This window comes from Microcosmobacter mediterraneus (assembly GCF_031846265.1).
In the GTDB taxonomy this organism is placed as follows: domain Bacteria; phylum Bacteroidota; class Bacteroidia; order Flavobacteriales; family Flavobacteriaceae; genus Microcosmobacter; species Microcosmobacter mediterraneus.
In genome coordinates this window covers 1-56,906 of record NZ_JAVRIA010000010.1, presented here as the reverse complement: position 1 = coordinate 56,906, position 56,906 = coordinate 1, and the positions used below count along the sequence as shown (strand labels likewise).

The window sequence follows — 56,906 nt, the reverse complement described above, 5'->3', positions numbered from 1 at the left end:
CTCTAATCTCTAATCTCTAATCTCTAATCTCTAATCTCTAATCTCTAATCCTTCAACCAGTTTTCTAGTATTTTCTTTCCATTAGGTGTCAAAACTGATTCAGGATGATATTGAACTGCCTTTACATCATAGGTTTTATGGCGTAAGGACATCACTTGACCATTTTTATCAAAAGAAGTAGCTTCAAGACTTTCTGGTAAATCGGCATCAACCACCCAAGAATGATAGCGACCTACTTCAATAGTCTTATCTAAACCATTAAAAAGTGATTCATCATCAACTATAATAGTCACTTCTGTTGCTACACCATGATATACTTCATCCAAATTGACAAGCTTTCCGCCAAAAACTTCACCAATAGCTTGTTGACCTAAACAGACTCCTAAAATACTTTTAGATGATGCATATTGTTCAATTATTGGTTTCAATAATCCAGCTTCATCTGGAATTCCTGGACCTGGAGAGAGCACAATTTTATCAAATGTATCAACTTCTTCTAACGATAACTGATCGTTTCGTTTTACAGTTACTTCACAATCCAAGTCCTCTAAATAATGAACCAGATTGTAAGTGAAGCTGTCGTAGTTATCTATTACTAATATTTTCATTTTATTTTGTCATTCCTGCGAAGGCAGGAATCTTTTTATTTTTTAACTCTATTTATAATGGATTCCGCATCAAGTGCGGAATGACAGTTTTTTATATTTCTTCAGCCAGTTCAATTGCTTTTGTTAAAGCACCTAATTTATTATATACTTCTTGTAATTCGTCTTCTGCATTTGATTTTGAGACTAAACCAGCTCCAGCTTGCCAGTGTAATTTATGATTCTGACTTAGAAATGTGCGTATCATTATAGCATGATTGTAGTTTCCTTCAAAATCCATAAAACCTATTGCTCCTCCATAAAAGGTTCGGTTGGTTTTTTCATATCGTTCTATTAATTGCATTGCCATATGTTTAGGTGCTCCACTTAATGTTCCTGCTGGAAAGGTGTCTGCAACGACTTGCATTGTAGAAACATTATTATGTTTTTGCCCAGTTACTTTGCTTACTAAATGGATCACATGCGAAAAAAACTGAACTTCACGATAATTCTCTACAGAGACTTCACTACCATGTCTACTCAAATCATTCCGTGCCAAATCAACTAGCATGACATGCTCACTATTTTCTTTATCGTCAGCTACTAGTTGTTTGGCTAGCTCAGCATCTTTTAAATCATCACCTGTTCTTTTAAAAGTTCCAGCAATGGGATGAATTTCGGCTTTACCTTCATTTACTACTAATTGAGCTTCTGGTGAACTTCCAAATATTTTAAAATCACCATAGTCAAAATAGAATAAATATGGCGATGGATTAATACTTCGCAAAGCTCTATAGACATTAAATTCATCACCTTTAAATCCTTGTGAGAAATTCTTAGATAACACTAATTGAAATACATCACCTCTAGCACAATGTTTTTTGGCAAGCGCAACATGTTCTTTGTAGTCATCGTCAGTTAAATTTGAACTAATTCCGCCTTCTGATGAGAATGGATATGTAGCATAATTTTTGGTAACAATGAGCTGTAAAATTTCATCAATATTGTTTTCTATGTCAAAACAATGTGCAAAAATATAAGCTTCGTTTTTATGATGATTTATGGCTATGATATTTTGATAAACCGCATAATAAATATCTGGGATAACCAATGAATCTGATTTTTTTGAGATGTCTATGTCTTCAAAATATTTTACAGCATCATATGACGTGTAACCGAATATACCATTATTAATAAACTTAAAATCGGTGTCAGAATCTACTTTAAAGCGTTGCGTGAACTTATGAATTTCGTAGGTTACATCAACGTTATCTGCATTATTGCTTTTAGTACTACCATCAGGAAAAACCTGTTCAATTCTGTCGTTTTCTACTTTAATACTGGCAATAGGATTAAAACAGATGTATGAGAAACTATTATCATTTGCATGATAATCGCTACTCTCTAATAAAATACTGTTTGGAAAGCGATCTCTTATTTTAAGGTAGATACTTACAGGTGTAATCGTATCAGCTAATATTTTCTTGTAATGTGTGTATAGACTAAATGTTTTCATGCCTCTCTCCTAAATCCTCTCTCTCCAGAAGAGAGAGGACTTGGCTTAATTTTATTAATTAAAAAAGGCTTGTCGTGAAGACAAGCCTTATATATTTTAAATATAGTAATGGACTAGCTCACGAAAGTTGAGTTTCGAGAATTCCACCACCAAGTATGTACTGTTTTTGATTTCATTTAATGCTCAAATATAATCATCAAAATATTTAATTCAAATAAAATAGATAAAAAATAAAAGATTCCTGCCCTTTGGCAGGAATCTAAGACCTAAATTGCTATTAATCAATCATAATCTAGAATACAAGAGTTACATTTAAGTCAAACTCATCATAGATTGCTCTGTCTTTTAAGCCATCGAAAAAACTCGCTGATCCATATTTTATATCGTATTTAGTTCGGTCTACTTTAAAAGCAGTTGTCGCTTTATTGCCATCCATAGTTAATTTAAATTTCACAGGGTTTGTGATGTTTTTAATAGTTAAATCTGCGCTTACTAAATAATCGTCTCCTTTTTTGGTAACATTACTAAAAACTAGAGTAGCTGTTGGATGCTTTTCTACACCGAAAAAGTCAGCAGATTTTAAATGTCCATCTAATTTTGTTTTTCCACCACCAGATAAGTCAGTAGTATTTATTGTAGTCATATCTATGGTAAAATTTCCACCTGCCAATTGGTCTTCACTAAAAATTAATATGCCTTCTTTAACATCAATTGTGCCTGTGTGTTCTCCTGTTACTTTATGACCAATCCATGTAACTTTACTGTCTTTAACTTTGATTACTTTTTCTTTAACGGTTGTAAAGGAAACGAATGAAATTGCTAATGCGAAAATGAATACTGATTTAAAAATTCTGTTTTTCATAATGTGTGTTTAATTTATGTTTTATGTTCTAATTTTTGATAAAATTCTATTTAATTGTACAAGTTCGTCATTAGATAAATTATTGGTAGCATTATTTTCTGCTTGTTCAATAATCTCATCTAAATTTTTAAGAATATATAATCCATTATTAGTAATTGTTATCTCTACTTTTCGTCTATTGGAGGAGCAAATTGATCTAGTTACAAAGTTCTTTTTAATTAGCTTATCTACTAATCTTGTAGTGTTACTCATTTTATTTACCATTCTGCATTGAATATCTTGAAGGTTAACAGACACTTTGTTATGACCTCTCAATATACGTAATACATTAAATTGCTCTAGTGATAAATCATGTGGTTTTAAAGCACTAATTAATATGTCTTTTACATGACTTGAGGATAAAAACAAATTTATGACTGCTTGTTTCTGTAAAGGCATGTCAGATTTAGTTTGTAATAACGATTTTAACTCTTGCATATACAACAATTGTATATACAAATGTAATCATTGTTAATCATTAACTCATAATACAATTCGATAATTTTTTGTTAAAAATTACGGTCAGTAGTAGGAAGGCTTTATTTTTATAGCATGAGATATGTATCAGTTTTTATATTTTGTCTTTTGCTATCCTGTAAAAACGATCAAAAAAAAGAGAATCCTATTGCTACAATTGATGTCTTAGAGACCACAAATGATGACTTAGTTATTGTTGATTTTGATGGCTTAAAACCTTACCTAAATAAAAAAGATGATAAAACTTATATCGTTAATTTTTGGGCTACTTGGTGCGGACCATGCGTTAAAGAATTACCTTATTTTGAACAAATAGGTGAGGCCTATAAAAATAAATATGTTGAAGTAATATTAGTAAGCTTAGACTTTCCAAGAAAGTATGAGACTAAATTAAAACCTTACATAAAAGAGAATAAACTAAAATCTAAAGTCATTGCCTTTGACGATTTAGATATGAATACTTGGATTCCAGCCATTAATAAAAACTGGTCTGGAGCTATACCAGCAACAATTATTTATAATTCTAATGAGCGTAAATTTTATGAGCGATCTTTTACATACAGCGAATTAGAAACCGAATTAAAACAATTTATTAAATAAATACTTATGAAAACACTTAAAACACTTTTTGCATTTGTAGCAATACTAACTTTAACAGCTTTTACACCAATTACTGATGGACCTGGTTATAAAGTAGGCGATATTGCAACAGATTTTAAATTAGAAAATATTGATGGTAAGATGGTGTCTTTGTCTAATTACAAAGATGCTAAGGGATTTATTGTAGTCTTTACTTGTAATACGTGTCCTTATTCAGTAGCCTATGAGGATAGAATAGAAGCACTTAATAAAAAATATTCAGACAAAGGTTATCCTGTAATAGCTATTATGCCAAATAATACTGATGTAAAGCCAGGAGATAATATGGCTGCAATGAAGGTTAGAGCCAAGGAAAAAGGGTTTACTTTTCCTTATTTAATGGATAAAGGTCAGAAAATTTATCCCTTATATGGTGCTACTAAAACACCACATGTATATGTATTACAGAAAACTAAAAAAGGTAATGAAGTAAAATATATTGGTGCAATTGATGATAATCATAGAGATGCTTCAGCTGTGACTACAAAATATGTTGAAGAAGCTGTAGATGCACTAATGAGCGGTAACGAGGTGAAAACTTCTGAGACCAGAGCCATTGGTTGCTCCATTAAAGTATAATTTGCTATAATGTTAAAATTTTAAACCGAAGTGTAACACTTCGGTTTTTTTTTCGTCTATATCATAAGGAAATGTTAATTTTGTTTAACCTAAACGGTGTATAATGGCAGATTTATCACAAGAAGATTGGACAAAACAACTACATGCAGATACTAATTCAGTTGTTTTAGACGTTAGAACGATAGCTGAAGTAGAAGAAGGTGTTATACCTAATGCAATACATATTGATATCTATGGAGGTCAGGAATTTATCAATAGTATAGAGCAATTAGATAAGTCTAAAAATTATTTTGTGTATTGTAAAGCAGGAGGAAGAAGCGGACAAGCATGTGCTATTATGAATCAACTTGGTTTCGAAAATGCATTTAATTTAAAAGGAGGCATTACGGAATGGGAAGGTGAAATTTCATCAATCTAACTATTATAACATGAAAAAACTAATAACATTACTTTGCATTACTGCTTTAATGGTAAGCTGTGCAAAAGAACAAAAAGGCGAAGTAAAACTTGTTTCACCAGAAGAAATGCAAGCTCTAATTGAGTCAGAAGATGTCCAACTTGTAGATGTAAGAACTCCAGAAGAATATAGTGCAGAATACATAGCACATTCTCAAAACATCGATTATAGCTCACCAACTTTTGAAGACGATATTAAAGATTTGGATAAAAGTAAACCTGTTGTGCTATACTGTAGATCTGGTGGACGTAGTGCAAAATGTGCTAAAAAACTAAAAGATGCAGGCTTTGTTAAAATTTATGATTTAGATGGAGGTATCTCTAAATGGAAACATAAGGGGTTAGAGGTTAAAGCAAAATCGTAGCTAAGAAATACTATACATTAAAGCCGAACATATTGTTCGGCTTTTTTTGTTATCCTCATTGTATATATTCGACATATTGTATATTGCTTTTTTATTTTAGCAAAGCTTTATAACTAAAGTTACTTGTAATAAATACATTTGTAATAGTCCACATAGATAATTTATGAAAAAAACTGCCTTTCTTCTAATCACTTTAATTTTGGGTTTATCGTTAAATGCCCAAATTTTTGAGCCAGTATCTTGGGAAACATCTGTTGAAAAAATATCTGACACAGAGTTTGATTTAATTTCTGTAGCTACTATAGACAAAGGCTGGCATTTATACTCTCAAAATGTGCCAGAAGGTGGTCCTATTGCTACCACTTTTAGTTACGAAGAAAATATTAATTATGAATTAGTCGGAGATACTTCAGAATCTGATGGTGAAGAAGTAGATGATCCTGTTTTTCAAATGCGAATAAAATACTTCTCTGGTAGAGCAGAATTTAGACAACGTGTAAAGATTCTTAATTCAGAATTAGATATCGTTAAAGGTGAAGTTGAATTTATGTCATGTGATGATGAAAAATGCCTTCCGCCAGATGTTACCGTTCTAGAGTTTAAACTTAATAGCTCTTCCGACACAAAAGAGGAAGCAAATAATGAAGGTAATATTTTTAGTAATCCAATAGAAACTTCTGGGATATTAGAACCAGTGACTTGGACGAGTACAGTAAAAAAATTATCCAATAATGAATACCAAGCCGAGTTTTATGCTACCATAGACGAAAGTTGGCATCTGTACTCTCAAGAAGAAGCCGATGGTCCACCATCAACAGAGTTTGTGTTTACTAATGCTGATATTAAGTTAATAGGTAAAACTTCAGAACCCAAAGTTTCACCAGTTTTTGATAAAGTGTTTAAAGTAGATGTAAAGTATTTTAGTAATGAAGCTTTATTTATTCAGAAATTTGAGACTACTAATAAAGATGCTGTTTTTGAGGCCGAAGTATATTACATGACCTGTGATGATAAACAATGTGTAAAAGGTGACAAGGTTTTTAAAATGAATCTGAAAGGCGAAAATCTTACGACTAATGATCAGAATATAGATAACACAAGCCTTCAATTTTCTAATGATCTTAATCTTAATGTCAAAGGTAAAGAGAACTACGAAAAGCAAGATATTAAAGAGAAAAGTAATCTCACTATATTTTTTCTTGGATTTTTAGGAGGTTTTATAGCTTTGTTAACACCATGTGTATTTCCAATGATTCCATTAACGGTTTCATTTTTCACAAAGAGTTCAGGAGATAACAAAAAAGGTGTTTTCAATTCTGTACTCTATGGCTTTTTTATTTTTCTCATATATTTCTTATTGAGCCTACCTTTTCACGTATTAGACTCAGCAGATCCAGAAATTTTAAATAACATCTCTACAAATGTTACTTTGAATATTATTTTCTTCGTCATTTTTGTAGCATTTGCTTTTTCATTCTTTGGCTATTACGAGCTCACTTTACCAGCATCTTGGAGTAATGCTTTAGATAGTAAAGCCAATAGTATAGGAGGAATTATAGGTATCTTTTTTATGGCTGTAACCTTAGCTATTGTGTCGTTTTCATGTACAGGTCCAATATTAGGAACCTTATTAGGTAGTTCTCTAGGAACCGATAGTGGTGCCACACAGCTCACATTAGGAATGAGTGGATTTGGTTTAGCATTAGCCTTACCCTTTAGTTTATTTGCTATGTTTCCTAAATGGTTAAACTCTTTACCAAAATCTGGTGGGTGGTTAAATACTGTAAAAGTAGTCCTAGGATTTATTGAGTTGGCATTAGCATTAAAATTCCTTTCTAATGCAGATTTGGTTGAACATTGGGGACTTTTAAAGCGCGAAATATTTATTGGGCTTTGGATCATAATAGGAATAGGTTTAGTGCTTTATCTATTTGGTAAAATTAAGTTTCCTCACGATAGTCCGTTATTAAAATTAGGCAAAGGTCGTATCACAACAGGTATTCTATTTTTAGCTTTTGTAATTTATTTAATACCAGGCGTAACGAATACTAAATATGCTAACTTAAAGTTACTTAGCGGATTTCCGCCACCAATGTTTTATAGTATATATGACAAAGATTCTGAGTGTCCTTTAGACCTCAATTGCTATAAAGATTTAGATGAAGGTATTGCAGCTGCTAAGGCTGCTAATAAACCAATAATGCTAGACTTTACAGGTTGGGCTTGTGTAAATTGCCGAAAAATGGAAGAGCAGGTGTGGAGCAAATCTAAGGTTTATGATATGCTTTTGGAAAACTATATTATTATTTCATTATACGTAGACGACAGAAAAGAACTACCTAAAGAAGAGCAATTTGATTATATAAAACCAAATGGAAACAAAAAGCGTATTAAAACCATTGGTGATAAATGGGCAACACTGCAAACCATTAATTTCCAGAATAACTCACAGCCATTTTATGTGTTGTTAGATCATAATATGCAAATGCTTAATCATACTACAGCATATACACCAAATGCTGACGAATATTTTGAGTGGCTTAACATTGGGCTAGAGAATTTTAGGAAGTAGAGTTTTTTTTATTCATAAACTTTAATAGTACAGTTTGCCTAAATATTTTTTGAAAACACTATATTTTCATATGCCTTACCATTGACAAGAAAGTTTAAGTCTCCAACATTTTTAAATTTATTTTTTTCGTAGAATCTAATGGCTCTTTTGTTTTTTATATAAACAGTTAACCATAAGGTGTCTAATTGTAATTGTTTTACTTGTTCCTCAACAAAAGTTAGTAACTGCTGTCCAATTTTTAAAGGTATAAAATCATTTAGAATAAAAATTCGTTCTAATTGACAATTGTTTTGTGATGTTACATTTTTGTTTGATGTATTCAATACTAATTTGGCATAACCAACAGGTAAATCGTTAGAGTAAATAATATAGAAGCGTTGCTTAGGATCGTTTATATTCTGTTTTGTCTTAGCAACCGAAAAATTCTCGTTAAGGTATGTTAATACATCGTTTTTATCTTCAATATAATGACCATGAGATTCAGCCCAAGTTAGTCTGCCTAAAAGTGCTAAAACACCTGCATCTTCTTTACTAGCTCGTTGTATTTTAATCATAACTTTTCTTATTTATTCGTATTCTTCTTATATGATAACCATGTAATAATACAGCAATGGTACAACCTACGATTATAGGAGTTGCACTAATTAATGCACCATATAAAATGTAAATTATATTAGCGACTAGTGAGATTAACCTTAGTTTATATTCACCTTTAGTAGACATTGAATATAAGTTTATGACTAAACCTCCGTAACCAATACAATCAATTAAAAATGGACTCATGATTTATCTTTTTTGTTTGTTAATAAAACTAAAAGCCTAACTGTGTAAGCTCAATAATACAAATATAGAAAGCATAATACCAATATTAGTTTATTATCGAATTTAAAATATTATATTTGCATTCGATTATATCGAATAAAAACTATTATAATTTTGATTAAAAATGGACGGTTTAGATAAAAAGATACTAGAAATGCTAAAAATTAATGCTAGGGAAAGCTTCGCCAATATTGGAAAAAACGTTGGCTTGTCTGCACCAGCTATAGGTAAACGAGTTAGGCAACTAGAAGATGATGGTGTTATAGAAGGCTATGCTTTAAAAGTGAATCATGAAAAATTAGGTATAGAGACCAAAGCCTATATCACCTTAGTGATGCATCAAGGACTTAGTGGAAGACCAAATGTTTTAGACAAAATTCGTGAGATGGAAGAAGTACAAAGTTGCGATAGAATTACTGGTGATGATTGTCTTTGTGTTTTAGGTTATTTTAAAAACAATAAGCATCTAATAGCTTTTCTAGAAAAGATGTCTCAATACGGAGCAACTAAAACAAGTATCATTTTAGAAGTGTAAATCATTAAAAAATAGATTTTCACTTAGTTATCATAAAAGATGCTATGAGTTTAGTGAAGTGTTGTGTAGAGTGAGCTATTAATTATACACGTTGTTGTGCTTTCGTTATGTTATAATTTTTTAATCAAAATAATTGTTATTCAACAGAGTCTTCTAAAAGGGTTAAGACCAACCTAGTTTGTTTTAAAACTTTATTTGAAAGTTCTAAATATCTGATTATTCCATATCCTTTTCTTTCTAAAAGAGTATATAAATCTTTAGGTATTTGTTTAGTATCTATATCTTTATGCAAAACTTTAAGTAAAGATTCATTTCTTAATTTTAGTGGTGGATGTTTAATTCTAAAATTAGTTGAATACGCTATAAAACTTTCTCGATTTACGGTTGAAACTTTTAATTCATGAAGCTGAAGTCTATTAAGTTCCATTATAGCTTCCTGAAATTCTTTATCTAGTAAATCTATATTCCCTCCAGAGATTAAAAGGTTAAAGGTGTTAGTATTGTATGTGTTAAGCGTTCTATAGTTAAGCCCTAAATTTCCTATTAGTTTCGAAAGGACTTCATCAGAAGTTTTAAAAGTTGTTTTCTCTAATTCATCGAAAGCTTCAGATAAGGATTCAAATATTTTTTGATTTTGAATAATTCTTTCTCTTAATTGTATGGTGTCTTTTACATAATCAATTTTTAATGATGTCTCATATTGGTTTTTGAGATGTTCCCTTTTCCGTGATTCATTCCAATTATTAAACTGAAGTGCTATCAAAATACCAATAACTACTAGAATGATTTCCCCAATAGCATATTTAAAATACTTTCCAGTTTTATTTTTCTCCATAAGGTTGTAACGTATTCGTCTAAAAAACTTAATCATATTTTTGGTTTATATTTTCCCGCTAGCGGCTATCTCAATCAAAGGTCTACCAGAACTTTGATTTTGCTTCATTTCGACTCCGCTCAATGTGACAGCAAAATGATGTTTCGATAATCTAAAGAATTTTATCATTGGTTGGAAGTTTCTCTAAAGTTAGAACAATTATTTAATTCCGTTTGAGTGAGAAATAATGAAGCACAACACGTAAATAAGTATGTATTTAAGTTCTTTAGTTCTAAGATACTATATATTAGCATACTTTAAATAAATCAGAGCCAAATGATTTTAAAGCCACGGCATAAAAAAACGCTTCAAAATTAATTGAAGCGTTTTTTTATTATTGGGTGTCGAGGCTCTCGACCTACATCATACCTGGCATTCCGCCACCCATTGGAGGCATAGCTGCTGCAGGTGTATCTTCTTTAATATCTACTAAAGCACACTCTGTTGTTAAGATCATACCAGCTACAGAAGCGGCATTTTCTAAAGCAATACGTGTTACTTTTTTAGGATCTATAATCCCTTCTTTAAGCATATCTACGTAAGCTTCGTTTTTAGCATCATAGCCAAAGTCTTTTTTGCCTTCGAGTACTTTATTGATAACCACAGATCCTTCACCTCCAGCATTTTCAACAATAGTTCGTAATGGCGATTCTATAGCTTTATTTACAATCTGTACACCAGTGGTTTCGTCTAGGTTTTCTGTTTCTAGTTTGGCTAATACTTTCTTAGCTCTTACTAAGGCAACACCACCACCAGCAACAATACCTTCTTCTACAGCTGCACGTGTAGCATGTAAAGCATCGTCTACACGATCTTTCTTTTCTTTCATTTCTACTTCTGAAGCTGCACCAACATACAATACAGCAACTCCTCCAGCTAATTTAGCTAAACGCTCTTGTAATTTTTCTCTGTCGTAATCTGAAGTTGTGGTTTCTATCTGCGCTTTTATTTGGTTGACTCTTGCTTTAATGTCTGATGATTTTCCACTACCATTTACAATGGTTGTGTTATCCTTGTCTATCATTACAGATTCTGCAGTACCTAACATAGATAGGTCTGCATTTTCTAATGAAAATCCACGTTCTTCAGAAATTACAGTACCACCAGTTAGTATAGCAATATCTTCTAACATGGCTTTACGTCTGTCTCCAAATCCTGGAGCTTTTACAGCTGCTATTTTAAGTCCACCACGAAGTTTATTTACCACTAATGTTGCTAAAGCTTGTCCTTCTACATCTTCTGCAATAATTAATAATGGACGACCAGATTGTGCAACAGGTTCTAAGATTGGAAGGATTTCTTGTAAGTTTGAAATTTTCTTATCAAATAATAAGATGTATGGATTTTCTAAATCGGCAATCATCTTATCTGCATCAGTTACAAAGTAAGGTGATAAGTAGCCACGATCAAATTGCATACCTTCTACAACGTCTACATAAGTATCTGTTCCTTTTGCTTCTTCAACAGTGATAACGCCTTCTTTGCCAACTTTACCAAAAGCAGTAGCGATTAATTCGCCAATGGTTTTATCATTATTTGCAGAAATTGAGGCTACTTGCTCAATTTTTTCAGAGGAGTTACCAACTTTCTTAGCTTGTTTTTCAAGGTCAGCTGTAATTGCTGTAACCGCTTTATCGATACCACGTTTTAAATCCATCGGATTTGCACCTGCAGCAACGTTTTTTAAACCTTCTTTTACTATCGCCTGAGCTAAAACTGTTGCAGTTGTTGTACCATCACCTGCAAGATCATTTGTTTTAGAAGCGACTTCTTTTACCATTTGTGCTCCCATGTTTTCTAGCTCATTTTCTAGCTCTACCTCTTTAGCAACAGAAACGCCGTCTTTTGTAACTTGTGGTGCACCAAATGATTTACTAATTATTACATTACGTCCTTTAGGTCCTAATGTTACTTTTACTGCATTTGCTAATGCATCAACACCGCGTTTTAATCCATCGCGAGCGTCTATATCAAATTTTATATCTTTTGCCATAATGAAAAATTTTATTTGTCATTCCTGCGAAAGCAGGAATCTATTTGTATTTAATTTAAAAATTGAGTTAAGATTGGTGGCATTCCACATCAAGTGCGGAATGACAGAAAATGGACTTAAATAATTGCTAAGATGTCGCTTTCACGCATCATTAAATAATCTTTACCATCTAATTTTAGGTCTGTACCACCATACTTTCCGTAAAGCACAGTGTCACCTACTTTAACGGTTAATGGTTCGTCTTTTGTTCCTGTACCAACTGCTACTACAGTTCCTTTTTGCGGTTTTTCTTTTGCATTATCCGGAATAATAATTCCTGAAGCTGTTTTAGTTTCAGCGGCCTTAGGTTCTACAAGAACTCGGTCTGCTAAAGGTCTAATGTTTACGCTCATTGTTATTTATTTTTTAGTTAATTAAAATTTGTTTTAACGCTAAAGCGTTATTCAGAAATTATGCCAATACAGTTAAACTGACAAAGTTTCAGAAATAAAAAAAGGTCAACGTTTAAGTTGACCATTTACTATAATGTTTTGTCAGTTTTACTGAGCAGAATCAGCTGCTGTTGTTACTGCATCATCTAATGTGTTTGTTGTTGTTGCAGGAATGGTATTTGTTGTTTGTTCTCCATCTAAAGCTTTAGATTCTGATTGTCCACCAGCTCCTGGAATAGCAAAGTTAGAAAGTAATATTAATACTAATAATAAGGTTGCTAATGCCCAAGTACTTTTATCTAAGAAATCTCCTGTTTGTTTTACACCACCAATTTGTTGAGAGCTTCCGCCTCCAAACGTCGATGATAATCCACCACCTTTTGGATTCTGTACCATTATAACCACTACTAATAAGAAAGCCACAACAACGATAAGGATTAAAAATATTGTAAAATTTGTCATTTCTTTAAATTATTTATGTCTTGTAATTCTTTTACTGCTTTAATTTGGTCTGCAAAGAAACCACTTTTTTCTGGATATTTCAAACTTAAAATTTTATAAGATTGAATGGCTTTGTCATAGTTCTTTTGCTCTAAATAAATCCTTGCTAAAGTCTCTGTCATAAAACCATCTTGAGAACTTGATTGCTCTGAAATAGCCATAGGAGTTTGCATGCTTTTTGAAGCTTTTTGAATCGGTGAAATCTTAGGATTATCACTAATAAACTTATCTATTCGTTTTAGCTTACTGTCTATAGGTGCTACTTTTTTTGTTTCATTTGAACGATCAATAGGCTTAAAACTTGTTATCTTTAACCACTCGCTAAAGGAATGCGTTTCGTTTTTGTCAAAATTTAAAGGTGTTCCTATTTTTAAGATATCTTCTGGTGATTCTTCAATGTTTTCAGAATCTATGTGTAAGAGTTTTGATTCTGATAGCTGTTGTTCCTGATTTTTCTTTTCAAATAAATTAGGGTCTAACACACCTTCTGTATCCTTAATTTGTTGCTTTAAAGCATAGGCGATGGAAACACTCTTATCTACAGAAATATCATCTGCATCTGTAACTTCTATCGTTTTTAAGAATTCGATATTTTGTTTTATTTGCCTTGAAATTTCATTTTGATTGAACGTTTCAGACGTAATGTAATCAAATAAAATACTTCGATCTGAAGTGTAAGCTGCTGTTGTTTTTAATTCTTTATTATACTTAAAACTTTCTTGGTCTTTAAGAGATTTAAGGTACAACGATCTAGCAGATTGAAGGTAAGGGAATTTTGAAACCAATGAAGCCAAATCACTAACATGTTCCTCTGATAGGACTTTTGGCTGCTGAAGTAAGTTTATATAGTTATCCTTATTCATATTACCAATTGGCTAAGGATCTATTAAAAATATCTTGTGTTAGACGCTCAAAGATTTCTTCCCATGCGGTGTCTCTCTCACTACCTATGAGTTGTGTATCGCCTTCAAAATCATAGAAAAAAGAAAAGCGTTCTTCAAAATCTTGTTCTTCATCATTTTTATGAAAGAAACGTACATTAACAGAAACAGATAATCTGTTTTGAGCAGCTCTACTATCTGCAGTTGCTGTTGTTGGCGAGATACGATATTCAGTAATTTCACCTTCGTACGTTAAATCACCACCACTATTTACTAAGCTTAAATTGGTTTGATTTTGAATTAAATTTTGAAGCGCTAATGTAAATTCTCTGTCTAACTCTGGCTCAATCAATGCTGCATTGTTCTGAAAATAGTTAACTTGGAATGTTTCAGCATCAATATTTTGTACACCAGTAAATGAATAGGCTCCACAGCCTAGTAACACTAAACATAAACCAATAGTAAGGTATTTGTATACTCGTTTCATTAATACGTATTAGGCTTTTTCATAGTAATAAATGCATAAATATAGCCAGCATTGTCGGCAACATCAAAATCTACATTAATTAAACGATATCCTTGATAGTGCTTTTCGTTTATTAAATCTTCGGCTTCTTGTCTAATGGCTTCAGAACTATTAGGTCTAAACGACTTACGAATCATAAATATTTCAACGGCCTTCATAATGTTATCTTAAAGATCAAATTGTTTTATTTTTCTATATAGTGTACGTTCACTAATACCGAGTTCTGCAGCTGCTAATTTGCGTTTTCCGTTGTGGCGCTCTAAAGATTTTTTAATTAATTCTAACTCCTTGTCTTGAAGTGATAAAGTTTCCTCTTCTTGCACATCCTCTGCAAAATGATACTTGTCTTCGTTTGCCGAGTTGTCCTCATATGATATGGCTTCATGAGACGTTTCACTTGGTATGGATAGTACTTCTATATTAGATGGTGATTCTTCATAATTACTTTCATCTCCACCATAAATCTTTTGTATTAAACCTTCATTTTCCTTTTGAACATCTGTGGCATTACCATGTTTCATAAGTTTCATGGTTAGCTTTTTAAGATCATTTAAATCGGCTTTCATATCAAATAAAACCTTGTACAAAATTTCGCGCTCACTACTAAAGTCACTCTCAGATTTTGTAGTATGTATTACAGCTGGTAAATTAGTGTTAGAATTTGGTAGATAGTTTTGTAATGTTGATGCACTTATTGTTCTATTTTGCTCCAAAACAGAAATTTGCTCGGCAATATTTCTTAATTGACGAATGTTACCATTCCAGCGATGTTTTAATAGTACTGAGACAGCTTCATCTGCGAGTTTAATGGTTGGCATTTTGTATTTTAATGCAAAATCACTAGCAAACTTTCTAAATAATAAATGAATATCATCTTTACGCTCTCTAAGTGCTGGCAAATGAATATCTATAGTGCTTAAACGATAGTAAAGGTCTTCTCTAAACTTTTCTTTTTTAATGGCTTCAAACATATTAACATTGGTTGCAGCCACAATCCTAACATCAGTTTTCTGAACCTTACTAGAACCTACTTTTATAAACTCACCATTTTCTAAAACTCTAAGTAAACGTACTTGCGTTGTTAGAGGTAATTCGCCAACTTCATCTAAAAAAATGGTACCACCATCAGCGACTTCAAAATAGCCAGAGCGTGTAGATGTTGCGCCTGTAAATGCACCTTTTTCGTGACCAAAGAGTTCACTGTCTATTGTTCCTTCTGGAATTGCACCACAGTTAACAGCAATATATTTACCATGTTTTCTATGTGATAATTGATGAATTATCTTCGGAATACTTTCCTTACCAACTCCACTTTCTCCAGTAACTAATATGGATATATCTGTCGGAGCAACTTGTATAGCTTTCTCGATAGCACGATTTAACTTTGCATCGTTACCAATGATTCCAAATCGTTGTTTTATAGCTTGGATTGATTCCATGTTAGTTGTTTTCACTTAATTCTACAGCGTTACCAAGCAGTGTGGCACTTGTACAATCTGTAATTTTAACTTTAACAAAATCTCCTACGTTATAGTTTTCTTTTGGAAATACTACCATTGTATTTTGACTGTTTCGTCCAGCCCAATGTTGATCTGATCGTTTAGATTGTTTTTCTATCAAGATTTCTTCAACTTTACCTATATGCTGTTGCGTTCTATACAGACTATGTTCTTGCTGTAATTGTATAATCTCGTTAAGTCGTCTTTTCTTAATATCGGAAGGAATATCATCTTCCATTTTACGAGCAGCCATGGTTCCTGGACGTTCAGAATAGGCAAACATAAATCCGAAATCGTATTTTACATACTCCATTAAACTCAAGGTGTCTTTATGATCTTCTTCAGTTTCTGTTGGGAAACCAGCAATCATATCTTGAGAAATTGCACAGTCTGGTATTAATCGTTTAATATTATCGATAAGTTCAAAATACTCTTCTCTAGTGTGTAATCGGTTCATTTCTTTTAAAATACGATTACTTCCACTTTGAACAGGTAAGTGAATATAATTACAGATATTCTTGTATTTAGCCATAGTTTCAATAACATCTAAAGTCATATCTTGAGGATTAGATGTAGAAAATCTAAAACGCATTTTGGGTTGCGCTTTTGCACACATTTCTAATAAGTTAGAAAAATTTGTAGCTGTGGCTTTTTGAAGATCAGAAGCATTTTTAAAATCTTTTTTTAATCCACCTCCATACCATAAGTAACTGTCAACATTCTGACCAAGTAAAGTAACTTCTTTAAACCCTTTGCTCCATAAGTCATTAACTTCTTCTATAATACTTTGAGGTTCTCTACTACGTTCTCTTCCTCTTGTAAATGGAACCACACAAAACGTACACATATTATCACATCCTCGAGTTATAGACACAAATGCTGTTACGCCATTACTATGTAATCTAACTGGAGCAATGTCTCCATAGGTTTCTTCTTTTGATAAAATAACATTAATAGCATCTCTACCTTCATCGACTTCAGCCAGAAGATTAGGTAAATCTTTATAAGCATCTGGTCCTACAACGAGGTCAACCATTTTTTCTTCTTCTAAAAACTTACTCTTTAAACGTTCTGCCATGCAACCTAAAACACCAATCTTCATTTTAGGGTTAATACGTTTTACAGCATTATATTTCTCTAAACGTTTTCTAACTGTTTGTTCAGCTTTATCTCTAATAGAGCAGGTGTTTACCAAAACTAAATCTGCATCTTCTAAATTCTGAGTGGTATTAAAGCCTTCCTTAGATAAAATTGAGGCCACAATTTCACTATCACTAAAGTTCATTTGGCAACCATAACTTTCTATAAAAAGTTTACGCTGATTGCCTTCTTTTGCTTTTAACTCTAGAAGTTCTCCTTGTTTATTTTCGTCTATTATTTTTTCCATATTCATTTTCCGCAATAGCGAAAATTTCTTTAAAGCTATATCAATGTCAATAAGCATGCAAAGATACATTTTATTTCAGATTTATGACAAAGTGGCAGGCTTCATTGTAGTTTAATCTTCATTTAAACCTATTATATTTGAAGATAAATAAACCAACTATTATGAATTTACACAATTACATTTCAAATAAAATCAATGAAAATAAACCCTTAGATTTTGGAACTATTTTTAGTGATTCTTTTGAGCTTTTTAAAAAGACATGGATTCAAGGCTTAATACATCAGTTATTTGTAATGCTGTTAATGTTACCTTTTATCATTGCTGTTTACATACCTTTTATCATGCTCATTTTTGCTCAGGCTGGTAATTTAGAATCTTCTAATTCAGAAGTTTTTAGCACATTTATAGCTGGTTTTTCAATAGGTTATATTTTGTTTTTCTTCATTGCTATGATTATACTTGGTGGCTTGTCTCTGGCGCTTAATGCTGCTTTATACAGAATCATTAAGATGCTAGATCATGGAGAACAAGTACAAACCTCTGATTTTTTCTATTTTTTTAAAGGTCGTCATATAGGTAAGCTTATTGGTTTAATGTTTATAAGTATGGCCATTGCTACAGTAGCAGCATTAGCTTGTTATTTGCCTATTTTTTATGTCATGGTACCGCTCACCTTTTTTGTGCCATTTTTTGCTTTCAACCCAGAATTAGGTGTTGGAGATATTATTTCATTTGCCTTTAAACTAGGAACTAAAAAATGGCTCATAGTGTTTGGTTTAATTATTATTTCCTCATTACTAGCATCTATAGTTGGTTTTTTATTGTGTGGAATTGGGACATTATTTACAGCTGCTTTTGTCTACCATCCTGTTTATTTAGTATATAAAGAGACGATTGGTTTTGATAATGATAGTCCAGAATCTTCATTACAAGTATTTAATTATACAGAAGATTAATAATCCTTTGACGCAACCAATTATGAGTTATTACATCTTTATAAAAAAAGCGATATGAATAATTCAAAATCAAAACTCCTTGCTTTTTTATGTCTTGCATTATTACTTGTAAATACTACATGTAATGAAGATGACTTGCCTATTAACGAAGTATGTGACTACAATGTGGTTATTAATCAAATGTTATATAATGAAATTGATAACGAAAACAGTTTAACCATACAAGAAGCAATACTTAATGATAATTGTCTAGAATTGCTGGTTAGTGCTTCTGGTTGTGATGGAGAATCTTGGGAATTTGCGCTTGTGGATTCTGGAGATATTGCAGAATCGAGTCCTATACAACGTTTTTTAAAATTGAATTTCACTAATAATGAAGCATGTTTAGCAGTAATTACTCGTGTTGTGTCGTTTGATATTTCTGACTTGCAAATGCCAAATGAAAACGAAGTTTTATTAAATATAGAAGACCTTTCAGAATCGTTTTTATATCAATACTAAACCAAAATAGTTCAGAAAAAAGTATTGTGAATTTCACAGGATTTTTTTTATTGATACTATAAGGTCAATATTCTTTTTAAAAAATTCAATTACATTTGTAGCCTTAAAAAACCAAATTATGGCGAAAAATCTTGTGATTGTTGAGTCACCAGCTAAAGCAAAGACTATTGAAAAATTCCTAGGTAAAGATTTTAAAGTAGAGTCTAGTTTTGGTCATATCGCAGACTTACCTTCTAAAGAGTTAGGTGTTGATGTAGACGGAGATTTTATGCCTAAATATCAAGTCTCTAAAGATAAAAAGGCGGTTGTTAAAAAACTAAAGGATCTTGCTAAAAAAGCTGAAATGGTATGGCTGGCTAGTGATGAAGATAGAGAAGGAGAAGCTATTGCCTGGCATTTAGCAGAGGCATTAAACTTAGATAAAGAAAAGACTAAGCGTATTGTTTTTCATGAGATTACCAAAACTGCAATTAAAAAGGCTATTGAGAACCCAAGGAGTATAGATTATGACTTGGTAGATGCACAACAGGCACGACGCGTTTTAGACAGAATTGTAGGCTATGAATTGTCACCAGTTTTATGGCGAAAAGTAAAAGGAGGTTTATCTGCTGGTCGTGTACAATCCGTTTCTGTGAGACTCATTGTAGAACGCGAAAGAGATATAGAAAGATTTAAGCCAGAGGCTTCCTACAGAGTTGATGCAGAGTTTACAACTCAAAATGGTTCCTCATTTAGAGCCAAGCTTCCTAAGAATTTTGGGACTGAAGAAGACGCTATTAAATTTTTAAAGAACAATATTGAAGCGAGCTATCAGGTTTCAGATTTACAGAAAAAACCAGCTAAAAAATCACCTGCTGCACCATTTACAACATCAACTTTACAACAAGAAGCATCACGCAAATTAGGTTTTTCTGTTAGCCGAACTATGAGTAATGCGCAACGTTTGTATGAGTCTGGACTCATTACATATATGAGAACAGATAGTGTAAATCTTTCAGATGAAGCTAAAAAAGGTGCTCAGGCAGAAATAGAACAAGCTTATGGCTCTCAGTATAGTAATCCTAAAAATTATAAAGGGAAGTCTAAAGGTGCTCAAGAAGCTCACGAAGCAATTAGACCTACTAATTTTGCAAATCATACTGTAAATGCGGAACGTGACCAAGCACGATTATATGATCTTATTTGGAAGCGAGCAATCGCTTCTCAAATGAGTGATGCGCAATTAGAGCGTACAAATCTTAAAATTCAAATAAACACTTCTAATACGGTAAGTGAGCAGTTTACAGCCAATGGAGAAATCATAACTTTTGATGGCTTTTTAAAAGTATACCTTGAAGGTACAGATGATGAAGATTTAGAGCAAGAAGGTTTGCTGCCTGCGCTATCTGTAGGAGAGCAATTAAATAATAAATTTATTACAGCCACGCAACGTTTTACAAGACCACCTGCACGATTTACTGAAGCTTCTTTGGTTAAACAATTAGAAGAATTAGGTATAGGAAGACCATCAACATATGCGCCAACGATTTCTACTATTCAAAATAGAAATTATGTAGAAAAAGGTAGTGGAGAAGGTATGCAAAGAGAATATCAACAACTGCGTTTTGAAAATGGTTCAATTTCAGATAAATTACTCACTGAAAAAGTTGGTGCAGACAAAGGTAAATTAATGCCAACAGATATAGGAATGATTGTTACTGACTTTTTGGTAAATCATTTTGAAACTATATTAGATTATAATTTTACAGCCAAGGTTGAAGAGGATTTTGATGATATAGCTGAAGGTAAAGAGGATTGGAAATCTATGATGAAAGAATTCTACAAAGACTTTCATCCTAAGGTAGAAGATGTAAAAGAAAATGCACAACGAGAATCTGGTGAACGTATTTTAGGTACAGATCCCAAAACTGGAAGACAAGTTAGTGTACGTTTAGGACGCTTTGGACCAATGGTGCAAATAGGTACAGTAGAAGACGAAGAAAAACCAATGTTTGCAAGTTTGTCTCCAGACCAGCAACTCAACACTATTACCTTTGAAGACGCCATGGATCTTTTTCAGTTGCCAAAAGATTTAGGTGAGTATGAAGGTGAAACATTACAAGTAAATAATGGACGTTTTGGGCCTTATGTAAAATTTGGAAAAAAGTTTATTTCGCTTCCTGCAGGAGTTGATCCTTTAAGTGTTGAGCTAGATTTAGCCATTGAACTAGTCAAAGAAAAGCAAAAAGCAGATGCACCTATATATAGGTATAATGATTTAGATGTTATTAAAGGTAAAGGACGTTTTGGGCCATTTATAAAATGGAACAATATGTTTATTAATGTTAATAAGAAATACGATTGGGATAATTTATCTGAAGAAGATATCGTTCAACTTATTGAAGATAAAATCCAAAAAGAAAAAGATAAGCTCATTCACCATTGGGAAGCAGAAGGTATTAGAGTAGAGAAAGCAAGATGGGGAAGACACAACGTTATCAAAGGAAAACAAAAAGTTGAGCTTGCAAAAACAGTTGATGTTTCTGAAATGACTTTGTCTGAAGCACAAGAGCTACTTGAAAAGAACGCACCAAAGAAAAAAACACGTAAAAAAGCTGCCACCAAAAAAAAGTAATTCATGAATTTTAATTTTCTCTCTCCAGTTTCTGATGCCGTTTTAGCCCATAGCGAACTCTTGCATCGGCAAGCGCTAGGAAGACAATTCAAAATTCATAGTGAGCAGAATGGTATTCCAGATTTAGATGGTATCAACATAGCCATTATTGGTGTAAGTGAGAATAGAAACGATATTAATTACATAGGTACTTCTTTAGATTTTCAGGATATTAGAAAAGCCCTCTACAGTTTATTTCCTGGAAATTGGTTTACTCAAATTGCCGATTTAGGTGATATTTTACCAGGAGATTCTGTTGAAGATACTTACTTCGCATTAAAAACAGCAGTCTCTGTTTTAGTAGAAAAACAAATCATACCTATTATTATAGGAGGAAGTCATGATCTAACTTATGCCATTTACAGAGCCTATGACAATATTCAGCCTATGGTAAATATTGTAAGTGTTGATACTAATTTTGATCTCGGAGATTCTCAGCAACCTATAAAGAACAATAGTTATTTAGGTAAAATTATTTTAGACCAGCCTTTTAATCTTTTTAATTATGCAACTATAGGTTATCAAACCTTCTTTAATCCTCAGGAAGAAATTGATTTAATGGATAAGTTATTTTTTGAAGCCTATAGATTAGGTGATGTGTCAAAAAATATAAATGTAGTTGAACCTGTAATGCGAGATGCCAATATTGTAGGTGTAGATTTAAAAGCGATTAAAGCTTCAGAAGTTGGTTTAAAACAGTCATATTCACCTAATGGTCTAGATGGTAAAGAAGTTTGTGCAATAACGCGTTATGCTGGCATCAGTAATAAAGTATCTTCATTTGGTATTTATGAGTATAAAAATTCTAAAGATGATGATGTTACAGAGATGCTTATTGCGCAAATGATATGGTATTTTATAGAAGGTGTTAATTGTAGGGTTCAGGATGATGATTTTAGAAACGAAACCCAGTTTCAGAAATACAATGTTATGGTAGATGATGAGGATTTAATTTTCTACAAAAGTCTTAAAACAGGGCGTTGGTGGATAGAGATTCCTTTTTTGCCAAATGTTAATAATAAATTAAAAAAGCACACGTTATTACCATGCATGCACTCAGATTATCTAGATGCAACTAACGGAACAATACCAGATAGGTGGTATAAAGCCTATAAGAAAAACAGTTTTTAACGTAATTTTCGGACAGTTTAACGATCATTTCATCGATAAAATGCAAAAATTTCAGGATGAAATGCAAAAAAAACTGTAAAAAAGTTGTTTTTTAAAAAATATATAAATATGTTTACGACCTTAAATTCAAATACGATTAATTTAACCTCGAGTTTCATGAATATTAAAAAGATTGTTTTATTAACTATGGCAGTAGTCCTTATGGTCAGTTGTAACTCTGGCGATAAAGGAGAATTGGTAGGAGTTAAAGGAAAAAAATGGCATCCAGAGAAGCCTTATGGGATGACACTTGTTCCTGGTGGAGCTTTCATTATGGGTAAATCTGATGATGATAAAGCTGGAGTGCAAGATGCACCTACAAAGACAGCAACAGTAAGAGCCTTTTATATGGATGAAACCGAAATTACAAACTCTGAGTATAGAGAATTTGTATATTGGGTTAGAGACTCTATACTACGATTAAAATTGGCTGAAATGGCTGATTTAGAAGGTAAAACTCCAGGTAATGGAGACATTGGAGAATTTGCCTACAAAGATGCAGGTGATCCAGCTAATATGACACCTTACGAAAGTTATATGATTAACACTTATGGTGATGATCAGCGTAAAATTAATAACGACCCAGAATTATATTTTGATACAGCAGATTATCCAGATGAATTATATGCTGAGGTTATGGATGGTATGTATATTCCTTTAGAAGAATCTTATAATGGACAACGAACTTGGGATGTTACACAATTTAAATTCCAATACACAACTATGGATATTCAAAGAGCTGCTAAAGATAGAAGTTTAAAGCGCTCTGATGTCATCAACCAAGAAGAAGTAGAGATCTATCCAGACACAACAGCTTGGATACGTGATTTTGCCTATTCATACAATGAGCCAATGCACAATGACTACTTTTGGCATGATGCTTATGGTGATTATCCTGTAGTAGGTGTGTCTTGGAAACAAGCTAATGCGTTCTGTCAGTGGAGAACTCTAAAAAAGAATAGTTATCAAAAAACAAAAGGTAAACAACCTGTAAATAAATTTAGACTACCTTCTGAAGCGGAATGGGAATACGCAGCAAGAGGTGGATTACAAGGTGCAACCTATCCTTGGGGTGGACCTTATGCCCATAACGATAGAGGATGCTTTATGGCAAACTTTAAACCACTTCGTGGAGATTATGCGGCAGACCAAGCATTATATACTGTAGAAGCCAAATCCTACGAACCTAACGATTTTAACCTATATAACATGGCAGGTAACGTATCCGAATGGGTACATGGATCATATGATCCAGCATCTTACGAGTATGCATCTACCATAAATCCTAATGTAAATGATGCAGATAACCAACGCAAAGTAGTTAGAGGAGGCTCTTGGAAAGATGTTGCTTATTTCTTACAAGTAAGTTCTAGAGACTATGAGTACGCAGATTCTGCAAGAAGCTACATTGGTTTTAGAACAGTTCAAGATTATATGGGAACTGAAGTTACCTTAAATGCAATTGGTAACTAATACGCAGATAATTTAACACAACAAAACATAACCAACGCTTTAACATTATTAACTTAAAACTAAAAAAACAAAATTATTATGGCACAGAAAGGTAAACTTACGTTAACGAACATGATCTACGGATTAGGAGCAGCAATTGTAATTGTTGGTGCATTATTTAAAATTCAGCACTGGCCTTACGGTTCAGAAATCCTAACTATAGGTATGATCGTTGAAGCCTTAGTATTTACATATTCGGCTTTTGAAAAACAAGCTGGAGACTTAGATTGGTCTTTAGTATACCCAGAACTAGCAGGAGGACAGTCTATGTCTAAAAAGAAAAAGGATGAGCCTAAAGATGCTGAAGGAATCTTATCTAAAAAATTAGATGCTATGCTTAAAGAGGCTAAAATTGATGGCGAATTAATGTCTAGCCTTGGAGAAAGTATTAAAAACTTTGAAGGAGCTGCAAAAGGAATCTCACCTACTGTAGATTCTATCACAGCACAAAAGAAATATGGCGAAGAATTATCATTGGCTGCGGCTCAAATGGAATCTTTAAATAGCTTATATAAAGTACAAATGGAAGCTGCTAACAGACAAGCAGCTATTAACGAAGAAGCTGTTGAGAATGCTTCTAAGTTAAAAGAGCAAATGCAATCATTAGCATCTAACTTATCATCTTTAAATGGTGTGTATGGAGGAATGCTATCTGCTATGAACAAAAACTAATTGGTTTTACCATTTAATTAATAATTAATCTTAAAACCTAATTAAACATGGCAGGAGGAAAAGTATCTGCAAGGCAGAAAATGATTAACTTGATGTATTTGGTATTCATCGCAATGATGGCTATGAATATGTCAAAAGAAGTACTATCGGCATTTGGATTGATGGAAGCAAAATTTGCTGATGCCAATGTGTCTACAGCTGATAGAAATGAATTGTTACTAGCTGACTTAAAAGAAAAGAGTAGTGAAAAACCTAAAGAATTTTCTGTACCAGCAGCAAGAGCACAACAAACAGAAATAGCTTCTGATAAGCTTTATAAGTATATTGAAACTCTAAAACAAGATTTACTTAGAGAAGGTAATTATGCTGTAGAAGCTGAAACAGGTAAACTACCATTTGAAAAAATGGATAAAACTGATATCATTGACGAGATGTGGTTTACAGGTGATGGTTTAACTAAGAAAGGTAAAGAAGTTATGGCTCAGATAGATACCTACAAATCTTCAATATTAGAAGTACTTTCTAAAGATGAATCTTACAGAGGTACTGCTGAAGACTTTGCTAAAACCTTTAGTACTGAAAAAGTAGAGAATAAAGATGGGAAAGAAATAGATTGGTTAAACTATCATTTTCAAGGATTCCCAGCTATTGCATCTTATACAAAATTAACAGCAATGCAAAATGATGTAAGAGTATCTCAGGCTAATATGCTTAACTTATTCTTAGGTAAGGTTGTTACTGAAGCTACAACATTAAATAATTATAAGGCTATTGTTTTAGCTGATAAGTCTGCATTCTTTGCAGGTGAAAAATTCCAAGGACGTGTTGTTATTGGAAAATATGCTAACGTACCACCAACCAAATTAGTTGTTCAAGGACAAGAGATTGATTTAGCTCAAGCTATTGATTCAACGGGTGCTGCGACTTTAGACTTTAATGTAGGTAATGTAGGTGAACACGAAATTAATGGAGAGTTTACATTTATAGAAAATGGAAAGGAATTACCAATTCCTATTGCTGCAAATTACGTTGTAGTACCAAGACCAAACTCAGCCACAATTTCTGCTGATAAGATGAATGTTGTATATCGTGGTGTTACTAACCCAATGACTATTTCTTTTGCTGGTGTTCCAGATAATAAAGTATCTGCTTCAGCAGCTGGTTTAACCAAAGGTAGTGGAGTTGGTAAATACAACATGAAACCAGGATCTGGTAGAGAAATTACAATTAATGTAACTGCTACATTAGATAATGGTGATAGAGTAACAGATTCTAAAAAATTCAGAATTAAGGATATTCCTAAACCAACAGGTACAATTTCTGGACAAGATGGTGCGGTTAAATTACCAAAGCGTAATTTAGAGATTGGTACTGTAGGTGCTAAATTAGAAGATTTTGATTTTGAATTAAATATCCAAGTAACATCATTTAAAATAAAAGTTCCTGGTCAGCCAACAGTGCAGTGTACAGGTACTAAAATGAATGCGCAAGCTAAATCTGCAATACAGAGAGCAAGACGTGGAGATGGTGTTCAGATTTTTGATATCAAAGCAAGTATACCAGGTAATTCATATAGACTTAAAGGAGTTTCTCCTGTATTTGTAGAAATTACCAACTAATACAATTTAAGATGACGATACGTCGTTATTTATAACGACGTATCAAAGTCCCAAAACAAATAAATTATGAAGTTTAAAATGTCTTTACTAACCATATTAGCCATTAGTTTCTTAGAAATTAATGCACAAGCTAATATTCTTAATGCTAGAATTCCTGAGGAAATTGGTTTAAAAACCGAAGCTCAGTTAGCTCTAGATAATAATGAACCATTAGAGTATGGTTATGTAGATGATAGAGATATCTTATTTTCTAAAATGACATGGGAAAAAGTGGTGCTAGATGAGCGCGTGAACTTTCCATTGTACTTTCCTGTAGATACCTTAACAGGAAATAGACGATCTTTATTCTATCATTTAATGAGTAACGTTAAGAGCGGAATGATACCAACAGTATATTCTGATTCTTATTTTTCTTCTGAAAGAACTTTAAAAGATTTAGAGCCTTCTCTTAAAAAAGAAGAGGTTACAGATGCAGGTGTAGAATGGATGAATGCCGAAGGTGTGTCTGATGTATCTCTAGTGCCAGATGAATACGTTATTAGAAGAGAAATTGTAGCAGAAGATATTAGTGCATACCTTATTAAAGGCTTATGGTATTTTGATAAGCGTCAGTCTGAGTTAAAGTATCGTATCATCGCTATAGCTCCAGCAGCACCAGATGTTAACTTTATTGACTCTGATGATGAAGCTAATAAAGAACCAATTGGTTTATTTTGGGTATTCTATCCAGAAATTAGAGATTTATTACATGAAGCTAAAGCATTTAATAACAAGAACAGCGCTGTGCCACTGTCGTTTGATCACTTATTAAATTCGCGTCGTTTCAATGGTTATATGTACCGAGAAGAAAATGTGTATGGTGATAGAGAAGTAAAAGAATACATCTCTGATAATGCCTTAATGCAACTATTAGAATCTGATAGAATTAAAGAAAAAATCAGAAACTTTGAACAAGATATGTGGGAATATTAATTTCACTTAAACACTATAAAAAAAAGCTCGTAATTATTACGAGCTTTTTTTATTTTGAGCTTAGGTATACATTATAACAAAAATATTAAATCAATAGTTTCAACTCTTGTTACAAAATCCATTTACTACTTTTGTCTTTAATGAAACATGTAGATTATATTATTGTTGGATGTGGCTTAGCAGGTATTGCTTTTTGTGAAGAATTAAGAGCACTAGGTAAAACCTTTTGTGTTTTTGATAATAACTCACAACAATCCTCATTGGTTGCAGCAGGATTATATAATCCTGTAATTTTAAAACGTTTTACTAAAGTATGGAAGTCTAAAGAACAGTTAGCACTCCTAGATTTCTATTACACAAGGCTAGAAAAATTATTAGATGTAAAATTAGATTATAAGTTTCCAATCCTTAGAAAGTTTTCATCTGTAGAAGAGCAAAACTTATGGTTTCAAGCAACTGATAAACCTGGTTTAGAGCCATATTTATCTTTGGATATCAAAAAAAACACGAACCCAAATATTGAAGCTAACTTTGGTTTTGGAACAGTAAAGTCTACTGGTAGAATAGAGACATCGCGCTTAATTTATCATTATAAAAAATACTTAAAATCAATTAATGTATTAATTGAAGAAACGTTTGATTATAGTGTACTTGTTTCAGAAGAGACAAGCGTTATCTACAAAGATTATACATCTAAACATATTGTTTTTGCAGAAGGATTTGGTATACGAAACAATCCGTTTTTTAATCACTTACCACTTTATGGTACAAAAGGTGAAGTGCTTACAATTAAAGCACCTAAATTACAATTAGACTATGCAATAAAGTCTTCAGTATTTATTATTCCTGAAGGAAATGATACGTATAGAGTTGGATCAACGTATAATAGAGATGATAAAACAAATAAGCCTACAGTAGCAGGAAAAAAAGAATTGGTTTCTAAATTAGAAACGCTCATGACATGTGAATATGAAATTATAGATCATAAAGCTGGAGTAAGACCAACTGTAAAAGATAGGCGACCTTTAATAGGAAGACATCATCAGCATCAAAGTATCTATCTACTAAATGGTTTAGGATCTAGAGGTGTTATGGTTTCACCCTATATATCAAAACAATTGTATGCTTTTATTGAGCATAATGAGCCATTAAATCCTGAAATAAACTGTAATCGTTTTAATCCTTAGTTTTTTCTACTAAAGCCTTGTCGTAGCTCATAAATAGGTTTATCCAGATATTACGAGATAATCGCATAATAACTGGCATAAAGACTACCAATGTTCCTATTATTGACATAAAAGCAATATGTATGCTTGCTCCTAACAATAGATAACTTACCACAAAAGCAGCTACAGCAAAAGCAATACCAACGCCATAACTCACATACATAGAACCATAGAAAAATGAAGGTTCTAGTCTGTATTTAGTATGGCAATGAGAACAATGATCATTAATTTTTAAAGTATCAGAAATAACGTAAGGATTTTTAACAGTATACATAGATTCTTGGTGACATTTTGGGCAAGCACCAAAAAGAATACTATAAAGTTTCATTCCTTTCCTAATCATAATCTAAAACTATTACTTTTGCGTTTTTAAAACAGTACAAAGATAAATGTATTGTGAAATTGTGATGTAACTAAACTAACGTTAATTACAATTGTAATATTAAAAAAAACTATGCTAAACATTCATAATCTTTCTATTTCTTTTCAAGGCGAATATTTATTTGAAGAGATTACATTTAAGTTAGGTCTCGGAGATCGTGTTGGACTTATTGGTAAGAATGGTGCAGGTAAATCTACGATGCTTAAAATCTTAGCAAAAGAATTAGAATCGGATTCTGGACAGATCGCTGCAGATAAAGAAGTTAGGATTGGCTTTTTAAAACAAGACATTGATTTTGTTTATGGTCGTACTGTTTTAGATGAAGCTTATGAGGCATTTACAGAGATTCGTCAGTTAGAAACTAAGATGGAGCAGATTAATACAGATTTAGCTCAGCGAACAGATTACGAAAGTGAGTCTTACAATCAATTAATGATAGATTTAAATGACATTCAGCACCAATACGAAATCATAGGAGGTTATAATTACCAAGGCGATACAGAGAAAGTCCTTCAAGGTTTAGGTTTTAAACGCGACGATTTTAATAAGTTAACTGACACGTTTTCTGGTGGTTGGCGAATGCGTATTGAGTTAGCAAAACTCTTACTTCAAAATAACGATTTATTGTTATTAGATGAGCCAACAAACCACTTAGATATTGAATCTATTATTTGGTTAGAGCAGTTTCTAAAAAATTATGCAGGTGCTGTAGTAATTGTTTCTCATGATAAGATGTTTTTAGATAATGTTACTAATAGAACTATTGAGATAACTTTAGGTAGAATTTACGATTATAAAAAACCGTACTCTCAGTATTTAGTGTTACGTTCAGAAATTAAGGAACAGCAATTAGCTGCGCAAAAAAATCAGGAAAAACAAATACAGCAAACCGAACGTCTTATCGAAAAATTTAGAGCTAAGGCATCTAAAGCAACAATGGCACAATCTTTAATAAAGAAACTAGACCGTATAGATAGAATTGAAGTCGATGACGAGGATCATAGTGTAATGACTTTGAACTTTCCAATATCTATTACGCCAGGAAAAGTTGTTGTTGAGGCTGTTGGAGTCTCTAAAAATTATGATGATTTACAAGTGCTCAGTTCAGTAGATTTGTTAATTGAACGCGATTCTAAAACGGCGTTTGTTGGACAGAATGGTCAAGGTAAATCTACCTTAGCAAAAATTATTGTTGGTGAAATAGATTATAATGGAGATTTAAAGCTTGGTCATAATGTTCAGATAGGCTATTTCGCACAAAATCAAGCTGAGTATTTAGATGGAAATAAAACGGTTTTAGATACTATGATAGATGCAGCCAACGAGAAAAACCGAACTAAGGTTCGTGATATTTTAGGCGCATTTTTATTTAGAGGCGATGAGGTAGAAAAATATGTAAAGGTGCTTTCCGGAGGCGAACGAAATAGGCTTGCTCTTGCAAAATTATTATTGCAACCTTTTAATGTGCTTATTATGGATGAGCCTACAAACCATTTGGATATAAAATCCAAGAATGTACTAAAAGAAGCTTTAAAACGGTTTGAAGGTACACTCATTTTAGTATCGCATGATAGAGATTTTCTCCAAGGATTAACCAATAAGGTTTATGAATTTAAAGACCAAAAGTTGAGAGAATATCTTGGTGATATCGATTATTACTTAGAGCAGCGTAATGTTGAGAACCTAAGAGAGGTAGAAAAACGAACGGTTGTAGAAACCACAAAAAAAGAAAGCTCAAATAAATTATCGTACCAAGACCAAAAGCAACTAAAATCTTTAAACAATAGGTTAAGTAAGTTAGAATCTAAAATAAATGATCTTGAAAAAGAGATAAAAACTATTGATGTAGACTTAGCTACTAATTATGATGAAGTGGTTTCAGATCCAGAATTTTTTGATCAATATCAAGCCAAAAAAGATAAATTAGAACAATGGATGCTTGATTGGGAAGCTATACAAGATGAGATTGATAAGTTAAGTTAAAGAGTTCTAAATCTATTATTATTTTTTGAAGTTAAGGAGTCATTCGCTACTTTAGTAATATGCGCGAAGATTTTCTTCATTACCTCTGGAAACACAAAAAAATTAATCCAACAAATTTAAGTACTTCACTAGACGAGGCAATTAGTATCATTTCTGTTGGTACGCACAATCTAAATTCTGGTCCAGATTTTTTTAATGCTCAACTAAGAATTGATAATCAACTTTGGGCTGGTAATGTAGAAATACATATTAAATCTAGTGATTGGTATGTGCATAAGCACGAAACGGATAGTGCATACGATAATGTAATATTGCATGTGGTTTGGGAGCATGATACTGATATTTATAGAGAAGATAATTCTGTAATCCCAACACTGCAACTAAAAGATGTGATTGACACAGGTATGCTTCTTAACTACAAACGCCTTTTTAATGCATCTAAAACATGGATAAATTGTGAAAATGACTTTGCTTCAGTTTCAGATTTCACAGTGTCTAATTGGTTAGAGCGTTTATACGTTGAACGTTTAGAAGAAAAATCTCTTCTAATACAAGAACTATTAGCATCCTCTAATAATGATTGGGAAGCAGTACTTTTTAAGATGCTAGCAAAAAACTTTGGTTTAAAAGTTAATGGCGAATCATTTTTGTCTTTAGCACAATCGTTTGATTTTAAGGTTTTAAGAAAACTTAAAAGTAACCCTGAAGATATCGAAGCTTTGTTCTTTGGGCAAACGGGTTTGTTAATCAAAGAGCATCAGGATGATTATCATAGTAAGCTTGAAGAGCAATATTCATTTTTAGTATCTAAATTTAAGTTAGATAATGCAGGTGTTTTACCTCTTAAATTTTTTAGATTAAGACCTTCAAATTTCCCAACGATTCGTTTATCTCAATTAGCATCTTTGTATGCAACGAAAGACAATTTGTTTTCAAACATTATAAACCTAAACACTAAAGATGATTTTTACAAAGTGTTTAATGTTTCGGCATTACATTACTGGAATACTCATTATAGTTTTGGTAAAACGTCAAAAGCATCTCAAAAGATATTATCTAGATCTTTTATCAATTTACTAATTGTTAATACAATCATTCCTTTAAAGTTTTGTTATTCTAAATCTCAAGGCAAATCAATTGAAGATGACATTATTAATTTAATAAAACAACTTCCGTTGGAGCAAAATAGTATAGTAAAACGATTTAATCATATAAAACCTTTGGGTAAATCAGCACTAGAATCTCAAAGTTTACTTCAATTAAAAACACAGTATTGTAACAAACATAATTGTTTAAAATGTGCTATTGGTAATTCTCTGATTAATGGATGATTTTGTAAGCCTAGCATCAAAAAATAATTAACTTGCAATAATGAATCTATTTTACAAATTATTACTCTATTTTCAGAAGCGTGGCTATTATGTTTGCCAACGTATTGCAGATAGAATTGGTATAAGAGCCAAAGTGGTAAGAACGTCTTTTATGTACCTTACTTTTGTAACCGTTGGGTTTGGGTTTGCTTTATATTTGTTTTTTGCATTTTGGATTAGAATTAAAGATTTAGTGTATACCAAAAGAAGTTCAGTTTTCGATTTATAATCTATGAATAATCCTCTAATACGTTTATTTAGATCTAAATTTTACACAGCAATATTGTTATTACTTACTGTGATGGTAATTGGTATTTTAGGTTTTAGGTTTATGTCTGGTTATTCTTGGGTAGATGCTTTATACATGACAGTAATTACTATTACTACTGTTGGTTTTGGAGAAGTTCATCCATTAGATGATACTGCAAAAATATTTACCGTATTTTTAATTTTGGCAAGTGTAATAATCGTTGCTTTTGCTATATCTGTGATTACTGAATATATTCTAAGTAAAAATAATATTGAAGAATTAAAACAAAAGAAAATGCAAAAGAAAATTGATGCTATGTCTAATCATATTATTATTTGTGGTTATGGCAGAAACGGAAAGCAAGCTGCACAAAAACTACTAGCTTACAAGAAACCTTTTGTGATCATAGAAAGAAATAAGCCAGTAATAGATAAATATCAACAAGATAATATGCCTTTTGTTTTTGGTAATGCTAACGAGGATGAGGTATTACTAAAAGCAGGTGTAGATAGAGCAAATACATTAATATCTGCTTTGCCAAATGATGCTGATAATCTGTTTGTGGTTCTTTCAGCAAGACAGATAAATAAAGAGATGTGCATAATTAGCAGAGCATCACAAGAGACGTCTTATAATAAATTAAAACTAGCAGGAGCTAATAATGTTATTCTTCCAGATAGAATAGGAGGCGATCACATGGCATCTTTAGTCGTTGTGCCAGATTTAATTGAATTTATAGATAATTTATCTATTATAGGTGAAGGCAACATAAATATCGAAGAAATTGCAGTAGAACAATTGTACAATATTGAGACTGTAAAAACGATTAGAGATTTAGACTTACGAAAAAAAACGGGTTGTACAATAATTGGCTACAAGTCTAACCAAGGAGAATATATTGTAAATCCTGAGGCGAGTACAGCGTTAGTAGAAAATTCAAAAATCATTGTTTTAGGTAGACCAGAACAAATTCAGAAGTTAAATTCAGTCTACAATATACAAGTCTAGAACACCCATTTTAACGCTCAAGGTTTTAAAAACTCAATAATTTTTAGCATCTTGTCAGCTAATAAACTTATAACTAACTAATACCTTATATAATGAAGAAAGCTCTTCTTTCAATTTTCACACTTTTATTACCCTTATTAAATTTTGCCCAGGAAGCTCAAGAGGCTGGAATTGACCAAAAAATAGATGAAGCTTTCGGTAGTGCTACTGGATGGTTCGTAAGTGCAATTTTTTACCAAATAGATTTTGGTGGAGGTGTTAAGGTGTTCTGGGTTTTATTTCCTTTAATAATAGGAGCGCTTTATTTTACATTTTACTTTAAACTCATAAATTTTAGTGGCTTTTTTACCTCTATTAATATTGTTAGAGGAAAATATGATGATTTAGATAAATCTGAACCAGAACTTGCGGTTGCTGGAGATGCAACACCAGGTGGAGATGCAATTGAAACTATAAAAGTTGAAGGTCATGATGGTGAAGTATCACATTTTCAAGCCTTAACAGCTGCTTTATCTGCTACTGTCGGACTAGGTAATATTGCTGGTGTCGCTATTGCAGTCTCTATTGGTGGAGCTGGTGCAACATTTTGGATGATTGTAGCTGGGTTTTTAGGTATGGCATCAAAGTTTGTTGAATGTACCTTAGGTGTAAAGTATAGAGATATTGAGTCTGATGGTACTGTTTATGGAGGACCAATGTACTACCTAACTAAAGGTTTAAAAGAAAAAGGCCTTGCTGGACTTGGAAAAGTTTTAGCAGTATTATTTGCCATTTTTGTAATTGGTGGTTCTTTTGGAGGTGGAAACATGTTTCAGGTTAATCAGGCATTCCAATTAGTTGAAAATATTACTGGTGGTTCAGATTCTTTCTTACATGGTTACGGATGGGCTTTTGGTCTTGTAATGGCAATTTTAGTTGGTATAGTCATCATAGGTGGAATTAAAAAAATAGCCAAGGTTACAGATAAAATTGTGCCATTTATGGTTGTAATTTATGTTGTAGCTTCATTGTTTGTAATATTTGTAAATTATAATATGATTGGTGATGCTTTTGCGCAAATCTTTAATGGTGCGTTTAGTCCAGAAGGAGTTGCAGGTGGTGCAGTTGGTGTTTTAGTTCAAGGATTTAGACGAGCTGCTTTCTCTAATGAAGCTGGTATAGGTTCTGCTTCAATAGCACATTCAGCAGTAAAGACTAAATATGCAGCGAGTGAAGGTATGGTAGCTTTATTAGAACCATTTATTGATACCGTTTTAGTATGTACAATGACAGCATTAGTTTTAATTATTACAGGAAATGTGACTGCTGCCAATGCAGGTCTAAATGATGCACAAGCTATTCTATTAACATCTGGTGCATTTGAGTCTGCTATATCGTGGTTCCCATATGTGTTAACTGTTGCTGTGGTTCTTTTTGCATTTAGTTCAATGATTTCATGGTCTTATTATGGGTTCCAAGGATGGTCATATCTATTCGGTAGAACAAAAAAAGCTGAGTACACATATAAAGTAATTTTCTGTTTATTTGTAATTGTTGGTGCAGCTGCAAGTTTAGGCTCCGTCATTGGTTTTTCTGATGCCATGATTTTTGCTATGATGGTACCTAACATGATAGGTCTAGTCATATTAGCACCAAAAGTAAGAGCAGAATTAAAAAGATATATGGATGCGATAAAATCTGAGAAAGCATAAAATAATTTTTGTATATTCATCTTTAAAACCTTAAAGATGAATCAGTTAAAATCCCATTCTAAGTTTAGTCATAAACAAAGAATTGGGATTTTACTTTTGGTAACACTAATCATTCTGGTACAAATTTTATATTATGTTCTTAATCAGTCTTCACCAAAGGTTAATGAAGATGTTAAAGTATTAGAGCTTTATCAAAGCGAAGTGGATTCTTTAAAGCAAGTAGCTGTTGAAAATAATAAGCCTAAAATTTATCCTTTTAATCCAAATTTTATTACAGATTATAAAGGTTATACTTTAGGAATGTCTAATATAGAAATCGATAGGCTTCTAAGTTTTAGAGCTAAAGATCAATGGATAAATTCTGCAAAACAGTTTCAACAAGTCACAAAAGTTTCAGATTCACTACTTAATAGCATATCTATATATTTTAAATTCCCAGAATGGGTAACTAATCCTAAACCCCAAAATTCATATAATAACACCTTTAATAATTTACCAAAGACTTATGGCCAAAAAATAGATCTTAATATTGCTACATCAGAGCAGTTAAAACGAGTTAATGGTATTGGTGAAAAACTCTCAGAACGTATTATCAATTATAGAAAAAAGTTAGGAGGTTTTGTGTCTAATATTCAACTTCAAGAGGTTTATGGTTTATCGCCAGAAGTTATTGAGCGGATTAATAACGCATTCATAGTAAAGACACCTAAGAAAATTACGATCATCAACTTAAATACAGCTACAACCGAAGAACTGGTTAGGATTCCAAATATAGATTATGAAATAGCACATTATATCATTGAGCAGAGAACACTTAGAGAAGGATTCAAATCTTTAGATGAATTAACAAAAGTTAAGGATTTCCCAATCCAGAAAATAGAGATTATTAAGTTATATTTGCAACTCTAAAAAGCAATGTTGTATGAGTGGTATGTACTTCACAGAAGAGCATGAGTTATTTCGCGAAAGTTTAAAAGATTTTTTACAAAAAGAGGTGGTTCCTCATATAGAAAAGTGGGAAAAAACAGGAACGATTGAGCGCTTTATTTGGGAAAAATTTGGAGAAATGGGCTACTTTGGTTTAGCCTACCCTGAAGCTTATGGAGGTCTTGATTTAGATTTGTTCTATACCGTAATTTTATTAGAAGAACTTCAAAAAATAAATTCGGGCGGATTTGCAGCAGCAATTTGGGCACATGCTTACCTTGCTATGACTCATCTTAATAAAGAAGGAAATCATGATATTAAGGAACGCTATTTAGCGCCAAGCATATCTGGTGAAAAAATAGGATGCTTGTGTGTAACAGAACCCTTTGGAGGAAGTGATGTTGCTGGTATGAGAACTACAGCTGTTAAAGATGGTGATTATTATATTCTTAACGGTTCTAAAACATTTATCACTAATGGTGTTTATGGTGATTATATGATTGTTGCTGCAAAAACTAATCTAGAGTTAGGTAATAAGGGTATTAGTATTTTTGTAGTAGATAGCAATACGGAAGGTGTATCAGCTACCAAGCTAGATAAGTTAGGTTGGCGAGCTTCAGATACTGGAGAGATTGCTTTTGATAATGTAAAAATTCCTGCAAATCAGTTAATGGGTGAAGAAGGTAAAGGCTTTCCGTATATAATGCAGCATTTTGCATTAGAGCGTTTAATTATGGGAATTAACGCACATGCAAGAGCTGAATATGCTCTAGAATATACTCAACAATATATGTCTGAGCGTACCACTTTTGGTAAATCATTAGATTCATATCAAGCACTAAGACATCGATTTGTAGATATGTATGCCGATATGCAATTGTGTAAAAACTACAATTACATGGTAGCAGATCAATTAAATAAAGGCGCTTATGTAGTTGAAGAAGCTACTATTTCTAAGTTGAAATCAACAAAAATCGCAGATGAAATAGCTTACAATTGTCTTCAATTTTTAGGTGGATATGGTTATATGGAAGAATATCCACTTGCACGCTTACTTAGAGATAGTAGATTAGGACCTATTGGAGGTGGAACATCAGAGATACTTAAAGAAATACTTTCTAAAATGGTCATAGATAAAAAGTCTTATAAACCTGCTACGTAATTATTATAACTTTAGACTACAAAACGCTTAGAGGAATTGAGACGATAAAATAATCAGAATATAAGTCTTGCTTTTGCAGGACTTTTTTTATTCTAAGTACTAATAATTACAAATAATTTTGGTATCTTTAATATCCACCAAAAGTGAAATATGCCTTTTAAATCTTTTTCAGATTATCTGTTACTAGAGAAAAAGTATTCTGAACTTACTGTAGGAGCTTATGTTTCCGATCTTAAAAGTTTTCAAGCGTATAATTTTTCTGAGTTTACTCAAAAACAAATTATAAATGTCAATTACGCCCAGATTAGAAGTTGGATTATACATTTAGCAGAATTGAAATTAGAAAACAAAACTATAAACAGAAAAGTCTCATCATTAAATACCTATTATAAATTCTTAATAAAAGTAGGAGCAATAGCCTCTAACCCATTGTCAAACCATAAAGCATTAAAAACTTCAAAGAGAATTCAAGTTCCTTTTACAGCAGAAGAAGTAGAACAAGTTCTTAATACTATAGAATTCAAAGATGATTTTCAAGGTTATAGAGATCGCTTAATTATAGAGCTATTATATGTAACAGGTATACGAAGAGCAGAATTAATAGAATTAAAACTTAATCATTTAGAGTTAGAGTGTAAAACTTTAAAAGTTTTAGGTAAAAGAAACAAAGAGCGAGTAGTACCATTAATACAGTCTATAGAATCAACAATGAGTAAGTATTTAAAATACAGAAATGAATTACCTTGTATTGTTGACGGTCAATATTTATTTCTTACAAACAAAGGTTTAAAATTATATGCCAATGTAATATATAGGTTAGTTAATCAATATTTCACTAATGTTTCATCAAAAGAAAAACGTAGTCCACATATTTTAAGACATTCATTTGCTACTCATTTATTAAATGAAGGAGCAAATCTTAACTCAGTAAAAGAATTGTTGGGTCATACTAGTTTAGCATCAACTCAAGTATATACACATAATAGTATTGCGGAATTAAAAAAAGTATATGCTAAAGCTCACCCAAGAAGTAAATAAATTGTCTAACTAAAAACGATAAGTATGAAAGTAAACACACAATCGGTCAATTTTAATGCAGATAGTAAATTAATAGACTTTATTCAGAGAAGAATGGATAAGCTAGAGTTATTTTATGATAAAATCATACAATCAGATGTGTATTTAAAAGTTGAAAATACTAGCGAAAAAGAAAATAAAATCGTTGAAGCTAAGGTTAGTGTTCCAGGTGATAGTTTTATTGTTAAAAAACAATGCAAATCTTTTGAAGAAGGTGCTGATATGGCAGCATCATCATTAGAAAGACAGTTAAAAAAACGCAAACAAAAATTGAGATCTCATATCTAGTAATTTTTTTTCAAAAATATTTTGAATACAAAAATAAAACGCTACATTTGCAGTCCGTTAGAAATAGCGGACTTTTTTATTGCAAAAAAGTGAACAAAAAGCCGATGTAGCTCAGCTGGCTAGAGCAGCTGATTTGTAATCAGCAGGTCGTGGGTTCGAGTCCCTCCATCGGCTCTTTAAGTTCTTATAAATAGTGATTTATACCAATTTTGGGGAGATACTCAAGCGGCCAACGAGGACAGACTGTAAATCTGTTGGTTTTCACCTTCGCAGGTTCGAATCCTGCTCTCCCCACAGAATTTTTTAAATTACTGTTAAAACAGTAATAATAATTGCGGGAGTAGCTCAGTTGGTAGAGCGTCAGCCTTCCAAGCTGAATGTCGCCGGTTCGAACCCGGTCTCCCGCTCAAAATTCTAGATATCTAGAAAAGATTGAGTATTGATAAATATTTTGCTCTAAATTATAGAGTTGAATTTTTTGAATCCAAACCCAAAAGCCGGTGTAGCTCAGGGGTAGAGCGTTTCCTTGGTAAGGAAGAGGTCACGGGTTCAAATCCCGTCATTGGCTCAACGATAGAATAATTTTTTGAACACTAATATTAAATAAGATTAAAATAATTAAACATGGCAAAGGAAACTTTTGATCGTTCGAAACCACACCTTAACATAGGTACAATCGGACACGTAGATCACGGTAAAACGACTTTAACTGCTGCTATTACTTCTGTATTAGCAAATGCTGGTTTATCTGAAAAGAGAGATTTCGATCAAATCGATAACGCTCCAGAAGAAAAAGAAAGAGGTATTACAATTAATACATCTCACGTAGAGTATCAAACAGCTAACCGTCACTATGCGCACGTTGACTGTCCAGGTCACGCGGATTATGTAAAGAACATGGTTACTGGTGCTGCTCAGATGGATGGTGCTATTTTAGTTGTTGCTGCTACAGATGGTCCTATGCCACAAACACGTGAGCACATATTATTAGGACGTCAGGTAGGTATTCCAAGAATCGTTGTATTCATGAATAAAGTGGATATGGTTGATGATGAAGAATTACTTGAGTTAGTAGAAATGGAAATCAGAGATTTATTATCATTCTATGAGTATGATGGTGATAATGGTCCTGTGATAGCAGGTTCTGCATTAGGTGCTTTAAATGGTGAGCAAAAATGGGTTGATACAGTTATGGAATTAATGGAAGCTGTCGATACTTGGATTGAATTACCAAAGCGTGATGTTGAAAAAGATTTCTTAATGCCTATCGAGGACGTATTCTCAATTACTGGTCGTGGTACTGTTGCAACTGGTCGTATTGAAACTGGTGTAGCAAATACTGGAGACGCTGTAGATATTATTGGTATGGGAGCTGAGAAATTATCTTCTACAATTACTGGAGTTGAAATGTTCCGTAAAATTCTTGATAGAGGAGAAGCTGGTGATAACGTAGGTATCTTATTAAGAGGTATAGAGAAATCAGATATCTCTAGAGGTATGGTAATTGTTAAGCCTGGTTCAGTAACACCGCACTCTAAATTTAAGGCTGAGGTTTACATCCTTAAAAAAGAAGAAGGTGGTCGTCATACACCATTTCATAATAACTATCGTCCACAATTCTATGTACGTACAACAGACGTAACAGGTAATATTGCTTTACCTGATGGAGTTGAGATGGTTATGCCTGGAGATAACTTAACTATTACGGTTGAATTAATTCAACCAATTGCAATGAACGTAGGTTTACGTTTCGCAATCCGTGAAGGAGGTAGAACAGTTGGAGCAGGTCAGGTAACTGAGATTTTAGACTAAACACTAGTTTAATAAACACATAAAGTTAAGGTATTCCAAATCGGAATACCTTGACTTGTATTACGGGTTTAGCTCAGTTGGTAGAGCACTGGTCTCCAAAACCAGTTGTCGGGAGTTCGAGCCTCTCAACCCGTGCTAAATTAATAATACTAGGTTAGGAACCTAATAAAATAACACTAACAGTGTTTAAAATATAGCTAAAGATGGTAAATTATATTAAAGAATCATTTGACGAATTAAAGAATCATGTGACTTGGCCAAGTTGGGCAGAAGCACAGCGATTAACAGTAATTGTTGCAGTATTTTCAATTATATTTTCATTAGCTATTTGGGGAGTAGACTCAGTGTTTAGTAGGGTGATAAAAGCATTTTTTAACTTAATATAAGCACAAGAAATGTCTGGAGGAAGCGGAAATAAGAAATGGTATGTTGTAAGAGCTGTAAGTGGTCAAGAAAATAAAATCAAAACTTACATAGAGAATGAAATTACTCGATTAGGTTTACAAGATTTTGTTGATCAGGTATTAGTGCCTACAGAAAAAGTTATCCAAATAAGAAATGGAAAGAAGGTAAATAAAGAACGTGTTTATTTTCCAGGCTATATTATGATACAGGCCAACTTAAGCGGAGAAGTACCTCATATTATTAAATCCATTACTAATGTAATTGGTTTTTTAGGAGAAACTAAAGGCGGAGATCCAGTACCATTAAGACAATCTGAAGTTAACAGAATGCTTGGAAAAGTAGACGAATTGGCTTTAGAAGCAGATGCTAATGTTGCTATACCGTTTACCATCGGAGAAACTGTTAAAGTTATAGATGGACCTTTCAACGGATTTGACGGGACTATCGAAAAAATAAATGAAGAAAAGCGTAAACTTGAAGTAATGGTTAAAATTTTCGGAAGAAAAACACCATTAGAGTTAAGTTATATGCAAGTAGAAAAAGTATAATAATTGTTACAATAGATGGGTAATTGTTTTTGCTTCCAATAAAAACATTACCAACTAAATTTTTAAAAATGGCAAAAGAACTAGACAAAGTAGTTAAGTTACAAGTTCGGGGAGGTGCAGCGAATCCATCGCCACCGGTTGGACCCGCTTTAGGTGCCGCTGGAGTTAATATTATGGAGTTCTGTAAGCAGTTTAATGCTAGAACTCAGGATAAACCTGGTAAAGTATTACCAGTTGTTATCTCTGTTTACAAAGACAAATCATTTGAATTTGTAATCAAAACTCCTCCAGCAGCAGTACAATTATTAGAAGCGGCCAAAGTAAAAAAAGGATCCGGTGAACCGAACCGTAAAAAAGTTGCAAAAGTAACTTGGGATCAAGTGAAGACAATTGCTGAAGACAAAATGGTAGATTTAAATGCATTTACTATTGGGTCAGCTATGAAAATGGTTGCAGGAACAGCAAGGTCTATGGGTATCACTGTTAAAGGAGGTGAAGCTCCAAACTAAATTTTTTGAAATGGCAAGATTAACAAAAAAGCAAAAAGAAGCAAGAGCTAAAGTTGATAAGAATAAACTTTACTCTTTAGAAGAAGCTTCAGCTTTACTTAAAGAAATTACATACACAAAATTTGATGCCTCTGTAGATTTAGCAATACGACTTGGAGTAGATCCTCGTAAAGCTAATCAGATGGTTCGTGGCGTAGTATCTCTTCCTCACGGAACAGGTAAAGATATGAAGGTTTTAGCATTGGTAACTCCAGACAAGGAGGCTGAAGCTAAAGAAGCTGGTGCTGATTATGTAGGTTTAGATGAATACTTACAAAAAATCAAAGACGGTTGGACAGACGTTGACGTTATCGTTACAATGCCAAGTGTTATGGGTAAATTAGGACCATTAGGTAGAGTATTAGGACCAAGAGGTCTTATGCCAAATCCAAAAACAGGAACAGTAACTATGGATGTTGCTAAAGCTGTAAGTGAAGTAAAAGCAGGTAAAATTGACTTTAAAGTTGATAAAACAGGAATTATTCATGCACCAATAGGTAAAGCGTCATTTAGCGCTGATAAACTAGTAGGTAATGCAGAAGAATTATTATCTACACTTATGAAACTTAAACCAACAGCAGCAAAAGGTACCTACATGAAAAGTGTTTTCATGTCTAGTACGATGAGTCCAAGTATTGCTATAGACCCAAAAGTAAGTTAAATAGTAGTTAAACCCTTATAATTATGACAAGAGAAGAAAAATCACTAGTAATTGAAGAGTTAACTGCTCAATTAGCAGATAATACGAATATCTATTTAACAGATATTTCTGGATTAGATGCAGTAAACACTTCAAACTTACGTCGTGCTTGTTTTAAAGCAGATGTAAGATTATCTGTAGTAAAAAATACATTATTAGAAAAAGCAATGGAAGCTTCTGAAAAAGATTTCGGTGATCTTCCTGCTACCTTAAAAGGTAATACCTCTGTAATGTATTCAGAAACTGGTAATGCTCCAGCTAAAGTAATTAAAGCATTCCGCAAGAAATCAGAAAAGCCTTTATTAAAAGGAGCTTTTATTGAGGAATCAATTTACATTGGTGATGAGCAATTAGATGCTTTAGTAGATATTAAGTCTAGAGAAGAACTTATTGGTGAGATTATTGGATTACTTCAATCGCCTGCTAAGAATGTTATCTCAGCACTTAAATCTAGTGGAGGAAAATTATCAGGTATCTTAAAAACGTTATCCGAAAAAGAAGGATAATAAAATAAGTACGCACACAAAACAAAAAAAATAAATTAAAAAACACGATTAAAACGATAGAAAAATGGCAGATTTAAAAGATTTCGCAGAACAACTAGTTAACTTAACGGTAAAAGAAGTAAATGAGTTAGCTGATATTTTAAAAGATGAGTATGGTATCGAACCTGCTGCTGCAGCTGTAGCTGTTGCTGCTGGAGGTGGCGCTGCTGGTGGAGACGCTGCAGAAGAGCAAACTGAATTCGATGTAATCCTTAAAGCAGCTGGAGGCTCTAAATTAGCTGTAGTAAAATTAGTTAAAGAATTAACTGGATTAGGATTAAAAGATGCTAAAGGTTTAGTTGATGATGCACCAAGTACAATTAAGGAAGGTGTAACTAAAGACGAAGCTGAAGGTTTAAAATCATCTTTAGAAGAAGCAGGAGCAGAAGTTGAGCTTAAGTAAGCTTAACCCTTAACCTACAAAATTTGGTTTAGGTCTTTCGAGATACTCGAAATGACCTAAACCCTTTTGTGTATATGATCCCAACATATACACCATTAATTTTTTTTAATAAAAATCTCGTTCATCAATGTTAGCAAAAACAGCTGAAAGAATTAATTTCTCGTCTATTGTAAATAGAACAGATTACCCAGACTTTTTGGATATCCAAATTAAATCCTTCCAGGATTTTTTCCAGTTAGAGACAAAGTCAGAAGAAAGAGGAGCAGAAGGGTTGTACAATACCTTCATGGAAAATTTTCCTATTACAGATACTCGTAACCAATTCGTTTTAGAATTTCTGGATTACTTTATAGATCCACCAAGATATTCTATCGAAGAATGTATAGAAAGAGGCTTAACATACAGTGTGCCTTTAAAAGCAAGGCTAAAGCTATATTGTACAGATCCAGAACACGAAGATTTTGAAACCATCGTGCAAGATGTATATTTAGGTACAATCCCTTATATGACGCCAAGTGGTACGTTTTGTATAAATGGAGCAGAACGTGTTGTTGTATCTCAATTGCATAGATCTCCCGGAGTATTCTTTAGTCAGTCATTCCACGCCAATGGTACAAAGCTTTATTCAGCAAGAGTTATTCCTTTTAAAGGATCTTGGATAGAATTCGCTACAGATATCAATAGTGTAATGTATGCCTACATTGATAGAAAGAAAAAATTACCAGTTACAACGTTATTCCGAGCAATCGGTTTTGAACGTGATAAAGATATACTTGAAATATTTGATCTTGCAGAAGAGATTAAAGTTTCCAAAAGTGGTCTTAAAAAAGTTATTGGTCGAAAACTAGCGGCTCGTGTTTTAAATACTTGGCACGAAGATTTCGTAGATGAAGATACTGGAGAAGTAGTTTCTATAGAGCGTAACGAAATCGTATTAGATCGTGATACAGTTATCGACAAAGAAAATATTGAAGAGATTTTAGAAGCTGATGTTAAAACGATTTTACTTCATAAAGAAGAAAGTCAGTCTGCTGATTATGCAATTATCCATAATACACTTCAAAAAGATCCAACAAATTCTGAAAAAGAAGCTGTAGAACATATTTACAGACAATTACGTAATGCCGAGCCGCCAGATGAAGAAACTGCTCGTGGTATTATTGATAAATTGTTCTTTTCAGATCAACGTTACAACTTAGGTGAAGTTGGACGTTATAGAATGAACAAGAAACTGCAGTTAGATATAGATATGGATAAGAAGGTTCTTACCAAATTAGATATCATAACAATTATTAAATATTTAATAGAGTTAATCAATTCTAAAGCAGAGATTGATGATATTGATCACTTATCTAACCGTCGTGTACGTACAGTAGGTGAGCAGTTATCTTCTCAATTTGGTGTTGGTTTAGCTCGTATGGCACGTACTATTCGTGAACGTATGAATGTTCGTGATAATGAAGTATTTACTCCAATAGATTTAATTAATGCTAAGACTTTATCGTCTGTTATTAATTCTTTCTTTGGTACAAATCAGTTGTCTCAATTCATGGATCAAACCAATCCATTAGCAGAGATTACACACAAACGTCGTCTATCAGCTCTTGGACCTGGAGGTCTATCTAGAGAGAGAGCAGGATTCGAGGTTCGTGATGTTCATTATACACACTACGGAAGATTGTGTCCTATTGAAACACCAGAAGGACCAAACATTGGTCTTATTTCGTCATTATCTGTATTTGCTAAAGTGAATTCTATGGGATTCATTGAAACGCCATATAGAAAAGTTGAAGATGGCGTTGTGGATATTAAAAATGCACCAACGTATTTAAGTGCTGAGGAAGAAGAAGAACAGATGATTGCCCAAGCAACTGTTGAAGTTGATGGAAAAGGAACAATTCAGCATGATAAGGTAATTGCTAGACAAGAAGGTGATTTCCCAGTGATAGAACCAAAGAATGTTAATTATACTGATGTAGCGCCTAACCAGATTGCTTCAATTTCAGCATCATTAATTCCATTCTTAGAACATGATGATGCCAACCGTGCATTAATGGGATCTAACATGATGCGTCAGGCCGTTCCGTTATTACGTCCAGAGGCACCTATTGTAGGTACAGGATTGGAGCGTCAAGTAGCATCAGACTCTAGAGTATTGATTAATGCTGAAGGTGATGGTAAAGTAGAGTATGTAGATGCTGATAAAATTATCATAAAGTATAAACGTACTGATGAAGAAGCTATGGTGAGCTTTGATAGCGATACTAAAGAATATCCTTTAGTTAAGTTTAGAAAAACAAACCAAGGTACTTCAATTAACCTAAAAGCCATTGTTAAAAAAGGTGATAAGGTAACAAAAGGTCAAGTACTTTGTGAAGGTTATGCAACTCAGAATGGAGAATTAGCCCTTGGACGTAACATGAAAGTGGCCTTTATGCCATGGAAGGGTTACAACTTTGAGGATGCTATTGTGATCTCTGAAAAAGTAGTTAGAGAGGATGTATTTACATCAATACATATTGATGAGTATTCATTAGAAGTTAGAGATACCAAATTAGGAAATGAAGAATTGACTAATGATATTCCTAACGTTTCTGAAGAGGCAACTAAAGACCTTGATGAAAATGGTATGATTAGAATTGGAGCTGAGATAAAGCCAGGTGATATTCTTATTGGTAAGATTACACCAAAAGGAGAATCTGATCCAACTCCAGAAGAAAAATTACTTCGTGCAATTTTTGGTGATAAAGCAGGTGATGTAAAAGATGCATCGTTAAAAGCATCTCCATCTCTTAATGGAGTTGTGATTGATAAGAAACTATTTGCAAGAGCTATCAAAGATAAGCGAAAGAGAGCTCAAGATAAAGAAGATATCGAGGCATTAGAAAATATTTACGATAAGCGTTTTGATGATCTAAAGGATATTTTAGTAGAAAAACTTTTTGCAATAGTAAATGGTAAAACTGCTCAAGGAATATTTAATGATCTTGGAGAAGAAATCATCCCCAAAGGGAAGAAGTATACGCTTAAAATGTTAAATGCTGTTGATGACTATACACACTTAACAACAGGGAAATGGACAACTGACGATAAAACAAATAATCTTGTTAAGGATTTAATCCATAATTACAAGATTAAAGAAAATGATCTTCAAGGATCCTTACGTCGTGAGAAATTTACAATTTCAGTTGGTGATGAGTTACCTTCAGGTATCATCAAATTGGCTAAAGTTTATATTGCTAAAAAACGTAAACTTAAAGTTGGAGATAAAATGGCAGGACGTCATGGTAACAAAGGTATTGTTGCACGTATCGTTCGCCAAGAGGATATGCCATTCTTAGAAGATGGAACTCCTGTTGATATTGTTTTAAATCCACTTGGTGTACCATCTCGTATGAACATTGGACAGATTTACGAAACTGTTCTTGGTTGGGCTGGTCAAAATTTAGGTAAAACATATGCAACACCAATTTTTGATGGTGCTACACTAGAACAAATTAATGGATATACAGACGATGCTGGTGTACCAAGATTTGGTCATACACATTTATATGATGGTGGAACAGGAGATCGTTTCGATCAAGCAGCAACTGTTGGTGTTATTTATATGATTAAACTTGGTCATATGATTGACGATAAGATGCACGCACGTTCAATAGGACCTTATTCATTAATTACGCAACAACCATTGGGTGGTAAAGCACAATTTGGTGGTCAGCGTTTTGGTGAAATGGAAGTTTGGGCATTAGAGGCATATGGAGCCTCTAGTACACTTAGAGAGATCCTTACTGTGAAATCTGATGATGTAATTGGTAGAGCCAAAACTTACGAAGCTATCGTAAAAGGCGAGCCAATGCCAGAACCAGGATTACCAGAATCATTCAATGTATTAATGCATGAGCTAAAAGGTCTTGGATTAGACATCAGATTAGAAGAATAATTATAAAATTTATTTCAACCATATATTATGGCAAGAAAACAAGATAAGAATACAGTACAGAGATTTAATAAAATCTCAATTGGTTTAGCTTCTCCTGAGTCTGTTCTCGGAGCATCTCGTGGTGAGGTTTTAAAACCAGAAACTATTAATTATCGTACGCACAAACCTGAACGTGATGGTTTGTTCTGTGAGCGTATTTTTGGTCCTGTAAAGGATTTTGAATGTGCTTGTGGTAAATATAAAAGAATTCGTTATAAAGGCATTGTTTGTGATCGTTGTGGTGTTGAAGTAACCGAAAAGAAAGTACGTAGAGATCGTGTAGGACATATTAATTTAGTTGTTCCTGTAGCACATATCTGGTACTTCCGTTCATTACCAAACAAAATAGGTTACCTCCTTGGATTACCATCTAAGAAATTAGATATGATTATTTATTATGAGCGATATGTAGTTATCCAGCCAGGAACTGCTGTTAATGCTGAAGGTGAACCTGTTCAAAAAATGGATTTCTTAACTGAAGAAGAGTATTTAAATATTTTAGAAGCGCTTCCTCAAGAAAATCAATATTTAGACGATACTGACCCTAATAAATTTATTGCTAAGATGGGAGCTGAGTGCCTTATCGATTTATTAGCAAGAATTGATTTAGATCAATTATCATACGATTTAAGACATAAAGCAAATAACGAAACGTCTAAACAACGTAAAACAGAAGCATTAAAACGATTACAAGTTGTAGAAGCTTTTAGAGATTCTAATTTAAATAGAGAAAACAGACCAGAATGGATGATCATGAAGGCTGTTCCTGTAATTCCACCAGAATTAAGACCATTGGTACCTTTAGATGGTGGACGTTTTGCAACATCTGATTTAAATGACTTATATCGTCGTGTAATCATTCGTAACAATCGTCTCAAAAGACTTGTTGAGATAAAAGCACCAGAAGTTATTTTACGTAATGAAAAACGTATGTTACAAGAATCGGTAGATTCGTTATTTGATAATACTCGTAAATCATCTGCAGTAAAAACAGATTCTAATAGACCATTAAAGTCATTATCAGATTCACTAAAAGGTAAGCAAGGACGTTTCCGTCAAAACTTACTTGGTAAGCGTGTTGATTACTCTGCACGTTCTGTAATTGTTGTAGGACCAGAATTAAAATTATTTGAATGTGGATTGCCAAAGAATATGGCAGCAGAACTTTACAAGCCTTTTATTATTAGAAAACTAATAGAAAGAGGTATTGTAAAAACTGTAAAATCTGCAAAGAAAATTATAGATAGAAAAGAGCCTGTTGTTTGGGATATCTTGGAGAATGTTCTTAAAGGACATCCAGTATTACTAAACCGTGCGCCTACGTTACACAGACTTGGAATCCAAGCATTCCAGCCTAAGTTAATTGAAGGTAAAGCAATTCAATTGCACCCATTAGTTTGTACGGCTTTTAATGCCGATTTCGATGGTGACCAGATGGCTGTGCACTTACCTTTAGGACCAGAAGCTATTTTAGAAGCGCAATTATTGATGTTAGCATCACATAATATTCTAAATCCAGCAAACGGTTCTCCTGTAACTGTACCTTCTCAGGATATGGTTCTTGGTCTTTACTATATGACTAAGCATAGAAAATCTACAAAAGATTTAAAGATTGTAGGTGAAGGTTTAACATTCTATTCTCCAGAAGAAGTAACTATTGCTTACAATGAGAAGAAGGTTGATTTAAATGCGGGAATTAAAGTAAGAACTCAAGATTTTAACGAAGAAGGAGAATTAACTACTCAAATTATAGAAACTACTGTTGGTCGTGTACTTTTCAACGAAAAAGTACCAGCTGCTGCAGGTTATATTAATGAAGTATTAACTAAGAAATCTTTAAGAGAGATTATTCATGGTATTCTTAAAAAGACAAGTGTTCCTGAAACAGCTGAGTTTTTAGACGAAATTAAAACACAAGGCTATAAATTTGCCTTTCAAGGTGGTTTATCATTTAGTTTAGGTGATATTATTATTCCAGCTGAGAAGCAAGGAATGATTGATAAAGCCAACACTAAGGTAGATGGTATTATGGGTAACTATAATATGGGACTTATTACCAATAACGAACGTTACAACCAAGTTATTGATATATGGACGTCTACCAATGCTGAGTTAACTGAGCTTTCAATGAAGCGTATTAGAGAAGATCAGCAAGGATTTAACTCCGTGTTTATGATGCTTGATTCTGGAGCTCGTGGATCTAAAGAACAGATTCGTCAGTTAACTGGAATGCGTGGATTAATGGCTAAACCAAAGAAATCTAATGCAGGTGGTGGAGAAATTATTGAAAATCCAATTCTTTCTAACTTTAAAGAAGGACTTTCAATTTTAGAATATTTTATTTCTACTCACGGTGCACGTAAAGGTCTTGCTGATACAGCACTAAAAACTGCTGATGCTGGTTACTTAACTCGTCGTCTAGTAGATGTTTCTCAGGATGTAATTGTATATGAAGAGGATTGTGGTACATTAAGAGGAATTGAAGTGTCTTCATTGAAGAAAAATGATGAGGTTGTAGAAAAATTAGAAGATAGAATTGTTGGTCGTACATCATTAAATGATGTCTATAATCCATTAACTGAAGAATTACTTGTTGAGTCTGGAGGTCATATTGATGATATCATAGCTAAGAAAATACAGGATTCTCCTGTTGATACAATAGAGGTGCGTTCACCACTCACATGTGAAGCTAAAAAAGGTATATGTGTTAAGTGTTATGGTCGTAACCTAGCAACAGGTAAAATGGTTCAGCGAGGTGAAGCTGTTGGAGTAGTAGCTGCACAATCTATTGGAGAACCAGGTACTCAGCTTACACTAAGAACATTCCACGTTGGTGGTATTGCAGGTAACATTTCTGAAGAGAATAAATTAGCTGTTAAGTTTGATGGTGTTGCTGAAATTGAAGATCTAAAAACTGTAAAAGGAACTGATAGTTCTGGTGAAGAAGTTGACATTGTTATTTCTCGTACATCGGAATTAAAATTAGTAGACGCTAAAACAGGTATTGTTTTAAGTACTAATAATATTCCTTATGGTTCTACAATTTTTGTAAAGAATAAAGCTAAACTCAAAAAAGGAGATATTGTTTGTCAATGGGATCCATATAACGGTGTCATTATTTCTGAGTTTGCAGGTAAGGTTCGTTATGAAAATATAGAGCAAGGTATTACCTACCAAGTTGAGATTGATGAACAAACTGGTTTCCAAGAGAAAGTAATATCAGAATCTAGAAATAAGAAGTTAATTCCGACATTACATGTAGAAGATAAGAAAGGCGAAATAATTCGTTCTTACAACCTTCCTGTTGGAGCTCACTTAATGATAGATGATGGAGAAACTATTAAGATTGGTAAGATCCTAGTTAAGATACCTCGTAAATCTGCAAAAGCAGGTGATATTACAGGTGGTCTTCCTCGTGTAACTGAATTATTTGAAGCGCGTAACCCTTCTAATCCTGCTGTAGTAAGTGAGATTGATGGTGTTGTATCATTTGGTAAAATTAAGCGTGGAAATAGAGAAATTATCATTGAGTCTAAGCTAGGTGATATTAAGAAATACTTGGTGAAGTTATCTAATCAGATTCTTGTTCAAGAAAATGATTATGTAAAAGCTGGTATGCCATTATCTGATGGTTCTATTACACCTAATGATATTTTAAATATTAAAGGCCCTTCAGCTGTACAACAATACTTAGTTAACGAAGTACAAGAAGTATATCGTTTACAAGGTGTGAAGATTAATGATAAACATTTCGAAGTTGTTGTAAGACAGATGATGCGTAAGGTTAGAATAATCGATTCTGGAGATACAATCTTCTTAGAAAATCAATTAGTTCATAAATCTGACTTTATTGAAGAGAATGATGCTATTTTCGGAATGAAAGTCGTTGAAGAAGCGGGAGATTCAGAGAATTTAAAAGCTGGACAAATCATTACATCTAGAGAGTTAAGAGATGAAAACTCATTACTAAGAAGAGAAGATAAGGCGTTAGTTACTGCAAGAGATGCAAATCCTGCTACGGCTACACCAATTCTTCAGGGTATTACGAGAGCATCACTTCAAACAAAATCATTTATTTCTGCAGCATCGTTCCAAGAGACTACAAAAGTACTTAACGAAGCAGCAGTGAATGGTAAAGTTGATACTTTAGAAGGACTTAAAGAAAATGTTATTGTTGGTCATAGAATTCCTGCTGGTACAGGAGTTAGAGACTACGAGCATATTATAGTAGGTTCTAAAGAAGAATTTGATGAGATGATGAAGGCTAAAGAAGAAATGAATTACAACTAGTTTGTAGTTATTCTCGCGAAAGCGAGAGTATATAATATAAGCCTTCATTCTGATATAGTTTGAAGGCTTTTTAATAAATAAATTAATCAAACTTCCATTATCATGGAAGCATAAACAAGTTTAATATGGCAGAAGATAAAAAAACTAAAAAAGGACAAATAAATATAGAATTAGATGAGAAAATTGCAGAGGGAACCTATTCTAACCTTGCAATCATCAATCATTCAGTTTCTGAATTTGTTGTAGATTTTGTAAATATTATGCCTGGAGCTCCTAAGAGTAAAGTGAAGTCTAGGATCATATTAACGCCACAGCATGCTAAGCGTTTACTTAAGGCATTAGGAGATAATGTAAAGCGTTTTGAAAAAGCCCATGGTGAAATCAAAGATTACGAGCAGCCTCCAATTCCATTGAATTTTGGACCAGCAGGACAAGCATAAAGAATTGGAGCTGTTCGACTTGTTCGCAACAGCAGCCTCCAATTCCATTGAATTTTGGACTAGCAGGTCAAGCATAAGAATAAAAAAACCTTTGAAATTAATCAAAGGTTTTTTTGTAAGCGATTCTATTTAGATCTACTAAGCTACATCTTGAGAAATATTTTTAAAAAAACTTAGTGCGCCAGATGGACATTTCCTTACTTGATTTATAATTTTTTCTGAAGGTTCAGCATCTAAATCAATCCATGGTATTACAGATTGTCTAAAAACTTCTGAGAGTTCTTTGGCACATTTGCCAGCGTTAATACACTTGCAAGGTTCATAAGTTACTGTGATATCTTCATTGCTGAAGACATTGGCGTTAAGCTGTTTCATAAGTAGATCAATTTGGGGTTGATTCTTAGTTTAAAGTAATAGTTGTTCTCTAGGAGTTATTATTTTAACGACTAAATGTAATAAATAATCGGTAAAATACAATATTTTAACATTCAAATCGATGAACGGTAATCGATGAAAAGTTCAAAATTGTAGGAAAAATTTCTGATGAATACTTTTATTTTATAATTATAAACTCACATCTCCTATTTACGGCGTGTTCGTTTTCAGTACAGTTTTCACCACAATTTACTAGTAATTGACTTTCGCCATATCCAATTGAGGTTAATCTTGAAGCGTCAATACCACTGGATACTAGATATTCTAATGCAGATTGCGCTCTATTCTTAGATAACTTTAAATTGTACTCAATGGAGCTCCTGTTATCTGTATGTGCTCCTAATTGTACTTCCATTCTTGGATATTTTTTCATAAGATCCACCAGTACATTTAAGGTTCTTGCTGCTTGTGTTTTAATGTCCCATTTATCTAAGTCAAAGTATATATTTTCCAATTCAATATATACATAACCATCTTCTTTTTCAACAATAATTTCTTCAGCATCATCATAGGATTCTAATTCTAGTTCTATATTTAATTCAATTTTACCAGAATCATCAGTATTGAAATCAACATTTTCAGGAATGTATAGAGGTTTAAATCCTTCAATCTTATAATTTGAATTAGGTTTAGCTCTAAAAATATACCTTCCATTTTCGGCAACTTTAAATGAATCAATTACAGTATTATTCTCGTCAAATAAAGTGATAATAGTATCTGGTAATAAATCTTGAGAATTTTTATCTCTAACAGTACCTTCAACAATAAATGCTTTCAAGTTCTCCTCTCTGTTAAATACATATAAGTTATCTGTCCCATCTCTGTTTGATGATAGGAATCCTTTATTTTTAGTAACATCAACTACAAATGAAAAATCATCTGTATTTGTATTTAGCGATTCACCTAAATTAAGAGGTGTGTCCCAATTTTTTTCGTTTTTTTCAGACATAAAAATATCTAGTCCACCAAAACCTAGATGGCCATTAGAAGAAAAGTATAGAATATTTTCTTTACTATAATAAGGGAATTGTTCTCTATGTTTTGTGTTGATTTTAGATCCTAAATTCACAGGTTCACCAAATTCGTTATCAATAATATCTACATAATAAATATCAAAAGAACCAAAGCCATTAGGCATATCGCTAGAGAAGTAAAGTCTATTGTTTTTCTCATCTAGAGAAGGATGTTGCGTTGAATATAAATTACTGCAAAATGGAAGCTCTTGTGGTTTAGACCAAGTGTTTTCTTCTAATGTGCTCATGTAAAGTTTTACAGTTGCAATTTTCTCTTCACCTACTTCAAACCGTTTAGAGTTTGTTCTAGAAAAATAAATTGTTTTTCCATCTTCGGTTAGTAAGGCATTACTTTCGTGAGTATTAGAATTAATTATATTATTGAGTGGCACAAGATTAACAATTGTTCGATTATCAGTTAATTTTCCTTTGTACAGATCTAGGTATGGTTTGTTATTCCATTTATAGTTTTTAGTATTGTTCTTTCTGGAAGAAGAAAAGATTATTTGGTCTCCAAAATAGTTCATACCAAAATCTCCAGGTTCATTACCTTCTTCAATTTTTTTTACACTATAAGTAAAAGGAACACCACTTTTTAGAATTTCAATAAAATGATCTGTACTAAATGGTTTTGAATTAACTTTACTAATTACAGAGTCTGCCATTTGCACTTTATTTGCACCATATAAGGCATGTGCAAACCTAAAATTAACTTTTTCTAAAAATCCTGAGTTGTTGACTTTAGAGGCTTTAATATAAGCGAAAGAGGCTTTCTCCATTAAACTATTAAAGTAATAACAGTCACCTAATTTAATTAGAGATTCCTTATCATTTGCAACTTCTTCAAATAATAATGCAGCCTTTATATAAGCTCGTTCATTGAATAGCTTATTTGCTTTTATAAGCTTAGAATCTTGACTACTTGCCAACTGACTAAAACATATCAAAATTAAAATAAGTCTATAATACATGGTATGTAATTTTAAAAGAATCTTGGTGATTTATCATATCCTTTTCCTGATTTTGAAAGATCAAATAAAAACATGACCTCATGTGTACCTGAATTAAATCGTCCTAAATTTGAAACTGTATAATCGTAAGCATAACCAAGTCGAACAGAATCCGATATTCTAAGGTTAAATAATCCACTAATTCCATCATTTATTCTGTATGCTAAACCGAATTCTAATTTATCATTTAATAATACATTTGAGGTTAAATCTAATGTTAACGGAGCTCCAACAACTGATTTGGCCATGAATGCAGGTTTAAGCTTTATATTTTCGTTTATATTAAATACATAACCACCTGTAGTAAACATATGGAGAGCTTCTGAACCTTCAGTTACAATGCCACTATTGTCATCAAGGTGTTTAGATTGTAATAAGTTCGGAATAGAAAACCCTAAATAAAAACGATCTGTAAAATAGAATGCACCTGTACCAATATTAGGGAATATTCTATTTAAATTTTCTGCAAAAGCTGGGTCTGGTAGAGGGTCTGAATATACAAAGCCATTAAAATTAGTTGAGAAAAATGACAGACCAGCTTTAATACCTAAAGATAATTTGGCTTTTTCACTAACTGGAAAAACATAATTGAGATCAAAAAATAAATTGGTGTCTTTTACAACATCTCCAATTTGATCATGAACTATAGAGAGACCTCCTTCTAATTTTTCAGCTATAGTACTATGAGCAAAAAAGGAAACTGTATTTGGAGCTCCAACAGCTCCAACCCATTGCGATCTATAAAGTAATCCAAAGTTTATATTATCTTTATCATCAGTAGCATAGGCAGGATTAATAACATTCATATTATACATATACTGCGTATATTGCGCATCTTGTTGAGCGTCAATTTTCATGACAATTATTATATTGAAAAGTATAAATAGTAATATGTGTTTTGTATTTATCATTATCTGCTCAAATAAACTCTACCTTGTACAGCTTCTTTAATACCATCGTTAAATTCTAGTATATAGAAATAAACACCTACTGGTACAATTCCACTTCCTATTCGGCTTGTAGTTGTGGTTCCATTCCAAAGAGGCGAGTTTATATCTCCTTCGTAGAGTTTGTTTCCGTTTCTATTATAAATAGTTAATTTAAAGTTTGGATATAATTCTTCTAAATTTCGAATTAAGAATGTGTCGTTAATGGTATCTCCATTAGGGGAAAATCCATCAGGAATTATTAAGTCTTCTTCACATGGACCTATATTGGCAATAACTTCTAGGCGCTCAATACTAACACAACCATTATCTGTAATAATAGATGCAAAATAGCTTTCACCATCAATTAATATATCATCAACATTAAGCAATGTACCACCTATTGGAGCTGAATACCATTCAATTGTTCCACTAGAGGTAATATTGTTGGATAGGTCTTGAATTGTAGCGTTATCGCTTGGGCAAAAGAAGTTTCCATCAACTAAGATTTCAGGAGTAATAGTTTCAAATACCTCAAAACTAGATGGTAAAATAGTACTTAAATCTGCTGTACAATTAGAATTGGCATTTAGAAACGCAGTAATATTAAATTCATAAATTCCTGGATTTTCTAAACTATTATTAGATATTGTAAAGTTGGCGTTACCGTTTGTCACAATTAGATTTATCATTCCTGAAAATGAATCAGGTCCTGTAATAGTGTAAGAAATTGAATAATTATCATCTAAAAGTAAGATCATATTTGAGAGAGAAATATCTAAATCTTGTCCAGAACATAAATTGAGAATATTAATTTCTAATCCAGAAACATTAGGATTTTCTATAAATGAAACCATTACCTCTGCAGAATCAGATAAGTTACACTCAGGCTGAT

At 32.8% G+C, this 56,906-nt stretch carries 54 protein-coding genes and 5 tRNA genes; 39 read left to right on the top strand and 20 right to left on the bottom strand.

Going from position 1 to position 56,906, the window contains the following annotated elements; all coding sequences use genetic code 11:
- Positions 1 to 44: 44 nt before the first annotated feature.
- From RM697_RS13225 to RM697_RS13210, 4 genes are all read right to left on the bottom strand, one after another.
- A complete protein-coding gene (locus RM697_RS13225) occupies positions 45 to 608 on the bottom strand; it encodes an anthranilate synthase component II (protein WP_311428379.1) in 564 nt (187 codons plus the stop codon).
- 91 nt (positions 609 to 699) lie between these two features.
- On the bottom strand, positions 700 to 2,100 hold the full coding sequence (locus RM697_RS13220; RefSeq protein WP_311428378.1) for an anthranilate synthase component I family protein: 1,401 nt from the start codon (positions 2,098 to 2,100) through the stop codon (positions 700 to 702).
- A gap of 292 nt (positions 2,101 to 2,392) precedes the next feature.
- Positions 2,393 to 2,962, bottom strand: coding sequence for a YceI family protein (locus RM697_RS13215; RefSeq protein ID WP_311428377.1), 570 nt, complete (start codon positions 2,960 to 2,962; stop codon positions 2,393 to 2,395).
- A gap of 21 nt (positions 2,963 to 2,983) precedes the next feature.
- Positions 2,984 to 3,439, bottom strand: coding sequence for a MarR family winged helix-turn-helix transcriptional regulator (locus RM697_RS13210; protein ID WP_311428376.1), 456 nt, complete (start codon positions 3,437 to 3,439; stop codon positions 2,984 to 2,986).
- 114 nt (positions 3,440 to 3,553) lie between these two features.
- Between RM697_RS13210 and RM697_RS13205 the strand changes: the two genes are divergently transcribed.
- The 5 genes from RM697_RS13205 to RM697_RS13185 all read left to right on the top strand — a co-directional run bounded on the left by RM697_RS13205 (position 3,554) and on the right by RM697_RS13185 (position 8,089).
- Positions 3,554 to 4,078, top strand: coding sequence for a TlpA family protein disulfide reductase (locus RM697_RS13205; RefSeq protein ID WP_311428375.1), 525 nt, complete (start codon positions 3,554 to 3,556; stop codon positions 4,076 to 4,078).
- A 6-nt stretch (positions 4,079 to 4,084) separates the two neighbouring features.
- Positions 4,085 to 4,696 (top strand): thioredoxin family protein, encoded by a 612-nt coding sequence (locus tag RM697_RS13200; RefSeq protein WP_311428374.1) that lies wholly within the window; start codon positions 4,085 to 4,087, stop codon positions 4,694 to 4,696.
- A 103-nt stretch (positions 4,697 to 4,799) separates the two neighbouring features.
- A complete protein-coding gene (locus RM697_RS13195; protein WP_311428373.1) occupies positions 4,800 to 5,114 on the top strand; it encodes a rhodanese-like domain-containing protein in 315 nt (104 codons plus the stop codon).
- 10 nt (positions 5,115 to 5,124) lie between these two features.
- The gene (locus RM697_RS13190; protein ID WP_311428372.1) at positions 5,125 to 5,517 is read left to right on the top strand and encodes a rhodanese-like domain-containing protein; all 393 of its coding nucleotides are present in this window, start codon (positions 5,125 to 5,127) and stop codon (positions 5,515 to 5,517) included.
- A 163-nt stretch (positions 5,518 to 5,680) separates the two neighbouring features.
- Complete coding sequence (locus RM697_RS13185; protein WP_311428371.1) at positions 5,681 to 8,089, top strand: protein-disulfide reductase DsbD family protein; 2,409 nt, start codon at positions 5,681 to 5,683, stop codon at positions 8,087 to 8,089.
- A gap of 38 nt (positions 8,090 to 8,127) precedes the next feature.
- Here the strand turns inward: RM697_RS13185 and RM697_RS13180 are convergent, their stop codons facing one another.
- Entirely contained in the window at positions 8,128 to 8,643 is a 516-nt protein-coding gene (locus RM697_RS13180) for a GNAT family N-acetyltransferase (RefSeq protein ID WP_311428370.1), read from the bottom strand.
- On the bottom strand, positions 8,636 to 8,872 hold the full coding sequence (locus RM697_RS13175; RefSeq protein WP_311428369.1) for a hypothetical protein: 237 nt from the start codon (positions 8,870 to 8,872) through the stop codon (positions 8,636 to 8,638). Before RM697_RS13175 ends, RM697_RS13180 begins: the two co-directional genes overlap by 8 nt.
- A 163-nt stretch (positions 8,873 to 9,035) precedes the next feature.
- Here RM697_RS13175 and RM697_RS13170 point away from each other — a divergent pair, with 163 nt between their 5' ends.
- Positions 9,036 to 9,446 carry an Lrp/AsnC family transcriptional regulator gene (locus tag RM697_RS13170; RefSeq protein WP_311428368.1) on the top strand — a complete coding sequence of 137 codons (411 nt, stop codon included), beginning with the start codon at positions 9,036 to 9,038 and terminating at the stop codon, positions 9,444 to 9,446.
- Between the two features lie 136 nt (positions 9,447 to 9,582).
- Here RM697_RS13170 and RM697_RS13165 read toward each other — a convergent pair whose 3' ends face one another.
- From RM697_RS13165 to miaB, 9 genes are all read right to left on the bottom strand, one after another.
- Complete coding sequence (locus RM697_RS13165) at positions 9,583 to 10,317, bottom strand: DUF6090 family protein (protein WP_311428367.1); 735 nt, start codon at positions 10,315 to 10,317, stop codon at positions 9,583 to 9,585.
- A gap of 361 nt (positions 10,318 to 10,678) precedes the next feature.
- On the bottom strand, positions 10,679 to 12,313 hold the full coding sequence (gene groL / locus RM697_RS13160) for a chaperonin GroEL (RefSeq protein WP_311428366.1): 1,635 nt from the start codon (positions 12,311 to 12,313) through the stop codon (positions 10,679 to 10,681).
- Positions 12,314 to 12,429: 116 nt separating this feature from the next.
- A complete protein-coding gene (locus tag RM697_RS13155) occupies positions 12,430 to 12,705 on the bottom strand; it encodes a co-chaperone GroES (RefSeq protein WP_311428365.1) in 276 nt (91 codons plus the stop codon).
- A gap of 147 nt (positions 12,706 to 12,852) precedes the next feature.
- Positions 12,853 to 13,206 carry a preprotein translocase subunit SecG gene (secG, locus tag RM697_RS13150; protein WP_311428364.1) on the bottom strand — a complete coding sequence of 118 codons (354 nt, stop codon included), beginning with the start codon at positions 13,204 to 13,206 and terminating at the stop codon, positions 12,853 to 12,855.
- Positions 13,203 to 14,108, bottom strand: a complete 906-nt coding sequence (locus RM697_RS13145; protein ID WP_311428363.1) for a DUF8458 domain-containing protein — start codon at positions 14,106 to 14,108, stop codon at positions 13,203 to 13,205. Before RM697_RS13145 ends, secG begins: the two co-directional genes overlap by 4 nt.
- 1 nt (position 14,109) lies before the next feature.
- Positions 14,110 to 14,613: an LPS assembly lipoprotein LptE gene (lptE, locus tag RM697_RS13140; RefSeq protein ID WP_311428362.1), complete on the bottom strand. Its 504-nt coding sequence runs from the start codon at positions 14,611 to 14,613 to the stop codon at positions 14,110 to 14,112.
- The gene (locus RM697_RS13135) at positions 14,613 to 14,810 is read right to left on the bottom strand and encodes a hypothetical protein (RefSeq protein ID WP_311428361.1); all 198 of its coding nucleotides are present in this window, start codon (positions 14,808 to 14,810) and stop codon (positions 14,613 to 14,615) included. The genes lptE and RM697_RS13135 overlap by 1 nt, the downstream gene beginning before the upstream one ends.
- Before the next feature lie 9 nt (positions 14,811 to 14,819).
- Positions 14,820 to 16,091, bottom strand: coding sequence for a sigma 54-interacting transcriptional regulator (locus RM697_RS13130; protein WP_311428360.1), 1,272 nt, complete (start codon positions 16,089 to 16,091; stop codon positions 14,820 to 14,822).
- Position 16,092: 1 nt separating this feature from the next.
- Complete coding sequence (gene miaB, locus RM697_RS13125; RefSeq protein WP_311428359.1) at positions 16,093 to 17,538, bottom strand: tRNA (N6-isopentenyl adenosine(37)-C2)-methylthiotransferase MiaB; 1,446 nt, start codon at positions 17,536 to 17,538, stop codon at positions 16,093 to 16,095.
- Positions 17,539 to 17,699: 161 nt separating this feature from the next.
- Between miaB and RM697_RS13120 the strand changes: the two genes are divergently transcribed.
- The 9 genes from RM697_RS13120 (at position 17,700) to RM697_RS13080 (ending at position 28,780) form a co-directional block, all read left to right on the top strand.
- Entirely contained in the window at positions 17,700 to 18,494 is a 795-nt protein-coding gene (locus RM697_RS13120) for a hypothetical protein (RefSeq protein ID WP_311428358.1), read from the top strand.
- A gap of 54 nt (positions 18,495 to 18,548) precedes the next feature.
- Complete coding sequence (locus tag RM697_RS13115) at positions 18,549 to 18,995, top strand: hypothetical protein (protein ID WP_311428357.1); 447 nt, start codon at positions 18,549 to 18,551, stop codon at positions 18,993 to 18,995.
- Positions 18,996 to 19,113: 118 nt separating this feature from the next.
- Positions 19,114 to 21,609, top strand: a complete 2,496-nt coding sequence (gene topA / locus RM697_RS13110; protein WP_311428356.1) for a type I DNA topoisomerase — start codon at positions 19,114 to 19,116, stop codon at positions 21,607 to 21,609.
- A 3-nt stretch (positions 21,610 to 21,612) separates the two neighbouring features.
- On the top strand, positions 21,613 to 22,779 hold the full coding sequence (locus tag RM697_RS13105; RefSeq protein WP_311428355.1) for a formimidoylglutamase: 1,167 nt from the start codon (positions 21,613 to 21,615) through the stop codon (positions 22,777 to 22,779).
- A gap of 162 nt (positions 22,780 to 22,941) precedes the next feature.
- Positions 22,942 to 24,291 (top strand): T9SS ring complex lipoprotein PorK/GldK, encoded by a 1,350-nt coding sequence (porK, locus tag RM697_RS13100; protein ID WP_489753212.1) that lies wholly within the window; start codon positions 22,942 to 22,944, stop codon positions 24,289 to 24,291.
- Positions 24,292 to 24,369: 78 nt separating this feature from the next.
- Positions 24,370 to 25,002 carry a type IX secretion system motor protein PorL/GldL gene (gene porL / locus RM697_RS13095; protein ID WP_311428353.1) on the top strand — a complete coding sequence of 211 codons (633 nt, stop codon included), beginning with the start codon at positions 24,370 to 24,372 and terminating at the stop codon, positions 25,000 to 25,002.
- Positions 25,003 to 25,049: 47 nt separating this feature from the next.
- Positions 25,050 to 26,621: a type IX secretion system motor protein PorM/GldM gene (porM, locus tag RM697_RS13090; RefSeq protein ID WP_311428352.1), complete on the top strand. Its 1,572-nt coding sequence runs from the start codon at positions 25,050 to 25,052 to the stop codon at positions 26,619 to 26,621.
- A 66-nt stretch (positions 26,622 to 26,687) separates the two neighbouring features.
- Positions 26,688 to 27,593, top strand: coding sequence for a type IX secretion system ring subunit PorN/GldN (porN, locus tag RM697_RS13085; RefSeq protein WP_311428351.1), 906 nt, complete (start codon positions 26,688 to 26,690; stop codon positions 27,591 to 27,593).
- A gap of 140 nt (positions 27,594 to 27,733) precedes the next feature.
- Positions 27,734 to 28,780 carry an NAD(P)/FAD-dependent oxidoreductase gene (locus tag RM697_RS13080; protein WP_311428350.1) on the top strand — a complete coding sequence of 349 codons (1,047 nt, stop codon included), beginning with the start codon at positions 27,734 to 27,736 and terminating at the stop codon, positions 28,778 to 28,780.
- Here RM697_RS13080 and RM697_RS13075 read toward each other — a convergent pair.
- On the bottom strand, positions 28,770 to 29,162 hold the full coding sequence (locus RM697_RS13075; RefSeq protein ID WP_311428349.1) for a DUF983 domain-containing protein: 393 nt from the start codon (positions 29,160 to 29,162) through the stop codon (positions 28,770 to 28,772). The genes RM697_RS13080 and RM697_RS13075 overlap by 11 nt on opposite strands.
- A gap of 111 nt (positions 29,163 to 29,273) precedes the next feature.
- On the opposite strand from RM697_RS13075, the gene RM697_RS13070 reads away from it, so the two are divergent.
- The 24 genes from RM697_RS13070 to RM697_RS12955 all read left to right on the top strand — a co-directional run bounded on the left by RM697_RS13070 (position 29,274) and on the right by RM697_RS12955 (position 52,627).
- On the top strand, positions 29,274 to 31,184 hold the full coding sequence (locus RM697_RS13070; RefSeq protein WP_311428348.1) for an ABC-F family ATP-binding cassette domain-containing protein: 1,911 nt from the start codon (positions 29,274 to 29,276) through the stop codon (positions 31,182 to 31,184).
- Between the two features lie 59 nt (positions 31,185 to 31,243).
- On the top strand, positions 31,244 to 32,515 hold the full coding sequence (locus RM697_RS13065; protein WP_311428347.1) for a DUF2851 family protein: 1,272 nt from the start codon (positions 31,244 to 31,246) through the stop codon (positions 32,513 to 32,515).
- A gap of 40 nt (positions 32,516 to 32,555) precedes the next feature.
- Entirely contained in the window at positions 32,556 to 32,783 is a 228-nt protein-coding gene (locus RM697_RS13060; RefSeq protein ID WP_311428346.1) for a PspC domain-containing protein, read from the top strand.
- Between the two features lie 3 nt (positions 32,784 to 32,786).
- On the top strand, positions 32,787 to 33,812 hold the full coding sequence (locus RM697_RS13055) for a potassium channel family protein (RefSeq protein ID WP_311428345.1): 1,026 nt from the start codon (positions 32,787 to 32,789) through the stop codon (positions 33,810 to 33,812).
- Between the two features lie 92 nt (positions 33,813 to 33,904).
- Entirely contained in the window at positions 33,905 to 35,503 is a 1,599-nt protein-coding gene (locus RM697_RS13050; RefSeq protein ID WP_311428344.1) for an alanine/glycine:cation symporter family protein, read from the top strand.
- A 36-nt stretch (positions 35,504 to 35,539) separates the two neighbouring features.
- Positions 35,540 to 36,412: a ComEA family DNA-binding protein gene (locus RM697_RS13045; protein ID WP_311428343.1), complete on the top strand. Its 873-nt coding sequence runs from the start codon at positions 35,540 to 35,542 to the stop codon at positions 36,410 to 36,412.
- 13 nt (positions 36,413 to 36,425) lie between these two features.
- Positions 36,426 to 37,592 (top strand): acyl-CoA dehydrogenase family protein, encoded by a 1,167-nt coding sequence (locus RM697_RS13040; protein ID WP_311428342.1) that lies wholly within the window; start codon positions 36,426 to 36,428, stop codon positions 37,590 to 37,592.
- A gap of 150 nt (positions 37,593 to 37,742) precedes the next feature.
- Positions 37,743 to 38,630: a tyrosine-type recombinase/integrase gene (locus tag RM697_RS13035; protein ID WP_311428341.1), complete on the top strand. Its 888-nt coding sequence runs from the start codon at positions 37,743 to 37,745 to the stop codon at positions 38,628 to 38,630.
- Positions 38,631 to 38,654: 24 nt separating this feature from the next.
- On the top strand, positions 38,655 to 38,957 hold the full coding sequence (gene hpf / locus RM697_RS13030; protein WP_311428340.1) for a ribosome hibernation-promoting factor, HPF/YfiA family: 303 nt from the start codon (positions 38,655 to 38,657) through the stop codon (positions 38,955 to 38,957).
- Positions 38,958 to 39,057: 100 nt separating this feature from the next.
- Positions 39,058 to 39,131: transfer RNA gene (locus RM697_RS13025), tRNA-Thr, on the top strand.
- Between the two features lie 37 nt (positions 39,132 to 39,168).
- Positions 39,169 to 39,251: transfer RNA gene (locus tag RM697_RS13020), tRNA-Tyr, on the top strand.
- A 40-nt stretch (positions 39,252 to 39,291) separates the two neighbouring features.
- Positions 39,292 to 39,364: transfer RNA gene (locus RM697_RS13015), tRNA-Gly, on the top strand.
- An 89-nt stretch (positions 39,365 to 39,453) separates the two neighbouring features.
- Positions 39,454 to 39,525 (top strand) — tRNA-Thr (locus tag RM697_RS13010).
- 56 nt (positions 39,526 to 39,581) lie between these two features.
- Complete coding sequence (gene tuf / locus RM697_RS13005; RefSeq protein ID WP_311428339.1) at positions 39,582 to 40,769, top strand: elongation factor Tu; 1,188 nt, start codon at positions 39,582 to 39,584, stop codon at positions 40,767 to 40,769.
- 62 nt (positions 40,770 to 40,831) lie between these two features.
- Positions 40,832 to 40,904, top strand: a tRNA-Trp gene (locus RM697_RS13000).
- A 68-nt stretch (positions 40,905 to 40,972) separates the two neighbouring features.
- On the top strand, positions 40,973 to 41,155 hold the full coding sequence (secE, locus tag RM697_RS12995; protein ID WP_311428338.1) for a preprotein translocase subunit SecE: 183 nt from the start codon (positions 40,973 to 40,975) through the stop codon (positions 41,153 to 41,155).
- 9 nt (positions 41,156 to 41,164) lie between these two features.
- Positions 41,165 to 41,722, top strand: coding sequence for a transcription termination/antitermination protein NusG (gene nusG / locus RM697_RS12990; protein ID WP_311428337.1), 558 nt, complete (start codon positions 41,165 to 41,167; stop codon positions 41,720 to 41,722).
- Positions 41,723 to 41,790: 68 nt separating this feature from the next.
- On the top strand, positions 41,791 to 42,231 hold the full coding sequence (rplK, locus tag RM697_RS12985; RefSeq protein ID WP_311428336.1) for a 50S ribosomal protein L11: 441 nt from the start codon (positions 41,791 to 41,793) through the stop codon (positions 42,229 to 42,231).
- Positions 42,232 to 42,241: 10 nt separating this feature from the next.
- On the top strand, positions 42,242 to 42,931 hold the full coding sequence (rplA, locus tag RM697_RS12980) for a 50S ribosomal protein L1 (RefSeq protein ID WP_311428335.1): 690 nt from the start codon (positions 42,242 to 42,244) through the stop codon (positions 42,929 to 42,931).
- A gap of 23 nt (positions 42,932 to 42,954) precedes the next feature.
- Positions 42,955 to 43,476 (top strand): 50S ribosomal protein L10, encoded by a 522-nt coding sequence (gene rplJ / locus RM697_RS12975; RefSeq protein WP_311428334.1) that lies wholly within the window; start codon positions 42,955 to 42,957, stop codon positions 43,474 to 43,476.
- 64 nt (positions 43,477 to 43,540) lie between these two features.
- On the top strand, positions 43,541 to 43,918 hold the full coding sequence (gene rplL / locus RM697_RS12970; RefSeq protein ID WP_311428333.1) for a 50S ribosomal protein L7/L12: 378 nt from the start codon (positions 43,541 to 43,543) through the stop codon (positions 43,916 to 43,918).
- 127 nt (positions 43,919 to 44,045) lie between these two features.
- Entirely contained in the window at positions 44,046 to 47,858 is a 3,813-nt protein-coding gene (gene rpoB, locus RM697_RS12965; RefSeq protein WP_311428332.1) for a DNA-directed RNA polymerase subunit beta, read from the top strand.
- 27 nt (positions 47,859 to 47,885) lie between these two features.
- Positions 47,886 to 52,187, top strand: a complete 4,302-nt coding sequence (rpoC, locus tag RM697_RS12960) for a DNA-directed RNA polymerase subunit beta' (protein ID WP_311428331.1) — start codon at positions 47,886 to 47,888, stop codon at positions 52,185 to 52,187.
- 125 nt (positions 52,188 to 52,312) lie between these two features.
- Entirely contained in the window at positions 52,313 to 52,627 is a 315-nt protein-coding gene (locus RM697_RS12955) for a DUF3467 domain-containing protein (protein WP_311428330.1), read from the top strand.
- A 138-nt stretch (positions 52,628 to 52,765) separates the two neighbouring features.
- On the opposite strand, the gene RM697_RS12950 is transcribed toward RM697_RS12955, so the two are convergent.
- The 4 genes from RM697_RS12950 to RM697_RS12935 form a co-directional block, all read right to left on the bottom strand.
- Entirely contained in the window at positions 52,766 to 53,002 is a 237-nt protein-coding gene (locus tag RM697_RS12950; protein ID WP_311428329.1) for a (4Fe-4S)-binding protein, read from the bottom strand.
- 178 nt (positions 53,003 to 53,180) lie between these two features.
- Positions 53,181 to 55,046, bottom strand: a complete 1,866-nt coding sequence (locus RM697_RS12945) for an OmpA family protein (protein ID WP_311428328.1) — start codon at positions 55,044 to 55,046, stop codon at positions 53,181 to 53,183.
- Positions 55,047 to 55,057: 11 nt separating this feature from the next.
- Positions 55,058 to 55,996 (bottom strand): PorP/SprF family type IX secretion system membrane protein, encoded by a 939-nt coding sequence (locus RM697_RS12940; RefSeq protein ID WP_311428327.1) that lies wholly within the window; start codon positions 55,994 to 55,996, stop codon positions 55,058 to 55,060.
- Positions 55,996 to 56,906, bottom strand: a 911-nt coding sequence (locus tag RM697_RS12935) for a T9SS type B sorting domain-containing protein (RefSeq protein WP_311428326.1), incomplete at its 5' end; no start/stop codon positions are given. The genes RM697_RS12940 and RM697_RS12935, both read right to left, overlap by 1 nt.

What these genes read in the sequence shown, in the direction of transcription:
- RM697_RS13155 (WP_311428365.1), bottom strand. Translation starts at nt 12,705, where the DNA reads ATGAGCGTAAACATTAGACCTTTAGCAGACCGAGTTCTTGTAGAACCT.
- hpf (WP_311428340.1), top strand. Translation starts at nt 38,655, where the DNA reads ATGAAAGTAAACACACAATCGGTCAATTTTAATGCAGATAGTAAATTA.
- porM (WP_311428352.1), top strand. Translation starts at nt 25,050, where the DNA reads ATGGCAGGAGGAAAAGTATCTGCAAGGCAGAAAATGATTAACTTGATG.
- rplJ (WP_311428334.1), top strand. Translation starts at nt 42,955, where the DNA reads ATGACAAGAGAAGAAAAATCACTAGTAATTGAAGAGTTAACTGCTCAA.
- RM697_RS13225 (WP_311428379.1), bottom strand. Translation starts at nt 608, where the DNA reads ATGAAAATATTAGTAATAGATAACTACGACAGCTTCACTTACAATCTG.
- RM697_RS13045 (WP_311428343.1), top strand. Translation starts at nt 35,540, where the DNA reads ATGAATCAGTTAAAATCCCATTCTAAGTTTAGTCATAAACAAAGAATT.
- miaB (WP_311428359.1), bottom strand. Translation starts at nt 17,538, where the DNA reads ATGGAAAAAATAATAGACGAAAATAAACAAGGAGAACTTCTAGAGTTA.
- RM697_RS13070 (WP_311428348.1), top strand. Translation starts at nt 29,274, where the DNA reads ATGCTAAACATTCATAATCTTTCTATTTCTTTTCAAGGCGAATATTTA.
- RM697_RS13195 (WP_311428373.1), top strand. Translation starts at nt 4,800, where the DNA reads ATGGCAGATTTATCACAAGAAGATTGGACAAAACAACTACATGCAGAT.
- RM697_RS13170 (WP_311428368.1), top strand. Translation starts at nt 9,036, where the DNA reads ATGGACGGTTTAGATAAAAAGATACTAGAAATGCTAAAAATTAATGCT.
- rpoC (WP_311428331.1), top strand. Translation starts at nt 47,886, where the DNA reads ATGGCAAGAAAACAAGATAAGAATACAGTACAGAGATTTAATAAAATC.
- RM697_RS12945 (WP_311428328.1), bottom strand. Translation starts at nt 55,046, where the DNA reads ATGTATTATAGACTTATTTTAATTTTGATATGTTTTAGTCAGTTGGCA.
- RM697_RS12955 (WP_311428330.1), top strand. Translation starts at nt 52,313, where the DNA reads ATGGCAGAAGATAAAAAAACTAAAAAAGGACAAATAAATATAGAATTA.
- RM697_RS13115 (WP_311428357.1), top strand. Translation starts at nt 18,549, where the DNA reads ATGAATAATTCAAAATCAAAACTCCTTGCTTTTTTATGTCTTGCATTA.
- RM697_RS13065 (WP_311428347.1), top strand. Translation starts at nt 31,244, where the DNA reads ATGCGCGAAGATTTTCTTCATTACCTCTGGAAACACAAAAAAATTAAT.
- RM697_RS13185 (WP_311428371.1), top strand. Translation starts at nt 5,681, where the DNA reads ATGAAAAAAACTGCCTTTCTTCTAATCACTTTAATTTTGGGTTTATCG.
- RM697_RS13180 (WP_311428370.1), bottom strand. Translation starts at nt 8,643, where the DNA reads ATGATTAAAATACAACGAGCTAGTAAAGAAGATGCAGGTGTTTTAGCA.
- secG (WP_311428364.1), bottom strand. Translation starts at nt 13,206, where the DNA reads ATGACAAATTTTACAATATTTTTAATCCTTATCGTTGTTGTGGCTTTC.
- RM697_RS13210 (WP_311428376.1), bottom strand. Translation starts at nt 3,439, where the DNA reads ATGCAAGAGTTAAAATCGTTATTACAAACTAAATCTGACATGCCTTTA.
- RM697_RS13190 (WP_311428372.1), top strand. Translation starts at nt 5,125, where the DNA reads ATGAAAAAACTAATAACATTACTTTGCATTACTGCTTTAATGGTAAGC.
- RM697_RS13060 (WP_311428346.1), top strand. Translation starts at nt 32,556, where the DNA reads ATGAATCTATTTTACAAATTATTACTCTATTTTCAGAAGCGTGGCTAT.
- RM697_RS13120 (WP_311428358.1), top strand. Translation starts at nt 17,700, where the DNA reads ATGAATTTACACAATTACATTTCAAATAAAATCAATGAAAATAAACCC.
- topA (WP_311428356.1), top strand. Translation starts at nt 19,114, where the DNA reads ATGGCGAAAAATCTTGTGATTGTTGAGTCACCAGCTAAAGCAAAGACT.
- RM697_RS12940 (WP_311428327.1), bottom strand. Translation starts at nt 55,996, where the DNA reads ATGATAAATACAAAACACATATTACTATTTATACTTTTCAATATAATA.
- RM697_RS13035 (WP_311428341.1), top strand. Translation starts at nt 37,743, where the DNA reads ATGCCTTTTAAATCTTTTTCAGATTATCTGTTACTAGAGAAAAAGTAT.
- rplA (WP_311428335.1), top strand. Translation starts at nt 42,242, where the DNA reads ATGGCAAGATTAACAAAAAAGCAAAAAGAAGCAAGAGCTAAAGTTGAT.
- RM697_RS13080 (WP_311428350.1), top strand. Translation starts at nt 27,734, where the DNA reads ATGAAACATGTAGATTATATTATTGTTGGATGTGGCTTAGCAGGTATT.
- rplK (WP_311428336.1), top strand. Translation starts at nt 41,791, where the DNA reads ATGGCAAAAGAACTAGACAAAGTAGTTAAGTTACAAGTTCGGGGAGGT.
- RM697_RS13055 (WP_311428345.1), top strand. Translation starts at nt 32,787, where the DNA reads ATGAATAATCCTCTAATACGTTTATTTAGATCTAAATTTTACACAGCA.
- RM697_RS13040 (WP_311428342.1), top strand. Translation starts at nt 36,426, where the DNA reads ATGAGTGGTATGTACTTCACAGAAGAGCATGAGTTATTTCGCGAAAGT.
- RM697_RS13200 (WP_311428374.1), top strand. Translation starts at nt 4,085, where the DNA reads ATGAAAACACTTAAAACACTTTTTGCATTTGTAGCAATACTAACTTTA.
- rplL (WP_311428333.1), top strand. Translation starts at nt 43,541, where the DNA reads ATGGCAGATTTAAAAGATTTCGCAGAACAACTAGTTAACTTAACGGTA.
- RM697_RS13105 (WP_311428355.1), top strand. Translation starts at nt 21,613, where the DNA reads ATGAATTTTAATTTTCTCTCTCCAGTTTCTGATGCCGTTTTAGCCCAT.
- groL (WP_311428366.1), bottom strand. Translation starts at nt 12,313, where the DNA reads ATGGCAAAAGATATAAAATTTGATATAGACGCTCGCGATGGATTAAAA.
- RM697_RS13205 (WP_311428375.1), top strand. Translation starts at nt 3,554, where the DNA reads ATGAGATATGTATCAGTTTTTATATTTTGTCTTTTGCTATCCTGTAAA.
- nusG (WP_311428337.1), top strand. Translation starts at nt 41,165, where the DNA reads ATGTCTGGAGGAAGCGGAAATAAGAAATGGTATGTTGTAAGAGCTGTA.
- RM697_RS13135 (WP_311428361.1), bottom strand. Translation starts at nt 14,810, where the DNA reads ATGAAGGCCGTTGAAATATTTATGATTCGTAAGTCGTTTAGACCTAAT.
- secE (WP_311428338.1), top strand. Translation starts at nt 40,973, where the DNA reads ATGGTAAATTATATTAAAGAATCATTTGACGAATTAAAGAATCATGTG.
- rpoB (WP_311428332.1), top strand. Translation starts at nt 44,046, where the DNA reads ATGTTAGCAAAAACAGCTGAAAGAATTAATTTCTCGTCTATTGTAAAT.
- RM697_RS13130 (WP_311428360.1), bottom strand. Translation starts at nt 16,091, where the DNA reads ATGGAATCAATCCAAGCTATAAAACAACGATTTGGAATCATTGGTAAC.
- porN (WP_311428351.1), top strand. Translation starts at nt 26,688, where the DNA reads ATGAAGTTTAAAATGTCTTTACTAACCATATTAGCCATTAGTTTCTTA.
- lptE (WP_311428362.1), bottom strand. Translation starts at nt 14,613, where the DNA reads ATGAAACGAGTATACAAATACCTTACTATTGGTTTATGTTTAGTGTTA.
- RM697_RS13075 (WP_311428349.1), bottom strand. Translation starts at nt 29,162, where the DNA reads ATGATTAGGAAAGGAATGAAACTTTATAGTATTCTTTTTGGTGCTTGC.
- RM697_RS13175 (WP_311428369.1), bottom strand. Translation starts at nt 8,872, where the DNA reads ATGAGTCCATTTTTAATTGATTGTATTGGTTACGGAGGTTTAGTCATA.
- RM697_RS13215 (WP_311428377.1), bottom strand. Translation starts at nt 2,962, where the DNA reads ATGAAAAACAGAATTTTTAAATCAGTATTCATTTTCGCATTAGCAATT.
- RM697_RS13050 (WP_311428344.1), top strand. Translation starts at nt 33,905, where the DNA reads ATGAAGAAAGCTCTTCTTTCAATTTTCACACTTTTATTACCCTTATTA.
- RM697_RS13145 (WP_311428363.1), bottom strand. Translation starts at nt 14,108, where the DNA reads ATGAATAAGGATAACTATATAAACTTACTTCAGCAGCCAAAAGTCCTA.
- porL (WP_311428353.1), top strand. Translation starts at nt 24,370, where the DNA reads ATGGCACAGAAAGGTAAACTTACGTTAACGAACATGATCTACGGATTA.
- RM697_RS13220 (WP_311428378.1), bottom strand. Translation starts at nt 2,100, where the DNA reads ATGAAAACATTTAGTCTATACACACATTACAAGAAAATATTAGCTGAT.
- tuf (WP_311428339.1), top strand. Translation starts at nt 39,582, where the DNA reads ATGGCAAAGGAAACTTTTGATCGTTCGAAACCACACCTTAACATAGGT.
- RM697_RS13165 (WP_311428367.1), bottom strand. Translation starts at nt 10,317, where the DNA reads ATGATTAAGTTTTTTAGACGAATACGTTACAACCTTATGGAGAAAAAT.
- RM697_RS12950 (WP_311428329.1), bottom strand. Translation starts at nt 53,002, where the DNA reads ATGAAACAGCTTAACGCCAATGTCTTCAGCAATGAAGATATCACAGTA.